This is a genomic window from Enterobacter mori LMG 25706 (assembly GCF_000211415.1).
In the GTDB taxonomy this organism is placed as follows: Bacteria; Pseudomonadota; Gammaproteobacteria; order Enterobacterales; family Enterobacteriaceae; genus Enterobacter; species Enterobacter mori.
This window is the reverse complement of record NZ_GL890773.1, coordinates 195,017-252,687: the sequence shown is the minus strand read 5'-3', so window position 1 is coordinate 252,687 and position 57,671 is coordinate 195,017. Positions and strand designations below refer to the sequence as shown.

Annotated in this window: 51 protein-coding genes, 6 pseudogenes and 1 other annotated feature (1 of these 58 cut by a window edge); of the genes and pseudogenes, 37 read left to right on the top strand and 20 right to left on the bottom strand. The window is 55.4% G+C overall.

The window, feature by feature from the left end:
- From rbsK to kup, 6 genes are all read right to left on the bottom strand, one after another.
- Positions 1-238 carry the start of a ribokinase gene (gene rbsK, locus ENTMO_RS0101865; RefSeq protein ID WP_010426611.1) on the bottom strand. 692 nt of this gene lie to the left of the window's left edge, so 238 of the gene's 930 nt are visible here — the first part of the coding sequence; the start codon lies at positions 236-238; its stop codon lies off the left edge, out of view.
- A 106-nt stretch (positions 239-344) separates the two neighbouring features.
- Positions 345-1,235, bottom strand: a complete 891-nt coding sequence (rbsB, locus tag ENTMO_RS0101860; protein ID WP_010426610.1) for a ribose ABC transporter substrate-binding protein RbsB — start codon at positions 1,233-1,235, stop codon at positions 345-347.
- A 27-nt stretch (positions 1,236-1,262) separates the two neighbouring features.
- A complete protein-coding gene (gene rbsC / locus ENTMO_RS0101855; RefSeq protein WP_006808742.1) occupies positions 1,263-2,228 on the bottom strand; it encodes a ribose ABC transporter permease in 966 nt (321 codons plus the stop codon).
- A gap of 4 nt (positions 2,229-2,232) precedes the next feature.
- The gene (gene rbsA / locus ENTMO_RS0101850; RefSeq protein WP_010426609.1) at positions 2,233-3,738 is read right to left on the bottom strand and encodes a ribose ABC transporter ATP-binding protein RbsA; all 1,506 of its coding nucleotides are present in this window, start codon (positions 3,736-3,738) and stop codon (positions 2,233-2,235) included.
- A 7-nt stretch (positions 3,739-3,745) separates the two neighbouring features.
- Positions 3,746-4,165: a D-ribose pyranase gene (gene rbsD / locus ENTMO_RS0101845; RefSeq protein WP_010426608.1), complete on the bottom strand. Its 420-nt coding sequence runs from the start codon at positions 4,163-4,165 to the stop codon at positions 3,746-3,748.
- A 196-nt stretch (positions 4,166-4,361) separates the two neighbouring features.
- Positions 4,362-6,230 carry a low affinity potassium transporter Kup gene (kup, locus tag ENTMO_RS0101840; RefSeq protein WP_010426607.1) on the bottom strand — a complete coding sequence of 623 codons (1,869 nt, stop codon included), beginning with the start codon at positions 6,228-6,230 and terminating at the stop codon, positions 4,362-4,364.
- A gap of 222 nt (positions 6,231-6,452) precedes the next feature.
- Here kup and ravA point away from each other — a divergent pair, with 222 nt between their 5' ends.
- Together ravA and viaA are read left to right on the top strand one after the other, a co-directional pair.
- Positions 6,453-7,949, top strand: coding sequence for an ATPase RavA (gene ravA / locus ENTMO_RS0101835; protein ID WP_010426606.1), 1,497 nt, complete (start codon positions 6,453-6,455; stop codon positions 7,947-7,949).
- Positions 7,943-9,394, top strand: a complete 1,452-nt coding sequence (gene viaA / locus ENTMO_RS0101830) for an ATPase RavA stimulator ViaA (RefSeq protein ID WP_010426605.1) — start codon at positions 7,943-7,945, stop codon at positions 9,392-9,394. The genes ravA and viaA overlap by 7 nt, the downstream gene beginning before the upstream one ends.
- Here the strand turns inward: viaA and asnA are convergent, their stop codons facing one another.
- The gene (gene asnA, locus ENTMO_RS0101825; protein ID WP_010426604.1) at positions 9,395-10,387 is read right to left on the bottom strand and encodes an aspartate--ammonia ligase; all 993 of its coding nucleotides are present in this window, start codon (positions 10,385-10,387) and stop codon (positions 9,395-9,397) included.
- A 151-nt stretch (positions 10,388-10,538) separates the two neighbouring features.
- Here asnA and asnC point away from each other — a divergent pair, with 151 nt between their 5' ends.
- The 20 genes and pseudogenes from asnC to phoU all read left to right on the top strand — a co-directional run bounded on the left by asnC (position 10,539) and on the right by phoU (position 30,457).
- A complete protein-coding gene (gene asnC, locus ENTMO_RS0101820) occupies positions 10,539-10,997 on the top strand; it encodes a transcriptional regulator AsnC (protein WP_008500198.1) in 459 nt (152 codons plus the stop codon).
- A 90-nt stretch (positions 10,998-11,087) separates the two neighbouring features.
- Positions 11,088-11,537 (top strand): FMN-binding protein MioC, encoded by a 450-nt coding sequence (gene mioC / locus ENTMO_RS0101815; RefSeq protein ID WP_010426603.1) that lies wholly within the window; start codon positions 11,088-11,090, stop codon positions 11,535-11,537.
- A gap of 374 nt (positions 11,538-11,911) precedes the next feature.
- On the top strand, positions 11,912-13,801 hold the full coding sequence (gene mnmG / locus ENTMO_RS0101810) for a tRNA uridine-5-carboxymethylaminomethyl(34) synthesis enzyme MnmG (protein ID WP_010426601.1): 1,890 nt from the start codon (positions 11,912-11,914) through the stop codon (positions 13,799-13,801).
- 107 nt (positions 13,802-13,908) lie between these two features.
- A complete protein-coding gene (gene rsmG / locus ENTMO_RS0101805; RefSeq protein ID WP_010426599.1) occupies positions 13,909-14,532 on the top strand; it encodes a 16S rRNA (guanine(527)-N(7))-methyltransferase RsmG in 624 nt (207 codons plus the stop codon).
- A gap of 616 nt (positions 14,533-15,148) precedes the next feature.
- Positions 15,149-15,529, top strand: a complete 381-nt coding sequence (gene atpI / locus ENTMO_RS0101800) for a F0F1 ATP synthase subunit I (protein WP_010426597.1) — start codon at positions 15,149-15,151, stop codon at positions 15,527-15,529.
- An 8-nt stretch (positions 15,530-15,537) separates the two neighbouring features.
- Positions 15,538-16,354, top strand: a pseudogene (atpB, locus tag ENTMO_RS23660) (F0F1 ATP synthase subunit A).
- Between the two features lie 49 nt (positions 16,355-16,403).
- Positions 16,404-16,643, top strand: coding sequence for a F0F1 ATP synthase subunit C (atpE, locus tag ENTMO_RS0101790; RefSeq protein WP_000429386.1), 240 nt, complete (start codon positions 16,404-16,406; stop codon positions 16,641-16,643).
- A gap of 48 nt (positions 16,644-16,691) precedes the next feature.
- The gene (atpF, locus tag ENTMO_RS0101785; RefSeq protein WP_003862370.1) at positions 16,692-17,162 is read left to right on the top strand and encodes a F0F1 ATP synthase subunit B; all 471 of its coding nucleotides are present in this window, start codon (positions 16,692-16,694) and stop codon (positions 17,160-17,162) included.
- A 14-nt stretch (positions 17,163-17,176) separates the two neighbouring features.
- A complete protein-coding gene (atpH, locus tag ENTMO_RS0101780) occupies positions 17,177-17,710 on the top strand; it encodes a F0F1 ATP synthase subunit delta (protein WP_010426590.1) in 534 nt (177 codons plus the stop codon).
- Positions 17,711-17,722: 12 nt separating this feature from the next.
- Positions 17,723-19,264 carry a F0F1 ATP synthase subunit alpha gene (gene atpA, locus ENTMO_RS0101775; RefSeq protein ID WP_010426588.1) on the top strand — a complete coding sequence of 514 codons (1,542 nt, stop codon included), beginning with the start codon at positions 17,723-17,725 and terminating at the stop codon, positions 19,262-19,264.
- 51 nt (positions 19,265-19,315) lie between these two features.
- Entirely contained in the window at positions 19,316-20,179 is an 864-nt protein-coding gene (atpG, locus tag ENTMO_RS0101770; protein WP_010426586.1) for a F0F1 ATP synthase subunit gamma, read from the top strand.
- A gap of 26 nt (positions 20,180-20,205) precedes the next feature.
- A complete protein-coding gene (gene atpD / locus ENTMO_RS0101765; RefSeq protein WP_003862362.1) occupies positions 20,206-21,588 on the top strand; it encodes a F0F1 ATP synthase subunit beta in 1,383 nt (460 codons plus the stop codon).
- Between the two features lie 20 nt (positions 21,589-21,608).
- Positions 21,609-22,028 (top strand): F0F1 ATP synthase subunit epsilon, encoded by a 420-nt coding sequence (locus tag ENTMO_RS0101760; RefSeq protein ID WP_006177560.1) that lies wholly within the window; start codon positions 21,609-21,611, stop codon positions 22,026-22,028.
- A 136-nt stretch (positions 22,029-22,164) separates the two neighbouring features.
- The gene (gene glmU, locus ENTMO_RS0101755) at positions 22,165-23,535 is read left to right on the top strand and encodes a bifunctional UDP-N-acetylglucosamine diphosphorylase/glucosamine-1-phosphate N-acetyltransferase GlmU (protein ID WP_010426583.1); all 1,371 of its coding nucleotides are present in this window, start codon (positions 22,165-22,167) and stop codon (positions 23,533-23,535) included.
- Positions 23,536-23,760: 225 nt separating this feature from the next.
- Positions 23,761-25,590: a glutamine--fructose-6-phosphate transaminase (isomerizing) gene (gene glmS, locus ENTMO_RS0101750; protein ID WP_010426581.1), complete on the top strand. Its 1,830-nt coding sequence runs from the start codon at positions 23,761-23,763 to the stop codon at positions 25,588-25,590.
- A gap of 276 nt (positions 25,591-25,866) precedes the next feature.
- Positions 25,867-26,907, top strand: coding sequence for a phosphate ABC transporter substrate-binding protein PstS (pstS, locus tag ENTMO_RS0101745; RefSeq protein WP_010426579.1), 1,041 nt, complete (start codon positions 25,867-25,869; stop codon positions 26,905-26,907).
- A gap of 127 nt (positions 26,908-27,034) precedes the next feature.
- Positions 27,035-27,994, top strand: a complete 960-nt coding sequence (gene pstC, locus ENTMO_RS0101740; protein ID WP_010426578.1) for a phosphate ABC transporter permease PstC — start codon at positions 27,035-27,037, stop codon at positions 27,992-27,994.
- Entirely contained in the window at positions 27,994-28,884 is an 891-nt protein-coding gene (pstA, locus tag ENTMO_RS0101735; RefSeq protein WP_010426576.1) for a phosphate ABC transporter permease PstA, read from the top strand. Before pstC ends, pstA begins: the two co-directional genes overlap by 1 nt.
- Positions 28,885-28,931: 47 nt before the next feature.
- A complete protein-coding gene (pstB, locus tag ENTMO_RS0101730; RefSeq protein WP_010426574.1) occupies positions 28,932-29,705 on the top strand; it encodes a phosphate ABC transporter ATP-binding protein PstB in 774 nt (257 codons plus the stop codon).
- 26 nt (positions 29,706-29,731) lie between these two features.
- Positions 29,732-30,457 (top strand): phosphate signaling complex protein PhoU, encoded by a 726-nt coding sequence (gene phoU, locus ENTMO_RS0101725; RefSeq protein WP_008500182.1) that lies wholly within the window; start codon positions 29,732-29,734, stop codon positions 30,455-30,457.
- An 85-nt stretch (positions 30,458-30,542) separates the two neighbouring features.
- Here the strand turns inward: phoU and yieH are convergent.
- A pseudogene (gene yieH / locus ENTMO_RS23655) lies at positions 30,543-31,209 on the bottom strand (6-phosphogluconate phosphatase).
- A 165-nt stretch (positions 31,210-31,374) separates the two neighbouring features.
- Here yieH and adeP point away from each other — a divergent pair.
- Positions 31,375-32,712, top strand: a complete 1,338-nt coding sequence (adeP, locus tag ENTMO_RS0101715; RefSeq protein WP_010426567.1) for an adenine permease AdeP — start codon at positions 31,375-31,377, stop codon at positions 32,710-32,712.
- 94 nt (positions 32,713-32,806) lie between these two features.
- Here the strand turns inward: adeP and ENTMO_RS0101710 are convergent, their stop codons facing one another.
- From ENTMO_RS0101710 to ENTMO_RS26980, 10 genes and pseudogenes are all read right to left on the bottom strand, one after another.
- Positions 32,807-33,373 carry an NADPH-dependent FMN reductase gene (locus tag ENTMO_RS0101710; RefSeq protein ID WP_010426565.1) on the bottom strand — a complete coding sequence of 189 codons (567 nt, stop codon included), beginning with the start codon at positions 33,371-33,373 and terminating at the stop codon, positions 32,807-32,809.
- Between the two features lie 36 nt (positions 33,374-33,409).
- Positions 33,410-34,156 (bottom strand): 4'-phosphopantetheinyl transferase family protein, encoded by a 747-nt coding sequence (locus ENTMO_RS0101705; protein WP_010426564.1) that lies wholly within the window; start codon positions 34,154-34,156, stop codon positions 33,410-33,412.
- Positions 34,157-34,278: 122 nt separating this feature from the next.
- A complete protein-coding gene (gene yidZ / locus ENTMO_RS0101700) occupies positions 34,279-35,250 on the bottom strand; it encodes an HTH-type transcriptional regulator YidZ (protein ID WP_010426563.1) in 972 nt (323 codons plus the stop codon).
- Positions 35,219-36,394 (bottom strand): MFS transporter, encoded by a 1,176-nt coding sequence (locus ENTMO_RS0101695; RefSeq protein ID WP_010426562.1) that lies wholly within the window; start codon positions 36,392-36,394, stop codon positions 35,219-35,221. The genes yidZ and ENTMO_RS0101695 overlap by 32 nt, the downstream gene beginning before the upstream one ends.
- A gap of 111 nt (positions 36,395-36,505) precedes the next feature.
- On the bottom strand, positions 36,506-37,870 hold the full coding sequence (mnmE, locus tag ENTMO_RS0101690; protein ID WP_010426561.1) for a tRNA uridine-5-carboxymethylaminomethyl(34) synthesis GTPase MnmE: 1,365 nt from the start codon (positions 37,868-37,870) through the stop codon (positions 36,506-36,508).
- Positions 37,871-37,942: 72 nt separating this feature from the next.
- Positions 37,943-39,583, bottom strand: coding sequence for a membrane protein insertase YidC (gene yidC / locus ENTMO_RS0101685; protein WP_010426560.1), 1,641 nt, complete (start codon positions 39,581-39,583; stop codon positions 37,943-37,945).
- Between the two features lie 2 nt (positions 39,584-39,585).
- Positions 39,586-39,843: a membrane protein insertion efficiency factor YidD gene (gene yidD / locus ENTMO_RS24890; RefSeq protein WP_001307474.1), complete on the bottom strand. Its 258-nt coding sequence runs from the start codon at positions 39,841-39,843 to the stop codon at positions 39,586-39,588.
- The gene (gene rnpA / locus ENTMO_RS0101680) at positions 39,807-40,166 is read right to left on the bottom strand and encodes a ribonuclease P protein component (protein ID WP_010426559.1); all 360 of its coding nucleotides are present in this window, start codon (positions 40,164-40,166) and stop codon (positions 39,807-39,809) included. The genes yidD and rnpA overlap by 37 nt, the downstream gene beginning before the upstream one ends.
- Positions 40,167-40,182: 16 nt before the next feature.
- Entirely contained in the window at positions 40,183-40,323 is a 141-nt protein-coding gene (gene rpmH / locus ENTMO_RS24535; protein WP_000831330.1) for a 50S ribosomal protein L34, read from the bottom strand.
- Positions 40,324-40,551: 228 nt separating this feature from the next.
- Positions 40,552-40,602: pseudogene (locus ENTMO_RS26980) on the bottom strand (hypothetical protein); the annotation flags it as partial.
- A gap of 322 nt (positions 40,603-40,924) precedes the next feature.
- Between ENTMO_RS26980 and dnaA the strand changes: the two are divergent.
- The 4 genes and pseudogenes from dnaA (at position 40,925) to gyrB (ending at position 46,937) form a co-directional block, all read left to right on the top strand.
- The gene (gene dnaA / locus ENTMO_RS0101675) at positions 40,925-42,319 is read left to right on the top strand and encodes a chromosomal replication initiator protein DnaA (protein WP_010426558.1); all 1,395 of its coding nucleotides are present in this window, start codon (positions 40,925-40,927) and stop codon (positions 42,317-42,319) included.
- Between the two features lie 4 nt (positions 42,320-42,323).
- Entirely contained in the window at positions 42,324-43,424 is a 1,101-nt protein-coding gene (gene dnaN / locus ENTMO_RS0101670; RefSeq protein ID WP_010426557.1) for a DNA polymerase III subunit beta, read from the top strand.
- Entirely contained in the window at positions 43,424-44,497 is a 1,074-nt protein-coding gene (gene recF, locus ENTMO_RS0101665) for a DNA replication/repair protein RecF (RefSeq protein WP_010426556.1), read from the top strand. Before dnaN ends, recF begins: the two co-directional genes overlap by 1 nt.
- Positions 44,498-44,525: 28 nt before the next feature.
- A pseudogene (gyrB, locus tag ENTMO_RS23650) lies at positions 44,526-46,937 on the top strand (DNA topoisomerase (ATP-hydrolyzing) subunit B).
- Positions 46,938-46,971: 34 nt separating this feature from the next.
- Here the strand turns inward: gyrB and ENTMO_RS0101655 are convergent.
- Positions 46,972-47,907, bottom strand: coding sequence for a LysR family transcriptional regulator (locus tag ENTMO_RS0101655; RefSeq protein ID WP_010426555.1), 936 nt, complete (start codon positions 47,905-47,907; stop codon positions 46,972-46,974).
- Positions 47,908-48,017: 110 nt separating this feature from the next.
- On the opposite strand from ENTMO_RS0101655, the gene ENTMO_RS0101650 reads away from it, so the two are divergent.
- From ENTMO_RS0101650 to ENTMO_RS0101615, 8 genes and pseudogenes are all read left to right on the top strand, one after another.
- The gene (locus ENTMO_RS0101650; protein WP_010426554.1) at positions 48,018-49,043 is read left to right on the top strand and encodes a zinc-dependent alcohol dehydrogenase family protein; all 1,026 of its coding nucleotides are present in this window, start codon (positions 48,018-48,020) and stop codon (positions 49,041-49,043) included.
- Positions 49,044-49,158: 115 nt separating this feature from the next.
- On the top strand, positions 49,159-49,971 hold the full coding sequence (yidA, locus tag ENTMO_RS0101645; RefSeq protein WP_010426553.1) for a sugar-phosphatase: 813 nt from the start codon (positions 49,159-49,161) through the stop codon (positions 49,969-49,971).
- A gap of 226 nt (positions 49,972-50,197) precedes the next feature.
- Entirely contained in the window at positions 50,198-50,887 is a 690-nt protein-coding gene (dgoR, locus tag ENTMO_RS0101640) for a D-galactonate utilization transcriptional regulator DgoR (protein ID WP_010426552.1), read from the top strand.
- Entirely contained in the window at positions 50,884-51,762 is an 879-nt protein-coding gene (locus ENTMO_RS0101635) for a 2-dehydro-3-deoxygalactonokinase (protein ID WP_010426551.1), read from the top strand. Before dgoR ends, ENTMO_RS0101635 begins: the two co-directional genes overlap by 4 nt.
- Positions 51,746-52,352, top strand: a pseudogene (locus ENTMO_RS23645) (2-dehydro-3-deoxy-6-phosphogalactonate aldolase). Before ENTMO_RS0101635 ends, ENTMO_RS23645 begins: the two are co-directional and overlap by 17 nt.
- A pseudogene (gene dgoD, locus ENTMO_RS23640) lies at positions 52,349-53,492 on the top strand (galactonate dehydratase). Before ENTMO_RS23645 ends, dgoD begins: the two co-directional pseudogenes overlap by 4 nt.
- Before the next feature lie 33 nt (positions 53,493-53,525).
- On the top strand, positions 53,526-54,761 hold the full coding sequence (locus ENTMO_RS0101620) for an MFS transporter (protein ID WP_010426549.1): 1,236 nt from the start codon (positions 53,526-53,528) through the stop codon (positions 54,759-54,761).
- Between the two features lie 51 nt (positions 54,762-54,812).
- Positions 54,813-56,042 (top strand): DUF3748 domain-containing protein, encoded by a 1,230-nt coding sequence (locus tag ENTMO_RS0101615; protein WP_010426548.1) that lies wholly within the window; start codon positions 54,813-54,815, stop codon positions 56,040-56,042.
- Here ENTMO_RS0101615 and ENTMO_RS0101610 read toward each other — a convergent pair.
- Positions 56,039-56,371: a YceK/YidQ family lipoprotein gene (locus tag ENTMO_RS0101610; RefSeq protein WP_010426547.1), complete on the bottom strand. Its 333-nt coding sequence runs from the start codon at positions 56,369-56,371 to the stop codon at positions 56,039-56,041. The two genes, ENTMO_RS0101615 and ENTMO_RS0101610, sit on opposite strands and share 4 nt — an antisense overlap.
- Positions 56,372-56,619: 248 nt before the next feature.
- Positions 56,620-56,691, top strand: a sequence feature (ROSE (Repression Of Heat Shock gene Expression) occurs in the 5'-region of heat shock genes and acts as an RNA thermometer to modulate expression.).
- On the opposite strand from ENTMO_RS0101610, the gene ibpA reads away from it, so the two are divergent.
- Together ibpA and ibpB are read left to right on the top strand one after the other, a co-directional pair.
- Positions 56,685-57,095, top strand: coding sequence for a small heat shock chaperone IbpA (gene ibpA, locus ENTMO_RS0101605; protein ID WP_010426546.1), 411 nt, complete (start codon positions 56,685-56,687; stop codon positions 57,093-57,095). It overlaps the preceding feature by 7 nt.
- A 136-nt stretch (positions 57,096-57,231) precedes the next feature.
- Positions 57,232-57,660 (top strand): small heat shock chaperone IbpB, encoded by a 429-nt coding sequence (gene ibpB, locus ENTMO_RS0101600; RefSeq protein WP_010426545.1) that lies wholly within the window; start codon positions 57,232-57,234, stop codon positions 57,658-57,660.
- The last annotated feature ends 11 nt before the right edge of the window (positions 57,661-57,671 follow it).

Genomic DNA, 57,671 nt, shown 5'->3' with positions numbered 1-57,671 from the left:
CGCTCGCCAGCTGTTTGCGTACGCGCTCACCGGTATCGTCATCGCCGGTACAGGCGATAAACGCGATATTCGCCCCGCTGCGTCCTGCGGCGACGGCCTGGTTTGCGCCTTTACCGCCGAAGGCCACCTGGTACTGGTTACCCGTGACGGTTTCACCCGGTGTCGGGAAGGTTTCAAGGTTAAGAATGTGATCGGCATTGATACTGCCAAGGACGACGAGGTTGCCTGCGGTTTTCATGGTTGGGTTGTCCATCTGAGAGCGCCACCGGTGTTACCCGGTGGCGTATGCCACACTTTTCTTTATTGGTGTCCCTCAGGCAGCCAGCGACTGCCTGATTCGCCTTTTACTGCTTGATGACCAGCTTCAGGTCAACCGGGTATTTGGCCTGAACTTTTTCGCCCTTCAGCACTTTGTCGGCAGTTTCAACGCCAGTCGCGCCAATCTGCTCAGGCAGCTGAGCGATGGTCGCAGCCAGTTTGCCATCATTTACTGCTTTTTCACCATCCGGCGTGCCGTCAAATCCGACAACCATCACATCAGATTTACCTGCGGTCTGCAGGGCACGCAGCGCGCCCAACGCCATTTCGTCGTTTTGCGCGAATACGGCCTGCACGTCAGGATGCGCAGTCAGCAGGTTCTGCATAACGTTCAGACCTTTAGTACGGTCGAAGTCTGCCGGCTGGCTCGCCAGCACGTTGAATTTGTGTGCCGCCACAGCCTGCTGGAAGCCTTCACCACGCTCACGGGCTGCGGAAGTACCGGCAATCCCCTGCAGTTCGATAACTTTCGCGCCTTCGCCTGCTTTCTTCGCGATGTAATCACCGGCGATTTTGCCGCCCAGCACGTTATCAGACGCAATGTGGCTCACTACTTCGCCTTTCGTTGCCTGACGGTCCAGAGTGATCACCGGAATTTTCGCCTGGTTTGCCATCTTCACGGCGTTACCTACGGCATCAGAATCAGTTGGGTTGATCAGCAGAATTTTGGTGCCACGGACGGTTAAGTCCTGAACGTTCGCCAGCTCTTTCGCCGGGTTGTTCTGTGAATCCAGCACCACCAGGTTGTAGCCCAGTTTGTCCGCTTCTTTCTGCGCGCCATCCTTCAGGGAGACGAAGAACGGGTTGTTCAGGGTAGAGACAACCAGCGCGATGGTATCTTTCGCCATGGCGTTAGCACTTACGGTTGCGCTCAGCGCGACAGCAGAAACCAGGGTAGCCAGTTTTTTCATGTTCATATCTAAGATGTCCTGTAGTGTCGTCAGTTACTGTTTTTTGTTGTCTACCAGTACCGCCAGCAAAATCACCACTGCCTTAACGATCATCTGGTAATAGGAGGAAACACCTAACAAATTCAAACCATTATTCAGGAAACCAAGAATCAGTGCGCCGATCAATGTCCCAACAATGCGACCTTTACCGCCCGCAAGACTCGTACCGCCCAGAACCACTGCCGCAATGGCATCCAGCTCATACCCCGTACCCGCCGTCGGCTGCGCAGAAGAAAGGCGCGCCACTTCGATGATGCCCGCCAGTGACGCCAGCAGACCGCACAGGGAGTAAACGATAATTTTGACTTTATTCACGCTGATACCGGACAGACGCGTTGCCGCTTCGTTACCGCCCAGCGCATAGATATAACGGCCCAGACGGGTGTGATGCAGCATGTACCACGCCGCCAGGAAGACGATAGCCATGATCCAGACCGGGGTAGGAACACCCAGCGGACGACCGATACCGAACCAGCCAAACAGATCGGCGTTATCGGTAAAGCCGGTATTCACCGGGCTGCCGTTGGTGTACACCATGGTCACACCGCGCAGCAGCAGCATCATCACCAGCGTGGCGATGAACGCCTGAACGCGGCCTTTTGCCACAATCACGCCGGTTACGGCACCAATCGCCGCGCCTGCCGCCAGGGCAGCGGCCACGGCCACCAGCGCGTTGACCTCAATTCCTACAATTGAAGCGGCGATCGCACCGGTGAGCGCCAGCAGGGAACCGACGGACAGATCGATACCCGAGGTCAAAATCACCAGCGTCATGCCGACCGCCATAATGGCGTTCACCGACGTCTGCTGCAGAATATTGAACAGGTTATTAACGGTGAAGAAATTCGGGCTCATGGTCGACACAATCGCGATCAGCACCAGCAGGGCAATCAGCGATTTTTGTTCCATCAGCCATGCCTTTGTGAAATAGCGGCGACCAGAAACAGCCTGGGTAGTCATCTTCTTACTCCTGATTCACGCGATTAAGCTTGCCCACAGCGGCAGCCATCAGAACTTCCTGGGTGGCCTGCTCGCGAGTGAATTCACCGCCGAGATGCCCTTCATGCATGACGATTATGCGATCGCTCATGCCTAATACTTCTGGCATCTCGGAAGAGACCAGAATGATGCTCAAACCGTCGGCCTTAAACTGGTTAATCAGCTGATAGATCTCTTTCTTCGCGCCCACGTCCACGCCGCGGGTTGGCTCGTCGAGGATCAACACTTTCGGGCGCGTCATCAGCCCGCGCGCAATCGCTACTTTTTGCTGATTCCCGCCGGATAACAGGCCTATCGCCTGCTCCATCGACGGGGTTTTAACGTTAAAGAGACGGATAAAATCGCTCACCGCCTGCTGCTCATCTTTATGATTCAGGCTACCGCCGCTACGGCTGAAATAGCGCAGCGCGGTCAGGGACATGTTCTCTTTTACCGACATGCCCAGCACCAGGCCGTCGCGTTTGCGGTCTTCAGAGATATAGACGATGCCGTTCGCCAGACCATCCTGCGGAGAGCGGGTGACCACTTCATGACCGTCGAGGGTGACATAACCGCTGGTACGCGGCAGTGCGCCGTACAACACTTTCATCAGCTCGGTACGTCCGGCCCCCATCAGGCCCGCCACGCCCAGGATCTCGCCCTGGCGCAGGGTAAAGGTCACGTCGTTCACGCCCGGACCACAGAGGTTATCCACCTTCAGGCGGATCTCACCCGGCGCTTTATCCAGATGTGGATACTGATCTTCCAGCTTACGTCCCACCATCATTTCGATAAGCGAATCTTCAGTCAGCGTCGCCACTTCGCGCTCGGCAATAAACTGCCCGTCGCGGAAGACGGTGACGTCATCGCAGATTTCGAAGATCTCTTTCATACGGTGAGAGATATAGACAATCCCGCGCCCCTGCGATTTCAGCTCGCGGATCACGCGGAACAGGGATTCAGTTTCGGTATCGGTCAGGGCATCGGTCGGTTCATCCATAATGATGACCTTCGACTCAAAGCTCAGTACCTTCGCGATTTCCACCATCTGCTGATCGCCAATCGAGAGATCGCCCACCAGACGGTCGCTCTTAAAGCGCAGGTTCAGCTTCGCCAGCAGCTTGTCCGCTTCGGCATACATGGTTTTCCAGTCGATTTTGCCGAACCGGTTAACAAATTCGCGGCCGAGAAAGATGTTCTCCGCAATGGTGAGCTGCGGGATCAGGTTCAGTTCCTGATGGATAATACCGATGCCCGCTTCCTGAGAGGATTTCGGGCCATTGAAGGTGGTCTCTTTCCCCAGCCAGACGAGTGAACCGGCATCGCGTTGATAGATACCTGTCAGCACTTTCATCATGGTGGATTTGCCGGCACCGTTCTCGCCCACCAGCGCCATGACGCGCCCGGCGTAGACGTTCAGCGCCGCACCGGAGAGGGCTTTTACGCCCGGGAACGACTTATCGATCCCTTTGAGTTGCAGTAATGCGTCCATGATGGCCTCAGAAGGTGACGCCAGCACAGAGAATGATATTCGCATACGGGGAACACTCCCCGCTGCGAATCACCGCCTGACTGTCTGCGGTTTGTTGTTTGAACTGTTCGTGCGTCGTGTAACGAATTTCTATGGTGTTTCCCTGGTGTTGTTGCAGTTGCTCAATGTGGCCGAGCAACGTTTCGTGGAGTTGCGGATTATGTTGTTTGATTTCCGCCGCGAGAATGGCTGCCTCAACCTGCATCTCCGCCGTCACGACTTCCAGTACCTGCATAAACGAAGGAACACCCTGCGTTAACGCCATATCGATACGGGTTGTGCTGCGCGGAACCGGTAAGCCTGCATCGCAAACCACCAGCGTATCGGTATGCCCAAGACGGGAAATAACCGATGAGATTTCTGAGTTGAGAACCGTGCCTTTCTTCATTTTCTTGCTCCACTAGCGAAACGTTTCGCTAAAAATAGTGTAGACGCAAGAGTGTTCAGAAAACCATCATGACGTAACAGATTTGTGATCGACGGCGAAACGTTTCGCTAAGTGAAATGTAAAGCAAATTTAGGCGGGGATATTGAGTGTGAGTAGGCCGGGTAAGCGAAGCGCCACCCGGCATTTTCAGCAGGGATTAGATCTCGACCTGCGTTCCCAGTTCAATCACGCGGTTAGGCGGGATCTCAAACTGGTCAGGCGCGCGCAGGGCGTTACGCTGCAGGATGAGGTACAGCTTGCCACGCAGGCGCAGATACCACGGGCGCTTGCCGATGATTAGCGACTCGTGCGACATAAAGAACGACGTCTCCATCATCCGGCAGCTCAGCCCTTCCAGACCGCAGCGGTGGAACACCTCTTCCACGTTTGGCGTTTCGCGCCAGCCGTAGCTTGCCACCACGCGCCAGAAGGTTGGCGACAGCTGCTCAATCTGCACGCGGCGCACGTTGTGGACATACGGCGCATCCTCGGTGCGCAGCGTCAGCAGGATCACCCGCTCGTGCAGCACTTTGTTGTGCTTGAGGTTATGCATCAGCGCGAACGGAATCACGTTCAATGCTCGAGACATATATACCGCGGTACCCGGCACGCGCACCGGCGGGGATTTCTCCAGAGAAGCGATCATCGCCTCCAGAGAATTCCCGTGCTCGTGCATGCGGCGCAGCAGGCGGAAACGCTCGCTTTTCCAGGTGGTCATGACAATGAACATCACCAGACCCAGCGTCAGCGGCAGCCAGCCACCGGACACTATCTTGTCGAGGTTCGCAGAGAACAGCGGCACGTCGATGCACAGGAAGCCCACAAGAATCATCGCCACGAGGAGTTTATTCCAGTGCCAGTTACGGTACGCCACCGTGGTGGAGAGAATCGAGGTCAGCACCATCGTACCGGTCACGGCAATACCGTACGCCGCCGCCAGGTTACTGGAGTGCTCGAAGCTAACGATGACGATCACCACCGCAAAATAGAGCAGCCAGTTAATGAAAGGAATGTAGATCTGGCCGGACTCCATCTCCGAGGTATGGATGATGCGCATCGGTGAGAGATAACCCAGGCGCACGGCCTGGCGCGTCAGAGAAAACACGCCAGAAATCACCGCCTGAGAGGCAATGACGGTCGCCAGCGTCGCCAGGATCAGCATCGGCACCAGCGCCCAGTCCGGCGCCAGCAGGAAGAACGGGTTCTTAATCGCCTCTGGGTTTGTAAGCAGCAGTGCGCCCTGGCCGAAGTAGTTCAGCACCAGCGACGGCAGCACCACAATAAACCATGCCACGCGGATAGGCAGTTTCCCGAAGTGCCCCATGTCAGCAGACAGCGCTTCCACACCGGTAATGGAGAGCACGACGGCACCCAGCGCCACGAAGGAAACCACTTTATATTCGAGGAAGAAATGTACCGCCCAGTAAGGGTTCAGCGCATGCAGCACTTCCGGGTTCGCGATAATGCTGCGCAATCCAAGCGCAGCCAGGATCAGGAACCAGGCCAGCATAATCGGCGCAAACAGTTTCCCCACCAGCCCGGTACCGTGCTTTTGGATCACAAACAGCAGCGTCAGAACGATAATGGCCAGCGGAACCACCCATGTTTCGAGCTGTGGCGCGATAATTTCAAGCCCCTCTATCGCCGAGAGCACCGAAATAGCGGGCGTTATCACCACTTCCCCGTAGAAGAAACTGCCGCCAATCAGGCCGATGATCACGAGCACCGACGTCATTCTGGCAGAAGTATTGCGTCCGGCAAGGGACATCAGCGTCAGGATACCGCCTTCGCCCGCGTTATCTGCACGCATGACGAAAGAGAGATATTTAACGGAAACGACCAGAATCAGCAGCCAGAAGATGAGTGACAGGAAGCCAAAAACGGCATCGCGTTCAACACCAAACCCAAACTGGCCGGACAAACATTCACGAAGCGTATATAGCGGGCTGGGGGCGATATCACCATAGACAACCCCGATCGCCGCAAGCGTAATTGCGGGTAACGATTGCTTATTATCAGTGCTCATAGACTAGTCTTTTCGTTTAAATAACAAATGTGTGCCTAGTCCCTTGGCCCACAAAAAGCGCACAGTATGCACGATTCACTGCAAAATCGTACCCCTAAATGCAACCGCATTAATGTAGCGCAAAGTAAATTGCGCCGCACTTCAGTCTATTACCAGCCCTGACCGAAACGTCTATACTCGCTTCAATTGGCCGCCACGACGGCGAAAGGATGCAAAACTATTATGGCTCACTCACACTTATTAGCAGAAAGAATTTCCCGCCTTAGCAGCGCGCTGGAGAAAGGCCTTTACGAGCGTAGCCACGCCATTCGCCTCTGTCTACTGGCGGCATTGAGCGGTGAAAGCGTGTTTTTGCTGGGTCCACCGGGCATTGCCAAAAGCCTGATTGCCCGCAGGCTCAAGTTTGCTTTTCAGAACGCCCGCGCCTTCGAATATCTCATGACCCGCTTTTCCACCCCCGAAGAAGTGTTTGGCCCGCTCTCCATTCAGGCGCTGAAAGATGAAGGGCGCTATGAGCGTTTGACGGCGGGGTATCTGCCAGAGGCTGAAATTGTCTTTCTTGATGAGATCTGGAAAGCAGGGCCGGCTATTCTGAACACCCTGCTGACGGCGATTAACGAACGCCGGTTCCGCAACGGTGCCAGCGAAGAGAAAATCCCGATGCGCCTGCTGGTGGCGGCCTCCAACGAACTGCCTGAAGCCGACAGCAGCCTGGAAGCGCTGTATGACCGCATGTTGATCCGCCTGTGGCTGGACAAAGTGCAGGATAAATCAAATTTCCGCTCCCTGCTGATAAGCCAGCAGGATGAGAACGAGAATCCGGTGTCTGCTTCGCTGCAGGTCACCGATGAGGAGTATCACCAGTGGCAACAGGACATCGGCAAAATCACCCTGCCCGACGCGGTCTTTGAGCTGATCTTCATGCTGCGCCAACAGCTTGATTTGCTGCCTGCTGCACCTTACGTCTCTGACCGTCGCTGGAAAAAAGCGATCCGTCTGTTGCAGGCCAGCGCCTTGTTCAGCGGTCGTGATGCCGTTGCGCCAATCGATCTCATCCTGCTAAAAGACTGTCTGTGGCACGATGCCGAAGGGATGAATTTGATGCAGCAGCAGCTTGAAATATTGATGACCGGACACGCCTGGGGGCAGCAGGCGATGCTCAACCAACTGGGGGCGATTGCCCAGCGGCGCATCCAGCTTCAGCAGCAGCAAAGTGATAAAACCGCGCTGAAAGTGAATCGCCTTGGCGGCATGTTCGCCCGCAAACCGCACTATGAGCTTCCTGCCGATCTGACTGGTACGACGCTCACGCTGCTGCTCCAGCAGCCGCTCAAACTGCACGATATGCAGGTGGTCCACATTACGATTGAGCGCGAAACGCTGGCGCAGTGGCTCGATAAGGGCGGTGAGATCCGCGGCAAACTCAACGGTATTGGTTTTGCCCAGCCGCTGACGATGGAAGTGGATAGCAGCCAGCATCTGGTGATCCGCGATGTCAGCCTGCAAGGTTCGCGTCTGGCGCTGCCGGGCACCGCTTCGGATAGCGTGCCGGAAGAGATCAAGCAGCAGCTGGAAGCGCTGGATACGGAATGGCACCAGCAGCACACGCGCTTCAGCGAGCAGCAAAAATGCCTCTTTATTCATAGCGACTGGTTAGGTCGTATCGAAGCCAGCCTGCAGGACGTCAGCGCGCAGATCAAACAGGCGCGTCAATGCTAACGCTGGACACGCTCAACGTGATGCTGGCAGTCAGCGAGGAAGGGTTGATTGAAGAGGTAGTCATTACCCTTCTGGCCTCTCCGCAGCTGGCGGCTTTCTTTGAAAAATTCCCCAGGCTCAAAAAGGCGATGACCGACGATCTCCCACGCTGGCGCGATAACCTTCGCCAGCGGTTTAAGGAGACGGAAGTTCCGCCTGAATTGACGGAGGAGGTCGCCAGCTATCAGCAGTGCCAACGGCTGTCGACACCGCAGTTTATCGTCCAGCTACCGCAAACCCTTACGCTGCTTGATAAAGTCCACTCTCCGTTTGCCAGCCAGGCGCGGGCGCTGGTTACGGATAACGCCACCTTTACCCCCGCGCTGCATACCCTGTTTTTACAGCGCTGGCGGCTTAGCCTGGTGGTTCAGGCCACAACGCTGAACCAGCAGTTGCTGGATGAAGAGCGTGAACAGCTGCTCAGCGAAGTTCAGGAGCGTATGACGCTGAGCGGCCAGCTTGAAGAGGTGCTGGTAGAAAATGAAAACGCTGCCGGGCGCCTCTGGGACATGAGCGCCGGGCAGCTGAAGCGCGGGGACTACCAGCTGATCGTGAAGTACGGCGACTTTCTCACGCAGCAGCCCGAGCTGATGAAGCTTGCGGAGCAGCTTGGCCGCTCGCGGGAGGCAAAATCGGTCCCAAAGAAAGACGCGCCGATGGAAACCTTCCGCACGCTGGTCCGCGAACCGGCCACCGTGCCTGAGCAGGTGGATGGATTGCAGCAAAGCGACGACATCTTACGCCTGCTGCCGACCGAGCTAAGCACGCTGGGGATGACCGAGCTGGAATATGAGTTCTATCGTCGGCTGGTGGAAAAGCAGCTCCTCACCTATCGACTGCATGGGGAATCCTGGCGCGAGAAGGTAAGCCAGCGCCCAGTGGTTCATCAGGACTTTGATGAGCAGCCCCGCGGGCCTTTTATTGTCTGCGTGGATACGTCCGGATCGATGGGCGGGTTTAACGAGCAGTGCGCGAAGGCGTTCTGCCTGGCGCTGATGCGCGTCGCGCTCGCCGATCGGCGCCGCTGCTTCATCATGCTGTTCTCCAGCGAGGTGGTGGGCTATGAATTGACGAACCAGCAGGGGATCGAGCAGGCGATCCGCTTTTTGAGCCAGCGTTTTCGCGGCGGTACCGATCTGGCCAGCTGTTTTCGCAGCATTGTGGAGCGTATGCAGGGTGGTGACTGGTACGACGCCGATGCGGTAGTGATTTCCGATTTCATCGCCCAGCGGCTGCCGGATGACGTGGTGAATGAAGTGAAGGAGTTACAGCGGGTGCACCAGCACCGGTTCCATGCCGTAGCGATGTCCGCGCATGGAAAACCCGGCATCATGCGCATCTTCGATCATATCTGGCGCTTTGATACCGGGCTGCGTAGCCGTCTGCTCAGACGCTGGCGGCGTTAATTAAAGAAGAGAACCGACGCTTTCACGTACCTGCTGCGGCCATACGCCACACTGCACCTGACCGATATGTGGCAGTTGAAGCAGCAGCATGGTCAGACGGGACTGTCCGATACCGCCGCCGATGGTCTGCGGCATTTCACCGCGCAGCAGCGCCTGGTGCCACTCTAATTTGAGGCGATCTTCATCACCAGTAACCGCCAGCTGGCGCTTCAGCGCATCCGCATCCACGCGGATCCCCATAGAAGAGAGCTCAAAGGCATCTTCCAGAACCGGGTTCCAGACCAGAATATCACCATTCAGACCGGCAAATTCAGATTCACCTGCAGTGCTCCAGTCGTCGTAGTCCGGCGCACGGACGTCGTGACGTTTGCCGTCAGACAATTTCCCGCCGATCCCGATCAGGAACACGGCACCTAACTCTTTAGCAATCGCACGTTCACGACCTTTGGCATCCAGACCCGGGAAGCGGCTCAGCAGTTCCTGACTGTGAACAAAGTGGATCGTTTCCGGCAGGAACGGTGCCAGTCCAAACTCTTTGCTCACTGCCGCTTCGGTGGCTTTGATTCCAGCGTAGATCGCTTCAACGGTAGATTTCAGCGTGCCAACGTGGCGCTCGCCGTCACCCATCACGCGCTCCCAGTCCCACTGGTCAACGTAGACGGAGTGAATTGGGGTGAGGCGGTCTTCGTCGGGACGAAGGGCTTTCATGTGCGTGTAAAGCCCTTCGCCCGCGCTGAAGTCGTGTTGCCCCAGAGTTTGACGCTTCCATTTCGCCAGGGAATGAACCACTTCGAACTGGGCGTCTGGCAGTGTTTTCACTTTCACCTGTACCGCTTTTTCGCATCCAGACAAGTTATCCTGCGTCCCGTCACCCACGCGGCTGAGAATTGGCGCCTGAACTTCAATCAGGCCAAGCTTCTCTGCCAGCTGGCGGGAAAAATGGGATTTAACGAAACTGATCTGGCGTTGTTTTGCAATGTAAGCGGTTTTCATTATTTATACTCCTGCGTCCTGTTGGTACTGATTAAGCAACAGAACCAGCACTTAATTCAATAACCCATCAACAAAAAGCCGACTTCACTTTTGATTCGTTAAAATAAGACGCTAGAATAGAGTGATTCATTAATCTTCATAAGAAAAAGCTATGGAAAATTATCAGATCGACAATCTGGACCGCGGCATCCTCGAGGCCTTAATGGCCAATGCACGCACCGCCTACGCCGAACTGGCGAAACAATTTGGCGTCAGCCCTGGGACGATTCACGTTCGTGTAGAGAAGATGAAACAGGCGGGGATCATTACCGGCGCGCGCATTGACGTCAGCCCAAAGCAGCTGGGTTATGACGTCTGCTGCTTTATCGGCATCATTCTTAAAAGCGCAAAAGACTATCCTTCCGCGCTGGCGAAGCTGAACGCGCTGGATGAAGTCACCGAGGCGTACTACACGACCGGGCATTACAGCATCTTTATAAAGGTAATGTGCCGATCCATCGACGCCCTCCAGCAGGTACTTATCAACAAGATCCAAACAATCGATGAAATTCAGTCCACCGAGACGCTGATCTCCCTGCAAAACCCGATCATGCGTACCATCCGCCCCTGATCGGGCAAACTCATACCCACATTTTCCACAGGTAGATCCCAGCTCGCTCACAGCGTACAATGATCGCCTCTTTATCTGAGCGAGCGATCAATGGCGGACATTACCCTTATCAGTGGCAGCACCCTTGGCGGTGCGGAATACGTGGCGGAACATCTGGCTGAGAAGCTGGAAGATGCAGGCTTTTCGACAGAAACCTTGCACGGGCCGTTACTTGAAGATCTCCCGGCTGACGGGGTCTGGCTGCTGATTACCTCCACGCACGGCGCGGGCGATCTCCCGGATAATCTGCAACCTTTATATGACGAACTGCTGAAACAACAGCCTGACCTGTCAAACGTCCGTTTTGGCGCGGTGGGGATCGGCAGTCGTGAATATGACACCTTCTGCGGTGCCATAGAGAAAGTTGAAGCCGCTGTCACCGCGTGTGGAGCAAAACAGCTGGGTGAAACGCTCAAGATCAACATCCTCGATCACGACATTCCGGAAGATCCGGCTGAGATCTGGCTAGCAGATTGGAAAAATTTACTCAAAAACGATTAAAGATCGTGCGAACAGATGTGGATAACTCTGGTTAAAAGCTCGTATTAACCCGTAGTTATCCAAAGAACAACTCTGGTGATGTTTTTGGCCTGTGTATAAAGTCGCGATCTGATCCCAGCTTATACGTTTCAGGATCACCGATCATTCACAACAAACGATCCTTCCTAACCTGATGATCTTATTTGCCGGATCGGACTTATCCACAACAGACCGCGATCCTAATAAGAGATCACAATAGAACAGATCTCTAAATAAAAAGATCTTCTTTTTAATAGCCCAGGATCCCAATGCTTTCTCGAAAGACTAAAGTTGAGTAGAATCCACGGCCCGGGCTTCAATCCATTTTCATACCGCTTTACGCGAGGCAGACCACCATGTTTTATCAGGATCCTTTTGACGTCATCATCATTGGCGGGGGTCATGCAGGCACTGAGGCCGCAATGGCCGCAGCGCGAATGGGTCAGCAGACCCTGCTTTTGACACACAATATCGACACGCTGGGACAAATGTCCTGTAATCCGGCGATTGGCGGCATTGGGAAAGGACACCTGGTAAAAGAAGTGGATGCACTTGGCGGCCTGATGGCGAAAGCGATCGATCATGCTGGCATCCAGTTTAGGATACTAAACGCGAGTAAAGGGCCTGCTGTTCGTGCGACCCGTGCACAGGCAGACCGCGTGCTTTACCGCCAGGCTGTGCGCACTGCGCTGGAGAACCAGCCGAACCTGATGATCTTCCAGCAGGCTGTTGAAGATCTTATCGTCGAGAACGATCGTGTCGTGGGTGCCGTGACCCAGATGGGTCTCAAGTTCCGCGCAAAAGCGGTTGTGCTGACCGTCGGGACATTCCTGGACGGAAAAATTCATATCGGCCTTGATAACTACAGCGGTGGCCGTGCTGGCGATCCGCCGTCTATCCCACTGTCACGTCGTCTGCGCGAACTGCCGCTGCGCGTCAGCCGCCTGAAAACCGGTACACCGCCGCGTATTGACGCGCGGACCATTGATTTCAGCGTGCTGGCGCAACAGCACGGTGATAATCCGATGCCGGTGTTCTCGTTCATGGGCAATGCGGCTCAGCATCCGCAGCAGGTACCGTGCTACATCACGCACACCAACGAGAAAACCCATGACGTGATCCGCAATAACCTCGATCGTAGCCCAATGTATGCTGGCGTGATCGAAGGTATCGGCCCGCGCTACTGCCCGTCGATCGAAGACAAGGTGATGCGCTTTGCCGATCGTAACCAGCACCAGATCTTCCTGGAGCCGGAAGGGCTGACCTCAAATGAAATTTACCCGAACGGTATCTCCACCAGCCTGCCGTTCGATGTACAGATGCAAATTGTTCGCTCAATGCAGGGCATGGAGAACGCAAAAATTGTTCGCCCTGGCTACGCTATTGAGTACGATTTCTTCGATCCGCGTGACCTGAAGCCAACTCTGGAAAGCAAATTCATCCAGGGTCTGTTCTTCGCGGGCCAGATTAACGGCACGACCGGCTACGAAGAAGCCGCAGCGCAGGGTCTGCTTGCCGGTCTGAACGCCGCCCGTTTCTCTGCCGAGAAAGAGGGCTGGGCACCGGGGCGTTCCCAGGCTTATCTGGGCGTGCTGGTTGACGATCTCTGCACGCTGGGTACCAAAGAACCGTACCGTATGTTTACCTCTCGCGCTGAATATCGCCTGATGCTGCGCGAAGACAACGCCGACCTCCGTCTGACCGAAATGGGCCGCGAGCTGGGTCTGGTGGATGACGAACGCTGGGCGCGTTTTAACGAGAAGCTGGAACGCATTGAGCAGGAACGTCAGCGCCTGAAAACCACCTGGGTGAATCCACAGGCGGAAACCGCTGCCGAAGTGAATGCTCACTTAACAGCGCCGCTGTCACGTGAAGCCAGCGGCGAAGATCTGCTGCGTCGCCCTGAAGTGACCTACGAGAACCTGGTCAAACTGACCGCGTTCGCGCCGGGCCTGGAAGACGCTGAAGCGGCCGAGCAGGTCGAAATCCAGGTGAAATACGAAGGTTATATCGCGCGTCAGCAAGATGAGATCGAAAAACAGCAGCGCAACGAAAACACGCTGCTGCCGGAAATGCTGGACTACCGCCAGGTAACGGGCCTTTCCAACGAAGTGATCGCTAAGCTGAACGATCATAAACCTGTGTCGATCGGCCAGGCTTCCCGTATCTCCGGCGTCACACCTGCCGCGATTTCGATTCTGCTGGTGTGGCTGAAAAAGCAAGGCATGCTGCGCCGCAGCGCGTAATTGACATTGTTTTTGGCGGGTGGCGCTTCGCTGACCCGCCCTACTTATTCGTAGGCCCGGTAAGCGGCAGCGCCACCGGGCGAAAAATCTCTAAACAGGTACCCACCGTGCTCAATAAACTCTCTCGTCTGCTGGATGAAGCAGGTATTTCGCTCACCGATCACCAGAAAAACCAGCTGGTGGCCTATGTCGATATGCTGAACAAATGGAACAAAGCGTACAACCTGACGTCAGTGCGCGATCCCAACGAGATGCTGATACGCCATATTCTCGATAGCATCGTGGTGGCGCCGTATCTGAAGGGGGAGCGCTTTATCGACGTGGGTACAGGACCTGGTTTACCGGGCGTTCCGCTGTCGATTGTTCGTCCTGAGAGCCATTTCACACTGCTGGACAGCCTCGGAAAACGTATTCGCTTCTTGCGCCAGGTTCAGCACGAGCTGAAGCTTGAAAACATCACTCCCGTCCAGAGCAGGGTAGAAGCGTTCCCGGCAGAGCCACCGTTTGATGGGGTGATTAGCCGTGCATTTGCCTCGCTCAACGATATGGTGAGCTGGTGTAAGCATCTGCCTGCGAAGGAAGGGCGTTTTTATGCCCTGAAAGGACTCGTCCCTGAGGACGAAATTGAGCAGCTCCCGGAAGGGTTTGCCGTGGAATCAATTGAAAAATTACAGGTCCCACACCTTGAAGGTGAGCGTCATCTGGTGATTCTTAAGCCAAACAATTTTTAAAAATTAAATAAAAAATTGGGAATTTGTGCTGTTCTTGTTGTGTTAAAAAGCAGCGCATTTCCGGGGATTATTCTGAGCTAAATTTAACCTTGTTGTTACCATGGGTTTTCTTGTAGTTAACGTTGCGGTTATTGTTCACCGTCAAGATAATCAACTGCGAAAATATCAGCCTGCTAAAAGTGAAAAGCGGCAACAAGAAAGCAATGTTAAATTTTTATTAAGAATGTCAATAAAAGGTTTTTGTTGTATACAGGGTTGTTTTGAAAATAGTTGCGATATTTTGTCTTTAATTTCATAAGGATGAAATAATCAGATTTACGTCTTTGATAAATACAACCTTATCGTAAATGTGCATTTTGTGATCTCGTGCACGCTTTCTCGCCAACGTTTTCGCGCTGTTTGCAGTTTTGCCTGAAGGTCAACGCGGACGCCAAAAGTTGAAAAACAGCGGCGGGGAAAAATATTTAAACATTTATTCACCTTTTCGCTACTTAATGTTTGAAATCACGGGTGCGCACCGTATAATTTGACCGCTTTTTGATGCTTGACTCTGAGCCTTAAAGGACGTTTTATACGACACGCGGCATACCTCGAAGGGAGCAGGAGTAAAAACGTGATGTCTGTGTCGCTCTTGAGTAGAAACGTTGCTCGTAAGCTTCTGTTCATTCAGTTTCTGGCTGTGATAGCAAGTGGACTGCTGTTTAGCCTCAAAGACCCCTTCTGGGGCATCTCCGCCGTGTGCGGGGGTTTGGCGGTGGTTCTGCCAAACGTGTTGTTTATGATTTTTGCCTGGCGTCATCAGGCGCATACACCCGCCAAAGGCCGCGTGGCCTGGTCCTTCGCCCTCGGCGAAGTGTGTAAGGTGTTGCTGACCTTTGCTCTACTGGTGATGGCGCTGGCGGTTTTGAAAGTGGTATTCATGCCGCTGATAGCAACGTGGGTTTTGGTGCTGGTGGTACAAGTTGTGGCTCCAGCTGTAATCAATAACAAAGGGTAAAAGGCATCATGGCTTCAGAAAATATGACGCCGCAGGATTACATAGGTCACCATCTGAATAACCTTCAGCTGGACCTGCGTACATTCTCGCTGGTGGATCCACATAAACCCCCCGGCCACCTTCTGGACGATCAACATCGACTCCATGTTCTTCTCGGTGGTTTTGGGTCTTCTGTTCCTGGCCATGTTCCGCGGTGTTGCTAAACGAGCGACCAGCGGTGTACCAGGGAAATTCCAGACCTTCGTCGAAATGATCATCGGCTTCGTCCATGGCAGCGTGAAAGACATGTACCATGGCAAGAGCAAGCTGATTGCTCCGCTGGCCCTGACCGTGTTCGTTTGGGTCTTCCTGATGAACCTGATGGACCTGCTGCCAATTGACCTGCTGCCGTTCATCGGCGAGCACATCTTCGGCCTGCCTGCGCTGCGTGTTGTACCGTCTGCGGACGTGAACATCACCCTGTCGATGGCACTGGGCGTGTTTATCCTGATTCTTTTCTACAGCATCAAAATGAAAGGCGTAAGCGGCTTTGTGAAAGAGCTTACCTTGCAGCCGTTCAACCACTGGGCGTTTATTCCGGTCAACCTGATCCTGGAAGGCGTTAGCCTGCTGTCCAAACCTGTTTCACTGGGTCTGCGACTGTTCGGCAACATGTATGCGGGTGAGCTGATTTTCATTCTGATCGCGGGTCTTCTGCCGTGGTGGTCACAGTGGATTCTGAATGTGCCATGGGCCATTTTCCACATCCTGATCATTACGCTGCAAGCCTTTATCTTCATGGTTCTGACGATCGTCTATCTGTCGATGGCGTCTGAAGAGCACTGATTTTTTACCAACACTACTACGTTTTAATTGAAACAAACTGGAGACTGTCATGGAAAACCTGAATATGGATCTGCTGTACATGGCTGCCGCTGTGATGATGGGTCTGGCGGCTATCGGTGCTGCGATCGGTATCGGCATCCTCGGGGGCAAATTCCTGGAAGGCGCAGCGCGTCAACCTGATCTGATTCCTCTGCTGCGTACTCAGTTCTTTATCGTTATGGGTCTGGTGGATGCAATCCCAATGATCGCTGTAGGTCTGGGTCTGTACGTGATGTTTGCTGTCGCGTAGTAGTAGTTTTAAAACCCCAAGCCACAGAAATTAAAGAGGTATTGTGCTGTGAACATGAACGCAACAATCCTCGGCCAGGCCATCGCGTTTATTCTCTTTGTCTGGTTCTGCATGAAGTATGTATGGCCGCCTTTAATGGCTGCCATCGAAAAACGTCAGAAAGAAATTGCTGACGGTCTGGCTTCCGCAGAACGCGCTAAGAAAGATTTGGACCTTGCACAGGCCAACGCGACAGACCAGCTGAAAAAAGCGAAAGCTGAAGCTCAGGTAATCATTGAACAGGCTAACAAACGCCGTTCTCAGATCCTGGACGAAGCCAAAGCTGAAGCAGAACAGGAACGTACTAAGATCGTGACACAGGCTCAGGCTGAAATTGAAGCTGAGCGTAAACGTGCTCGTGAAGAACTGCGTAAGCAGGTTGCGATTCTGGCTGTTGCTGGCGCCGAGAAGATCATCGAACGTTCCGTGGATGAAGCTGCTAACAGCGACATCGTGGACAAACTTGTCGCTGAACTGTAAGGAGGGAGGGGCTGATGTCTGAATTTGTTACGGTAGCTCGCCCCTACGCCAAAGCAGCTTTTGACTTTGCTGTCGAACACCAAAATGTCGATCGCTGGCAGGATATGCTGGCGTTTGCCGCTGAGGTGACGAAAAACGAACAAATGGCCGAGTTGCTGTCTGGTGCATTAGCGCCTGATACCCTCGCCGCGTCGTTTATCGCCGTGTGCGGAGAGCAACTGGATGCCAATGGCCAGAACCTGATTAAGGTTATGGCTGAAAATGGTCGTCTCCGTGTGCTCCCGGATGTTCTCGAGCAGTTTGAGCACTTACGTGCGCTGAGTGAAGCGACTGCCGAAGTCGAAGTGACTTCTGCGACTGAACTCAGTACCGAACAGCTTGCGAAAATCACCGCCGCGATGGAAAAACGTCTGTCACGCAAAGTTAAGCTGAATTGCAAAATCGATAAGTCTGTAATGGCAGGGGTAATCATCCGCTCGGGGGATATGGTCATTGATGGCAGCGTACGCGGCCGTCTAGAACGCCTTGCAGACGTCTTGCAGTCTTAAGGGGACTGGAGCATGCAACTGAATTCCACCGAAATCAGCGAACTGATCAAGCAGCGCATTGCTCAGTTCAATGTTGTGAGTGAAGCTCATAACGAAGGTACTATTGTTTCTGTAAGTGACGGTGTTATCCGCATCCACGGCCTGGCCGATTGTATGCAGGGTGAGATGATTTCCCTGCCGGGTAACCGTTACGCTATCGCACTGAACCTGGAGCGCGACTCCGTAGGTGCAGTTGTGATGGGTCCATACGCTGACCTCGCCGAAGGCATGAAGGTTAAGTGTACTGGCCGTATTCTGGAAGTGCCGGTTGGCCGTGGCCTGCTGGGTCGCGTAGTTAACACCCTGGGTGCGCCAATCGACGGTAAAGGTCCGGTTGAGCACGATGGCTTCTCCCCAATCGAAGTTATCGCGCCGGGCGTTATCGACCGTCAGTCCGTTGATCAGCCAGTGCAGACTGGTTATAAGTCCGTTGATGCCATGATCCCAATCGGTCGTGGTCAGCGTGAACTGATCATCGGTGACCGTCAGACCGGTAAAACCGCGATGGCAATCGACGCCATCATCAACCAGCGTGACTCCGGCATCAAATGTGTGTACGTGGCTATCGGCCAGAAAGCGTCCACCATTTCCAACGTGGTTCGTAAACTGGAAGAGCACGGCGCGCTGGCTAACACCATCGTTGTTGTGGCGACCGCTTCTGAATCTGCTGCACTGCAATACCTGGCGCCATACGCCGGTTGCGCAATGGGCGAATACTTCCGTGACCGCGGTGAAGATGCGCTGATCGTATACGATGACCTGTCTAAACAGGCTGTTGCTTATCGTCAGGTTTCCCTGCTGCTCCGTCGTCCACCTGGACGTGAAGCATTCCCGGGCGACGTATTCTACCTCCACTCTCGTCTGCTGGAGCGTGCTTCCCGCGTTAACGCGGAATACGTCGAGAACTTCACCAAAGGTGAAGTGAAGGGTCAAACGGGCTCTCTGACGGCTCTGCCGATCATTGAAACCCAGGCGGGTGACGTTTCTGCGTTCGTTCCGACCAACGTAATCTCTATTACCGATGGTCAGATCTTCCTGGAAACCAACCTGTTTAACTCCGGTATTCGTCCGGCAGTTAACCCGGGTATCTCCGTATCCCGTGTTGGTGGTGCTGCTCAGACCAAGATCATCAAGAAACTGTCCGGTGGTATCCGTACCGCGCTGGCACAGTATCGTGAACTGGCTGCGTTCTCTCAGTTCGCATCCGATCTGGACGAAGCAACCCGTAAACAGCTGAGCCACGGTCAGAAAGTGACCGAGCTGCTTAAGCAGAAACAGTACGCGCCAATGTCTGTTGCTCAGCAGGGCCTGGTGCTGTTCGCGGCTGAACGCGGTTACCTCGAAGATGTGGAACTGGCGAAAATCGGTAGCTTCGAAGCCGCTCTGCTGGCTTACGTCGACCGTGATCACGCTCCGCTGATGCAAGAGATCAACCAGACCGGGGGCTATAACGACGAAATCGAAGGCAAGCTGAAAGCTATCCTCGATTCCTTCAAAGCAACCCAGTCCTGGTAATCGTCCGGCGGCTTGTCTCACGACAAGCCGCCTGGCATTGAGGAGAAGCTCATGGCCGGCGCAAAAGAGATACGTAGTAAGATCGCAAGCGTCCAGAACACGCAAAAGATCACTAAAGCGATGGAGATGGTCGCCGCTTCCAAAATGCGTAAATCGCAGGATCGCATGGCGGCCAGCCGTCCTTATGCAGATACCATGCGCAAAGTGATTGGTCACCTTGCGAACGGTAATCTGGAATATAAGCACCCTTACCTGGAAGAACGCGACGTTAAGCGCGTGGGCTACCTGGTGGTGTCGACCGACCGTGGTCTGTGCGGCGGCTTGAACATTAACCTGTTCAAAAAACTGCTGGCGGATATGAAAGCATGGTCCGAGAAAGGCGTTCAGTGCGATATCGCAATGATCGGCTCTAAGGGCGTTTCTTTCTTTAACTCCGTGGGTGGCAACATTGTCGCTCAAGTGACCGGTATGGGTGATAACCCGTCCCTGTCCGAACTGATCGGTCCGGTTAAAGTGATGTTGCAGGCCTACGATGAAGGTCGTCTGGACAGACTGTATGTTGTCAGCAACAAATTTATTAACACGATGTCTCAGGTTCCAACGCTCACTCAAATGTTGCCTTTACCGGCATCAGAAGATGACGAGCTGAAGCAAAAAGCCTGGGATTACCTGTATGAACCTGATCCGAAACCGCTGCTGGATACCCTGCTGCGTCGTTACGTTGAATCACAGGTTTATCAGGGTGTTGTAGAAAACCTGGCCAGCGAGCAGGCCGCACGTATGGTGGCGATGAAAGCCGCGACCGACAATGGCGGCAGCCTGATTAAAGAGCTGCAGTTGGTATACAACAAAGCGCGTCAGGCCAGCATTACTCAGGAACTCACCGAGATCGTCGGTGGTGCATCCGCGGTATAACCAGGTTAATTCGTAGAGGATTCAAGATGGCGACTGGAAAAATTGTCCAGGTAATCGGCGCCGTGGTTGACGTCGAGTTCCCTCAGGATGCCGTACCGCGCGTGTACGATGCTCTTGAGGTACAGAATGGTAACGAGAGCCTGGTGCTGGAAGTTCAGCAGCAGCTCGGTGGTGGTATCGTGCGTACCATCGCAATGGGTTCTTCCGACGGTCTGCGTCGTGGTCTGGAAGTCAAAGACCTTGAGCACCCGATCGAAGTCCCGGTAGGTAAAGCAACACTGGGTCGTATCATGAACGTATTGGGTCAACCAATCGACATGAAAGGCGACATCGGTGAAGAAGAGCGTTGGGCTATCCACCGCGCAGCACCTTCCTACGAAGAGCTGTCAAGCTCTCAGGAACTGCTGGAAACCGGTATCAAAGTTATCGACCTGATGTGTCCGTTCGCGAAGGGCGGTAAAGTCGGTCTGTTCGGTGGTGCGGGTGTAGGTAAAACTGTAAACATGATGGAGCTGATCCGTAACATCGCGATCGAGCACTCCGGTTACTCTGTGTTTGCGGGCGTGGGTGAGCGTACTCGTGAGGGTAACGACTTCTACCACGAAATGACCGACTCCAACGTTCTGGACAAAGTTTCCCTGGTTTACGGCCAGATGAACGAGCCACCAGGAAACCGTCTGCGCGTTGCGCTGACCGGTCTGACTATGGCTGAGAAGTTCCGTGACGAAGGCCGTGACGTTCTGCTGTTCGTTGATAACATCTACCGTTACACCCTGGCCGGTACTGAAGTATCTGCACTGCTGGGTCGTATGCCTTCAGCGGTAGGTTATCAGCCAACGCTGGCGGAAGAGATGGGTGTTCTTCAGGAACGTATCACCTCTACCAAAACCGGTTCTATCACCTCCGTTCAGGCGGTATACGTACCTGCGGATGACTTGACTGACCCATCTCCAGCAACCACCTTTGCGCACTTAGATGCAACCGTGGTACTGAGCCGTCAGATCGCGTCTCTGGGTATCTACCCAGCCGTTGACCCACTGGACTCCACCAGCCGTCAGCTGGATCCACTGGTTGTTGGCCAGGAACACTACGACACCGCGCGTGGCGTACAGTCCCTGCTGCAGCGTTACCAGGAACTGAAAGACATCATCGCCATCCTGGGTATGGATGAACTGTCTGAAGAAGACAAACTGGTGGTAGCACGTGCGCGTAAGATCCAGCGCTTCCTGTCCCAGCCGTTCTTCGTTGCGGAAGTATTCACCGGTTCTCCGGGTAAATACGTTTCCCTGAAAGACACCATCCGTGGCTTTAAAGGCATCATGGAAGGCGAATACGATCACCTGCCAGAGCAGGCGTTCTACATGGTTGGTTCCATCGAAGAAGCCGTGGAAAAAGCCAAAAAACTTTAACGCCTTAATCGGAGGGTGATATGGCAATGACTTACCACCTGGACGTCGTCAGCGCAGAGCAACAAATGTTCTCTGGTCTGGTCGAGAAAATCCAGGTAACGGGTAGTGAAGGTGAACTGGGTATTTTCCCGGGTCACGCACCGCTGCTCACCGCCATTAAGCCTGGTATGATCCGCATCGTTAAACAGTTCGGTCATGAAGAGTTTATCTATCTGTCCGGCGGCATTCTTGAAGTGCAGCCTGGCAGTGTGACCGTTCTGGCCGATACCGCTATTCGTGGCCAGGATCTCGACGAAGCGCGAGCCCTGGAATCGAAGCGTAAGGCTGAAGAGCACATTAGCAGCTCTCATGGTGACGTGGATTACGCTCAGGCGTCTGCGGAGCTGGCCAAAGCGATCGCGAAATTGCGCGTTATCGAGTTGACCAAAAAAGCGATGTAACACCGGCTTGAAAAGCTCAAAAGCCAGTCTGGATACCAGGCTGGCTTTTTTTTTGCCTTAATTCATGATGAAAAAGATGTAGAATTTTAAGCATCAAACGTTTTTACTTCTTACTCAAACTACCGTCAGGATGCGTATGTCAAACAGTGCGATGAGCGTGGTGATCCTTGCCGCTGGCAAAGGTACCCGCATGTATTCCGATCTGCCTAAAGTGCTTCACACGTTGGCAGGAAAGCCAATGGTGCAGCATGTCATTGATGCAGCAAATGAATTGGGCGCTCGTCAGGTAAACCTGGTCTACGGCCACGGTGGCGATTTACTGAAAAAGACGCTGTGTGACGACAAGCTCAACTGGGTGCTTCAGGCTGAACAGCTGGGAACTGGCCATGCGATGCAGCAGGCGGCCCCGTTCTTTGCCGATGACGAAGACATTCTGATGCTGTACGGCGATGTCCCGCTGATCTCCGTTGAAACCCTGACCCGCCTGCGTGAAGCTAAACCCCAGGGCGGGATTGGCCTTCTCACCGTCGTACTGGACGACCCGAGCGGCTATGGCCGCATCACCCGCGAAAACGGCAAGGTGACCGGCATCGTAGAACACAAAGATGCCAGCGAAGAACAGCGCCAGATCCCGGAAATCAACACCGGTATCCTGATTGCCAACGGCGCGGATATGAAACGCTGGCTGTCTCAGCTCAACAACAATAATGCGCAGGGTGAATACTACATCACCGATATCATTGCGATGGCGTATCACGAAGGGCGTGAAATTGCTGCCGTTCATCCGGCGCGTATCAGCGAAACGGACGGCGTGAACAATCGTCTCCAGCTTTCCCGTCTTGAGCGTATTTATCAGTCCGAGCAGGCCGAAAAGCTGCTTCTTGCGGGTGTGATGCTTCGCGATCCGGCACGTTTCGATCTGCGCGGCACCCTGTCGCACGGGCGTGACGTTGAGATTGATACTAACGTTATCGTTGAAGGCAACGTCACGCTGGGCAACCGCGTCAAAATTGGCACCGGCTGCGTGATTAAAAACAGCGTTATCGGTGACGGCTGCGAAATTAGCCCGTACAGCGTGGTGGAAGATGCCCGTCTGGATGTGGCTTGTACTATCGGCCCGTTTGCACGCTTGCGCCCGGGTGCCGAACTGCTGGAAGGCGCTCACGTAGGCAACTTCGTGGAAATGAAAAAAGCGCGTCTGGGTAAAGGCTCGAAAGCCGGTCATCTGACCTATCTGGGCGATGCGGAAATTGGCGACAACGTGAACATCGGCGCGGGAACCATTACCTGCAACTATGACGGTGCCAACAAGTTTAAAACCATCATCGGTGATGACGTGTTCGTTGGCTCCGATACGCAGCTGGTGGCGCCTGTTACCGTGGGTAACGGCGTGACCATTGCTGCTGGAACAACCGTTACCCGCGATGTGGCCGCGAACGAGCTGGTGTTAAGCCGCGTTCCGCAGGTCAACAAGCAGGGCTGGAAACGCCCGGTGAAGAAAAAGTAACAACAAGGCGGGTGGCGCTACGCTTACCCGCCCTACGATTGAGTAGGCCTGATAAGGCGTAGCCGTCATCAGGCAAACCCGGGTGAGGAGATAAATATATATCTCCCCCCACAAGCAGTACCCATAAAAATAACCCCACTCTCTACAAGGCTCGGGGCGCCCGGAAAGGGTAAATACAGGTCAGCGACAACGCAGGCATCATGCCTAAATTCGGAATCTAAAACTATGTGTGGAATTGTTGGCGCAGTTGCGCAGCGTGATATTGCTGAAATCCTTCTCGAAGGTTTACGTCGTCTGGAATACCGTGGCTACGACTCTGCCGGTTTGGCTGTCGTTGATGCAGAAGGTCATATGACCCGTCTGCGCCGTCTCGGTAAAGTGCAGATGCTGGCCCAGGCCGCGGAAGAACACCCGCTGCACGGTGGTACCGGTATTGCGCATACCCGCTGGGCGACGCACGGCGAACCGTCTGAAGGTAACGCGCACCCGCATGTGTCTGAACACATCGTGGTCGTGCACAACGGCATTATCGAAAACCACGAACCGCTGCGCGAAGAACTGAAAGCGCGCGGCTACACCTTCGTCTCTGAAACTGACACCGAAGTGATTGCTCACCTGGTGCACTGGGAGCTGGAGCAGGGCGGCACGCTGCGTGAAGCGGTACTGCGCACCATTCCTCAGCTGCGCGGTGCCTACGGTACGGTGATCATGGATTCCCGCGACCCGTCTACGCTGCTGGCCGCGCGTTCCGGTAGCCCGATGGTTATCGGTCTGGGCATGGGTGAAAACTTCATCGCTTCTGACCAGCTGGCGCTCCTGCCGGTTACCCGTCGCTTTATCTTCCTGGAAGAGGGGGATATCGCGGAAGTGACCCGTCGCAGCGTGACCGTATTCGATACCAAAGGCGAGCAGGTAAAACGCCAGGAGATCGAATCTAACCTGCAGTACGACGCGGGCGACAAAGGCGCGTACCGTCACTACATGCAGAAAGAGATCTACGAGCAGCCAAACGCCATCAAAAACACCCTTACCGGGCGCATTAGCCACGGTGAAGTGGATCTGAGCGAGCTGGGCGCAAACGCCAACGAACTGCTCGGCAAGGTCGAGCATATTCAGATCGTGGCCTGTGGCACCTCCTACAACTCCGGTATGGTCTCTCGCTACTGGTTTGAATCCCTGGCGGGCGTGCCGTGCGACGTGGAAATCGCGTCTGAATTCCGCTATCGCAAATCCGCGGTGCGCCGTAACAGCCTGATGATCACCCTTTCCCAGTCCGGCGAAACGGCAGACACGCTGGCAGCGCTGCGCCTGTCTAAAGAGCTCGGTTACCTGGGTTCGCTGGCCATCTGTAACGTCCCAGGCTCATCGCTGGTGCGTGAGTCCGATCTGGCACTGATGACCAAAGCGGGTACCGAAATCGGCGTGGCCTCCACGAAAGCCTTTACCACTCAGTTGACCGTTCTGCTGATGCTGGTGGCGAAACTGGCGCGTCTGAAAGGCGAAGATGCTTCCGTTGAGCACGACATCGTTCACGGCCTGCAGGCGCTGCCGAGCCGTATTGAGCAGATGCTGTCTCAGGACAAACGCATTGAAGCGCTGGCTGAAGACTTCTCTGACAAACATCACGCCCTGTTCCTGGGTCGTGGCGATCAGTATCCGATTGCGCTGGAAGGCGCGCTGAAGCTGAAAGAGATCTCTTACATCCACGCTGAAGCCTATGCGGCAGGCGAGCTGAAACACGGCCCGCTGGCGCTGATCGACGCAGATATGCCGGTCATCGTTGTGGCACCTAACAACGAACTGCTGGAAAAACTGAAATCCAACATCGAAGAAGTGCGCGCCCGCGGCGGTGTCCTGTACGTCTTCGCTGATAAAGATGCCGGTTTCGCCAGCAGTGACAACATGCACATCATCGAGATGCCGCACGTTGAAGAGGTGATTGCACCGATCTTCTACACCGTTCCGCTGCAGCTTCTGGCCTATCACGTGGCGCTGATCAAAGGCACCGACGTTGACCAGCCACGTAACCTGGCGAAATCCGTCACCGTAGAATAATCCCTTCAGACTCCACCTTCGGGTGGAGTTTTTTTATGACAATCTGTCATTTTCAGCTATTTTTTCAGTGTCACATAAAGAAAATATTACTGAAAACAGGTTGTCACATTCCTCTTTAAGTTCATGATAAACATATAAAGTTTTACGTAATTTTAAGTGAAATTTTCGTTGTCATAAAACTGTCATAATTCGTACATTTATCTGTCACCTGTTTGTCCTATTTTGCTCATCGTAGCCACTTAAACAATGATTTACGAAATCCTTGCAGGAGACATTATGAAAGTTATGCGTACCACTGTCGCAACTGTTGTCGCCGCGACCTTATCGATGAGCGCTTTCTCTGCATTCGCAGCAGCAAGCCTGACTGGCGCTGGTGCAACCTTCCCTGCGCCGGTGTATGCCAAATGGGCAGATACCTACCAGAAAGAAACCGGTAACAAGGTTAACTATCAGGGTATCGGCTCCTCCGGTGGCGTAAAACAAATTACCGCTAATACCGTAGATTTCGGTGCGTCAGATGCCCCTCTGTCTGATGAAAAACTGAATCAGGAAGGCCTGTTCCAGTTCCCGACCGTGATCGGCGGCGTTGTGCTGGCCGTTAACATCCCTGGCCTGAAGTCAGGCGAGCTGGTGCTGGACGGCAAAACCCTGGGTGACATCTACCTGGGTAAAATCAAAAAATGGGATGACGAAGCCATCACCAAACTGAACCCGGGCGTTAAGCTGCCTTCGCAGAATATCGCTGTGGTTCGTCGTGCTGACGGTTCCGGTACCTCCTTCGTCTTCACCAGCTATCTGGCGAAAGTGAACGAAGAGTGGAAATCTAAAGTCGGCTCCGGCTCTACCGTTAACTGGCCAACCGGTCTGGGCGGTAAAGGTAACGACGGTATCGCCGCGTTCGTACAGCGTCTGCCAGGCTCCATCGGTTACGTAGAATACGCTTACGCTAAGCAGAACAACCTGGCTTACACCAAACTGGTTTCAGCTGACGGTAAACCGGTTAGCCCGACCGAAGAGAACTTTGCTAACGCCGCAAAAGGCGCTGACTGGAGCAAATCCTTCGCGCAGGACCTGACTAACCAGAAAGGTGACGACGCGTGGCCAATCACCTCTACGACGTTCATTCTGATTCACAAAGATCAGAAGAAACCAGAGCAGGGTACTGAAGTGCTGAAGTTCTTCGACTGGGCATACAAAAATGGTGGCAAACAGGCTAACGACCTGGATTACGCCAGCCTGCCAGACAGCGTGGTTGAGCAGATTCGTGCTGCATGGAAAACCAACGTGAAAGACAGCAGCGGTAAAGCGCTGTACTAACAGGATATATTTAACGAAGATGGCGGGTGGCGCTGCGCTTACCCGCCCTACGGTTTAATCTGTAGGCCCGGTAAGCGTCAGCGCCACCGGGCATATTCGTAAGACGTCTCAAACAGAAGAGTGATTTATGGCTGCAACCAAGCCTGCATTTAACCCTCCGGGTAAAAAAGGTGACATGATTTTCAGCGCGCTGGTCAAACTGGCTGCGCTGATTGTGCTATTGCTGCTGGGCGGCATTATCGTGTCTCTGATTTTCTCCTCCTGGCCGAGCATCCAGAAATTTGGGTTCTCCTTCCTGTGGACTAAAGAGTGGGACGCGCCGAACGATATCTATGGAGCCCTGGTGCCAATTTACGGCACGCTGGTGACCTCGTTCATCGCCCTGCTGATTGCGGTTCCTGTGAGCTTTGGTATTGCCCTGTTCCTGACGGAACTGGCGCCTGGCTGGCTGCGACGCCCGCTCGGTATTGCTATCGAACTGCTGGCGGCCATTCCAAGTATCGTTTACGGCATGTGGGGTCTGTTCATCTTTGCTCCGCTGTTCGCAACGTACTTCCAGGAGCCGGTCGGTAACGTGCTTTCCGCCATTCCGTTTGTGGGGGCCCTGTTCTCAGGCCCGGCATTCGGTATCGGTATTCTGGCAGCGGGTGTGATCCTCGCCATCATGATTATTCCTTACATTGCGGCGGTTGTGCGCGATGTCTTGGAACAAAGCCCGGTGATGATGAAAGAGTCAGCCTACGGCATCGGCTGCACCACCTGGGAAGTTATCTGGCGCATTGTTCTTCCGTTCACCAAAAATGGGGTGATCGGGGGCGTGATGCTGGGCTTAGGTCGTGCGCTGGGTGAAACCATGGCGGTCACCTTTATCATCGGTAACACCTACCAGCTCGACAGCGCGTCGCTCTACATGCCGGGCAACAGTATTACCTCTGCACTGGCAAACGAATTTGCGGAAGCGGAATCCGGCCTGCACGTTGCGGCACTGATGGAGCTGGGGCTGATACTGTTTGTTATCACCTTCATTGTTCTGGCGATTTCCAAGCTGATGATTATGCGTCTCGCCAAAAATGAGGGGGCACGCTAATGGCAACTCTCGAAATGCAAGCTACCGCTGAGCTGGCGGAATCCCGCCGCAAAATGCAGGCCAAACGCCGCATAAAAAACCGGATTGCGTTAACGCTCTCTATGGCGACGATGGCATTCGGCCTGTTCTGGCTGGTCTGGATCCTCTTCTCGACGATCGTTCGTGGAATTGACGGTATGTCGCTGGCGCTGTTCACCGAGATGACGCCTCCGCCAAACACGGCGGGTGGTGGGCTGGCGAACGCCCTGGCGGGTAGCGGCCTGCTGATCCTGTGGGCGACGGTCTTCGGTACGCCGCTGGGCATCATGGCGGGCATCTACCTGGCAGAATATGGGCGTAAATCCTGGCTGGCGGAAGTGATTCGCTTCATCAACGACATTCTGCTGTCCGCGCCGTCTATCGTGGTGGGTCTGTTCGTCTACACCGTCGTGGTGGCACAGATGGAACACTTCTCCGGCTGGGCGGGTGTGATTGCGCTGGCGCTGCTGCAGGTGCCTATCGTCATTCGTACCACCGAGAACATGCTGAAACTGGTGCCGGACAGCCTGCGTGAAGCGGCTTACGCGCTGGGTACGCCGAAATGGAAGATGATCTCCGCGATTACGCTGAAAGCGTCTATCTCCGGGATCATGACCGGTATCCTGCTGGCGATTGCACGTATTGCAGGTGAAACGGCGCCACTGCTGTTTACATCCCTCTCCAACCAGTTCTGGAGTACGGACATGATGCAGCCGATCGCCAACCTGCCGGTGACGATTTTTAAATTTGCGATGAGTCCATTCGCGGAGTGGCAGCAGCTGGCCTGGGCCGGGGTGCTGATCATTACCCTTTGCGTACTGTTGCTGAACATTCTGGCGCGCGTCATTTTCGCGAAGAAGAAACACGGTTAAATTTTTACGGCGCGGCAGCTCGCGGCGCCGAATGAGGAAATGAGTCAATGAGTATGGTTGATACTGCCCCGGGTAAGATTCAGGTTCGTGATTTGAACTTCTACTACGGCAAATTCCATGCCCTGAAGAACATTAACCTGGATATCGCTAAGAACCAGGTCACGGCATTTATCGGTCCATCCGGCTGTGGAAAATCCACGCTGCTGCGTACCTTTAACAAAATGTATTCGCTCTATCCGGAGCAGCGCGCCGAAGGTGAAATCATCCTGGACGGTGAAAACATTCTGACCCAGGCCCAGGATATCGCCCTGCTGCGTGCCAAAGTAGGTATGGTGTTCCAGAAACCCACGCCGTTCCCGATGTCGATTTATGACAACATCGCCTTTGGCGTGCGCCTGTTTGAAAAGCTCTCCCGTGCCGATATGGACGAGCGCGTGCAGTGGGCGTTGACCAAGGCCGCATTATGGAATGAAACCAAAGATAAATTGCACCAGAGCGGTTACTCTCTCTCCGGTGGTCAGCAGCAGCGTCTGTGCATTGCGCGCGGTATCGCCATTCGCCCGGAAGTGTTGCTGCTGGATGAGCCGTGTTCAGCGCTGGACCCGATCTCAACCGGCCGTATTGAAGAGCTCATCACCGAGCTGAAGCAGGATTACACCGTGGTTATCGTGACCCACAACATGCAACAGGCTGCGCGTTGTTCCGATCATACGGCGTTTATGTATCTGGGCGAGTTGATTGAGTTCAGCGATACGGATGCGCTGTTCACCAGGCCCGCGAAGAAACAAACCGAAGATTATATTACTGGCCGCTACGGTTGATTTGCCTTAGTGCATGTGGAGAAACCATGGACAACCTCAATCTTAATAAACACATTTCCGGCCAGTTCAACGCAGAGCTGGAAAGCATTCGCACCCAGGTGATGACCATGGGCGGCATGGTCGAGCAGCAGCTTTCTGATGCAATTACGGCGATGCACAACCAGGACAGCGAACTGGCGAAGCGCGTCATTGAAGGCGACAAAAACGTCAACATGATGGAAGTGGCTATCGACGAAGCTTGCGTGCGCATTATCGCGAAACGCCAGCCGACGGCGAGCGATCTGCGTCTGGTGATGGCGATCATCAAGACCATCGCCGAGCTGGAGCGTATTGGTGACGTTGCGGATAAAATCTGCCGTACCGCGCTGGAGAAGTTCTCTCAGCAGCACCAGCCGCTGCTGGTGAGCCTGGAGTCGCTGGGCCGCCACACCGTGCAGATGCTGCACGACGTGCTGGATGCCTTTGCGCGTATGGATCTGGACGAAGCGGTGCGTATTTACCGTGAAGACAAGAAAGTCGACCAGGAGTATGAAGGCATTGTGCGTCAGCTGATGACCTACATGATGGAAGATTCACGTACCATCCCAAGCGTACTGACTGCCCTGTTCTGCGCGCGCTCCATCGAGCGTATCGGGGACCGCTGCCAGAACATTTGCGAATACATCTTCTACTTCGTGAAAGGTCAGGACTTCCGTCACGTGGGCGGCGACGAGCTGGACAAGCTGCTGGCGGGTAAAGATCCGAAAGAGTGATGTTTGTGGCGGGTGGCGCTATCGCTTACCCGCCCTACGAGCCTTGTAGGCCGGATAAGCGTTAGCGCCATCCGGCTTTGTTTTTTCAGCGAGTAATATCCCACCCGCGCGCCTTCCACAGTTCCGGCAGCTGCGCCAGATCGGTAAAGGTTGTCACGTTTGGATGCTCGATCGGCTTGTTGGTGCGGATCGGCGCAGAAGTAAAACACCTCCATGCCCGCATCAATCCCCGACTGTGCACCCGCAGACGAATCATCCACCAGAATGCAGTTCTCGACGTTGACGTTCATCGCTTTTGCCGCATGGAACATCAGCGCCGGGTCGGGCTTCCAGCGCTGGATATCGTAGCCGCTGAACAGTTTTTCCGGGAAATGGTGCAACATCTCAAGCTTGCCCAGCGAGTGCTGCATTTTGCTGACCGGGCCGTTAGAGACCACGCAGATTGGCACCGTCATCGCATCCAGCAACGCGTTAGCCCCGGCGATAACTTCCAGCTCGGAGTCGAACAGGCGTGCAACCTCGGCGCGGTACACCGGTTCCAGATCGGCTTTCGCCAGATCCACACCGTGTTCCTGGTTAATGATGTCGATGATCTCGTACAGCTTCACGCCCTTAAAGCGTTTGAACACCTCTTCGAGATCGAGCGTAATGCCAAATTCCTGGAACATGGCCACATATGCGCGGGAACAAATGACCTCACTGTCGACCAGCGTTCCGTCGCAGTCGAAAAATACCGCTTCAATTCCGGACATGCCTTTCCCTTTTAACAAGTTTAACGTTTACGTACGGCAGTTTAACGAGACGCAATCGTTGCCGTATAAGCAAAATCAATGAAAAAAGTATCTCATAACCGCCACTATTGTCGCATTTTGGTATAGGATAGCGACGAATTTTCCCTCCTTGTTCGGAAATTGATGATGAGTCAACAACACACAACCCAGACATCTGGTCAGGGTCTGCTTGAGCGCGTGTTCAAACTGCGCGAGCACGGCACAACGGCACGCACCGAAGTGATCGCCGGTTTCACCACCTTCCTGACGATGGTGTATATCGTTTTTGTTAACCCGCAAATTCTGGGCGTTGCTGGCATGGATACCAGCGCCGTCTTCGTGACCACCTGTCTGATTGCCGCCCTTGGCAGCATCCTGATGGGCGTGTTCGCTAACCTGCCGGTTGCGTTGGCACCGGCAATGGGTCTGAATGCGTTCTTCGCGTTCGTGGTCGTTCAGGCGATGGGCCTGCCGTGGCAGGTTGGCATGGGCGCTATCTTCTGGGGCGCCGTTGGCCTGCTGCTGCTGACCATTTTCCGCGTGCGCTACTGGATGATTGCCAATATCCCGGTGAGCCTGCGCGTGGGTATCACCAGCGGTATCGGCCTGTTCATCGGCATGATGGGTCTGAAAAACGCCGGTGTGATCGTGGCGAACCCGGAAACGCTGGTGAGCATCGGCAACCTGACCTCTCACAGCGTGCTGCTGGGCGTGCTGGGCTTCTTTATCATCGCGATCCTGGCTTCCCGCAATATTCACGCGGCGGTGCTGGTGTCCATCGTGGTCACCACCCTGCTGGGCTGGATGCTGGGCGATGTCCAGTATCACGGGATCGTCTCCGCGCCACCGAGCGTCTCTACCGTTATTGGTCACGTTGACCTGGCGGGCTCCCTGAACCTCGGTCTGGCGGGCGTGATTTTCTCCTTCATGCTGGTTAACCTGTTTGACTCCTCCGGTACGCTGATCGGCGTGACCGACAAAGCGGGTCTGGCGGATGAGAAAGGCAAATTCCCGCGCATGAAGCAGGCGCTGTTTGTGGATAGCGTCTCCTCCGTGGCGGGCTCTTTCATCGGGACATCCTCTGTGACCGCTTACATCGAGTCCTCTTCCGGCGTGTCCGTGGGCGGCCGTACGGGTTTGACGGCGGTGGTGGGCGGCGTTCTGTTCCTGCTGGTGATCTTCCTTTCTCCGCTGGCGGGGATGGTTCCACCGTATGCGGCCGCAGGCGCGTTGATCTACGTTGGCGTGCTGATGACGTCTAGCCTGGCGCGCGTGAAATGGGAAGATTTAACCGAAGCGGTACCGGCGTTTATCACCGCCGTGATGATGCCGTTCAGCTTCTCGATCACTGAAGGTATTGCGCTGGGCTTTATCTCTTACTGCGTGATGAAGATCGGTACCGGCCGCTTCCGCGAGCTCAGCCCGTGTGTGATCGTTGTGGCGCTGCTGTTTGTGCTGAAGATTGTGTTTATCGACGCCAAATAAACAGCAAGCCCTTTTCTTCGAAAAGGGCTTTAGTGTTTGTTCCCTCTCCCCGTGGGAGAGGGCCAGGGTGAGGGCATCAGCCCGCACTTCACCCTTACGCCTTCACCCGCTTAATATAATCCCCAAACGCGGTCAGCTGACCAGAAAGATGGTCACGCGTGCTCTGATCCACCACTTCACCCGTCTGCGGGTCGACCTTATTCTGAATCACACCGCCCATAAACTCCGGCTTGTTCATCACCATCGCATCCAGGAACACCAGGATCTGGCGCAGGTGATATTGGCAGCGCGCGCCGCCAATCGCGCCCATCGAGCTGGTCTGGATCAGAACCGGTTTGCCTGACAGCGGCTGTTCAGGCAAACGGGACAGCCAGTCAATGGCATTCTTCAGGCCGCCCGGCACCGAGTAGTTATACTCCGGTGTGACGATGACCACCCCGTCAGCCTGGCGAATTTGCTCCGCCAGCGCCTCAACGCTCTGCGGGAATCCCTCTTCCTGCTGAACGTCAGCATCATAAAGCGGCATATCGCCAATGGGCGGCAGGGCACTAATTTCCATCCCCGCAGGTGCCAGCTGTGGCAGGGTGCGGGCGACCATCCCGTTAAATGAACCTTTGCGCAGGCTTCCCAGTAACGTAACAACTTTCAACGTATCAGACATGATTACTCCTGTTTCATCATGATGACCCTGAATGGATCAGCTAAGAGTGATTGCTTTTTCTGCCGGTAAACTGGTTAAACGCATCAGGCGCGCGGCGGGCTCGTTGGCGCGCTCGGGCACATCAGGAAGGCTACGCCATCCCTGTTGACTGTCAAATTCCCAGATTTTCATACGTTCGATCGCCGGGGTGACGGCAATCGACCAGATTAACACGTCCTCGGCATCGCTGAGCGCTTCAACCAACGTGGCTCTCGTGGCACGCAGGCGTCCCGATCCTGGCAGGAGTTGCAACAGGCTGGCATCGTCAGACGCACATCCACAGAGCTTACGAATGCTCTGACGCAGGGTGATGAGTTGGGCTCTGGCTTCAACAGGATCGTTTTGATTGCGTACCCAGAGCTTTTCATTGCTGGAGAGCGGGTAGTCGTTATGCGCATTAGCACCGTGGAAGCTGCGCATCGCGCGCTGAAGTTCCATATCCAGTCCACAGTCACCCTCGGTAGTGAGCGCGACACCAATAATGTTGCCAGTATAGGCGATGGAAAACCGGGGGAGTTCCGGGTCAGCGAAGACCGGACGGCCTTCTGGCTGGATAATAATGTCCGGCAGCTCACTGGTGCCGTAGAGCATGAACATAAGCTCGGCGAGAAGTGCTCTGGAGGCTAAAAACCGCGTCCTGCGGTGCTCCGGAAGCGTGAGCGCTTCAGTGTGACAGGCTGAAGAAATTCTGGCCGATACGAGATGTCCGTCTGTAAGTATCCCTCTTGCAAAGTGCGTTGCCATTTTTCGCTCCTTGATAATGGTCGTAATCGGTTAAACGGTTACATGATTATCGCTTAACTTGACTCCTGTTTTAATCAGTAAATCGGCGTAAGAGAAGACTTAGGACCGAACTTTACATTTTCTTAGGCAAAAACAGGACCTGGAGCGGCGTACAGCGCTTTGATTGTCTCACGCAACCAAAGGATTTTGGGGTTATGGCTGTTCCGTTGATGCCAGATCATGGTGAAGGGCACGGTCAGCTTTTCAGCCTGCGCTTCGTCAATGGGAATAGGAAGCGCGATCAGTTTTCGCTGGTGGAGCTGATTGTAGTGATGGCAGTAGTACGGTGCGGTGGCGATATAGTTATGGTCGGGCTGTGCAGCCATAAACATCGACTGCTCGAAGCCGGGCAGGCTCATGGCGATATTACGCTCGCGCCCCATCTCTCTTAGCACCTCGTCGAGCGCCCAGGTGTCGCTGCGTTCCCAGAAAATGCTGATATGCGGGTAGCGCAGAAAGGTCTCCAGGTTCCACTCCTCCTGGAGCGCTGGATGATCCTCACGCAGATACACGCACGGACGGTCACTAAACAGGATCTCGTAGTCGATAAACCACGGTAACAGCTTCAGCAGCTCACGGGAGCGCGGGTGCGTTTCGCGCCCGGTGAATCCCAGATCCACCTCTCCACGCGTAATGGCATCCAGCGAATCGTAATCCCAGTGGCGCATCTTCACCGTAGCCTGCGGATAGCGCTGATTCACCTGCTCCAGCAGGGCGTTAAAGCGGATCAGCATCAACGGCGTTTCGGCGGCCAGCACGAACGTCAGCCCGCCCGGGGAGTCATGGTGAAATTTATCGAGGATCTGATTGCCAATCTGCATCCAGTCGGCCAGATCCTGCTCCAGGCTTACCGTCAGCGGGGTGGGCAGCAGCCCTAACGGCGTTTTCACAAACAGCGGGTCTTCGAACCAGTCGCGCAGCTTGGCCAGTGATTTACTCACCGCAGACGGCGTCACGTTCATCCGCTTCGCGGCTTTGGTGACGCTGCGCTCCTGCAGCAAAAGCTGCAGGCAAAGCAGGAGATTAAGATCGAGACTGCTGATGGGCTTCTTCATAATGCGCCGCGGGCTGGATGACCATAAGTAAGGTAATGCAGACAATGCTACAGCCAATCAGAATCCCGATCAGCATATTCAGCGCGTTAAGACCAAGAACGGCTGCCAGCCAAATCCACAGCGATGAACCGCAGACCTGCGCAATGCCCAATACCGAACTCGCTACACCCGCGCGCAGCGAGAACGGCCCGAGCGCCTGGCTCATCGCCACGCCAAAGCCGACGGAAAAACCGGCGCAGATGAGCGTGATGCCCACCAGCATCACCGCGTGCGAACTCGCAGTCGCCAGAATCACGCCTGCGGCAAGGAACAATGCCTGTGAGGCCAGCATTAGCGTGCGCTGGCGAAAAATGTTCAGCGCAAACGGGGTAGAAAATGAGACAGCCATACTGACCATCGCGGTCAGTGCCATTACCGTTGAATACTGACCGCGGTCGAAGCCCATGGTTTCCATCAGCAAGACAGGGGAAACGTTTACATAGGTCAGGATCACCGCCACGCTTAACGTGGTCACGGCCAGTCGGCTGAGGAAAAAGCGGTTAAGCAGCTTTTCAACTGGGTGAAGGGTTGCGGTGTGGCCCGTATTCTGCGAGCCGGGATGGGTCTCTTTCAGTACGGTGATAGACAAAATAAAGACCAGCGCACCCATCGCCGCCATGGTCCAGAACAGGCTCTGCCACGGGAATTTCAGCATGATCAGGTAGCCCACTACGGGTGCCAGCACCGGGATGATGCAGGTAATACCGTTCAGCATCGACAGCACTTTTGCGCGGCGCTGGGCGCTTAAGGTGTCGCGCAAAATGGCAAAAGCGACGACGTAACAGCCACCGGCGCCAATGCCCTGAATGAAGCGGCCCGACAGGAACAGGGTGCTGTTTTGCGCCTGTGAGCAGAGAATGGACGCCAGGGCAAAAATGATGGCACCCGTTATCGCGACAGGCTGACGGCCTGCTTTATCCGCAATCTTCCCGGCAAACACCATCGACGACGCCATCCCCGCGAGGTAGGCCGAAAACGCGATGTGCAGCTGCGCTTCGCTGGCGCCCAGATCGCGGGCGATGTGGGGGAGTCCCACCAGATACATATCAATGCCCGACGGATAAAGCAGAACCAACGCGAAACTACAAAACAGAAAACGAGCCATAAACCCCCCATAGATGCAGGCATGCAGCATAGGGGGTGAAAAGAGATAAGGCGAGTTGCCATTTGGATAATGGTGATTTCCCTGGAGGAAATCACCATTACTGAGCGGGGATTACTTACCGATACAGAAGCTTGAGAAGATCCTTCCCAGCAGATCGTCCGACGTAAACTCCCCGGTGATCTCGCTCAGATTCTGCTGCGCCAGACGCAGCTCTTCCGCCAGCAGTTCGCCCGCCCACGCGCCGATCAGCTGCGCTTTACCCTGAACAAGGTGGTTCGCCGCCTCTTCCAGCGCCTGCAGGTGACGGCGACGCGCCAGGAAGCCGCCTTCCATGCTGGTGTCGAAGCCCATGCTCTGCTTGAGATGGTTACGCAGGTCGTCAACGCCTTCACCGGTACGCGCCGAAAGGCGAATCAGTGAGTGACCGTTCACATCGCTGATGCCCAGCGTTTCGCCGGTGACGTCCGCTTTGTTACGCACCACGGTGATCGGCAGCTTGGCCGGAAGACGGGCGATAAAGTCTGGCCAGATTTCAGCCGGGTCGACGGCGTCGGTCGTGGTGCCGTCCACCATAAACAGCACGCGGTCGGCCTGCTCGATCTCCTGCCAGGCACGTTCGATACCGATGCGTTCGACCTCGTCGCTGGCGTCGCGCAGACCGGCGGTGTCGATGATATGCAGCGGCATCCCGTCGGTGTGGATATGCTCACGCAGCACGTCGCGGGTGGTTCCGGCGATATCCGTCACGATTGCCGCTTCACGGCCCGCCAGGGCGTTCAGCAGGCTTGATTTACCGGCGTTAGGGCGACCGGCAATCACTACCTTCATCCCTTCACGCAGCAGGCTGCCCTGACGTGCTTCGGCACGCACGGCGTCGAGATCGTTCATCACCTGGTTGAGCTGGGCTTCGATTTTACCGTCAGAGAGGAAGTCGATCTCCTCATCCGGGAAGTCGATAGCCGCTTCCACGTAGATGCGCAGGTGAGTAAGTGCTTCCACAAGGTGATTAACGCGCGCGGAGAATGCCCCCTGCAGCGAGTTCAGGGCGGAGCGGGCCGCCTGTTCAGAGCTGGCGTCGATCAGATCAGCAATCGCCTCGGCCTGCGCCAGGTCGAGCTTGTCGTTGAGGAAAGCACGCTCGGAGAACTCGCCCGGCTTCGCAATGCGCAGGCCAGGCAGGGTCAGAATACGTTTTAACAGCAGGTCGAGGATAACCGGGCCGCCGTGGCCCTGCAGCTCCAGCACGTCTTCGCCGGTAAAGGAGTTCGGGCCGGGGAACCACAGCGCAATGCCCTGATCCAGCGTGGTGCCGTCGGTATCTTTAAACGGCAGGTAATCAGCGTAGCGCGGCTTTGGCAGTTTACCCAGCACCGCTTCGGCCACCTCGCGCGCCTTCAGGCCGGAGATGCGCAGAATGCCTACACCACCGCGTCCCGGTGGGGTTGCCTGGGCGACGATAGTGTCGTTATGGCTCATGGTTGGTCTCGTTCAATACAAATAAAAAAGGCGGTCAATCGACCGCCCTTATTTTAGCGTTAACTTACCGAATCAGGACTTTTTCTTTTCGCGGCTATGCAGGCCACGTTTTTCCAGACCACGGTAAATCAGCTGCTGCTGGATGATGGTCACCAGGTTGCTGACGATATAGTACAGCACCAGACCTGACGGGAACCACAGGAAGAACACGGTGAAGATGACCGGCATAAAGGTCATGATCTTCTGCTGCATCGGGTCGGTCACGGTGGTCGGCGACATCTTCTGGATGAAGAACATCGTCACACCCATCAGGATCGGCAGGATGTAGTACGGGTCCTGTGCAGACAGGTCATGGATCCACAGTGCAAATGGCGCGTGGCGCAGCTCAACGGAGCCCATCAGCATGTAGTACAGCGCAAGGAAGATTGGCATCTGAATCAGCAGCGGGAAGCAACCACCCAGTGGGTTTACTTTCTCTGCTTTATACAGGGCCATCATCTCCTGACTCTGACGCTGTTTGTCATCGCCCAGACGCTCACGCATAGCCTGAATCTTCGGCTGCAGCATACGCATCTTCGCCATGGAGGTGTACTGCGCTTTAGTCAGCGGGTACATGATGCCACGTACGATGAAGGTGATAACGATGATGGAGAAGCCCCAGTTACCCAGGAAGCTGTGGATGAACTTCAGCAGCTTAAACAGCGGCTGAGAGATGAGCCGCAACCAGCCGTAATCGACGGTCAGATCCAGGTGCGGCGCAACAGCAGCCATTTTGTCCTGGATTTCCGGGCCGACCCACAGGGTGCTTGCCAGCTTACCGGTTTGACCCGGCTGAACCAGAACTGGCTGAGACTTGTAGCCGATGGCGGCAATACCGTTGCTCAGGTTCGCGGTGTAGAAGTTATTCGTACCGTCGTTATTCGGGATCCACGCGGTCGCGAAATACTGCTGCAGCATGGCCACCCAACCGCCTTTGGAGCTGACGTTCAGGTTTTCGTTATCGGCAATGGTGTCGAATTTGTATTTCTCGTACTTCGCATCAGGAGTGGAGTACGCCGCGCCGCGGAAGGTATGCAGCGCAAAGTTGCTACTTCCGGTGTCACGGTGGGACGGCAGATTGATGGACTGCTTCAGCTGACCAAAGGTCGAGATTTCCAGCGGTTTCTCACCGGCGTTCTGTACGCTGTAACCCACGTTCACCGCATATTCACCGCGTTTCAGGGTGAAGGTTTTGGTGAAGGTGTTGCCCGCGGCGTCGGTATAGGTCATCGGGATAGCGAGTTCGTTCTGACCATCGGCCAGCACAAAGGTATCACTCTCGACGGTATACAGCGGACGCGCGCCGTTAGCCGGGTTATCCGGGCCATCACGACCGGTCAGGCCGCTCTGAGCCTGATACAGGAACTCAGGTGTGGTTTCCAGTAACTGGAACGGTTCGGTAGACTTCAGCTCTTTCGGGTAGGTCAACAGCAGCGCCTGCTCAACATCACCACCACGGGTGTTGATAGTCAGCTCAAGCACATCGGTCTTAACCGTAATCTGTTTCCCCTGGCCACTGGCCGGTACGCCCTGGTCGGCGGCACTCCCCTGGCTGCTCGTCGTCTGCGTGGTCTGCTGCTGGGGTTGAGGATTTTTATCCTGTTCCCATGCTTGCCAGATCATGAAAGAGACGAACAACAAAGCGATGATAAGAAGATTGCGTTGCGAATCCATCGTTAGTGTTCTCTGGTATCAAAGGGTCCTGGAGGGACGGGGTCGTCTCCACCTGGGTGTAAAGGGTGGCATTTTAATACGCGTTTCACCGTCAACCAACTGCCTTTTATCACTCCAAACCTGCGCAATGCCTCAATTCCGTAGCTTGAGCACGTTGGCGTGAAACGGCAATGTGGCCCGAGTAGCGGACTAATCAGGCGCTGATAGACCCGAATGAGGGCTATCAGGACCCGTGAGCCAGGCGACAGTGGCGGCGCCATAATTTTTCCAACGCTTCCGAGAGAGCACGGTTATCGAGGTCGGCAACCCCCCTTTTCGCCACCACCACGAAATCCATAGAAGGCAGTTCGTGTTGACGTAAACGGAAGCTTTCACGCGTCAGACGTTTAATCCGATTGCGTTCATGCGCACGCTTAACATTTTTCTTGGCGACTGTGAGACCGATGCGGGGATGCCCCAGCGAATTTTGGCGGCCGAGGATGGTGATTTGCGGCGTGCCAGCCCGTTGTGGCTGCTGGAAGACGAAAGTGAAATGAGTGGGAGTTAACAAACGTAACTCCCTGGGAAATGCTAGCTTAACCACTCAGGGGTTAGCTTTATTACTTGGAAACGGTCAGACGAGCGCGGCCTTTAGCACGACGACGTGCCAGAACCTGACGACCATTTTTAGTAGCCATACGAGCACGGAAGCCGTGAGAACGGTTGCGCTTCAGGACAGACGGTTGAAAAGTGCGTTTCATGGCGATTTCTACCTAAACTTGAATAAATTCACTGACTTTTGCGTATACCCGAACGAGTTTCGAACGACTAACGCCTCAGCGTGGGTGATTAAAGAGGCCGGATTGTAATAATTGTACACTCCGGAGTCAATTCTCTTTCCTTATTTCCCGCGTATTTCCGCACGTTTTCGCGTGGAAAATGAGCAACGGACGACGCAGGAAGATGAGCATCACGCGCCGGGTCGAGGATTATACGGGCTCCCGAACAAAGCGCAAGGATCGTCCCGGATCTTCGTTAGATCATTTAAGCAATAAATTGTCTGTGCTCATTAATTTTTCCAATATGCGGGCTAAATCGTGGGGCACTCGCGTCAGGATCGTTTACACTTACCCGGTTTCGGATCTTCCTGTGGATAAATCGGGAAGAATCTGTGAGAAACAGAAGATCTCTGGCTCAGTTTAGGCTATGATCCGCGGTCCCGATCGGGATCCCAGGATCCTGGTCAGGATTAAATTGCAGATAGCAATTCGCACATCCCCCTTTTGCACAGGGTCATGTCGATGTGCGCCAACAATCATGAATATTCAATAGTTTTCTTTTATTGTTCGAGTGGAGTCCGCCGTGTCACTTTCGCTTTGGCAGCAGTGTCTTGCCCGATTGCAGGATGAGTTACCAGCCACAGAATTCAGTATGTGGATCCGCCCGTTGCAGGCGGAACTGAGCGATAACACGCTGGCTTTGTATGCGCCAAACCGTTTTGTGCTCGATTGGGTAAGGGACAAGTACCTTAATAACATCAATGGACTGCTGAACGATTTCTGCGGGTCAGATGCCCCACAGCTGCGCTTTGAAGTGGGCACAAAGCCGGTCACCCAAACCGTACGTGAAACCGTGAACGTAGCCGCGCCAGCTCAGGCCGCACCTGCTCCGGCCCCTCGCGTCGCACCTGCTCGTCAGGGCTGGGATAACGTCCCTGCGCCCGCTGAGCCAACCTATCGCTCTAACGTTAACGTTAAGCACACCTTCGATAACTTCGTTGAAGGTAAGTCGAACCAGCTGGCGCGCGCGGCGGCCCGTCAGGTTGCTGATAACCCCGGTGGTGCTTATAACCCGCTGTTCCTTTATGGCGGCACGGGTCTGGGTAAAACGCACCTGCTGCATGCGGTGGGTAACGGCATTATGGCGCGCAAGCCTAATGCGAAAGTGGTGTATATGCACTCCGAGCGCTTCGTTCAGGACATGGTAAAAGCCCTGCAAAACAATGCGATCGAAGAGTTTAAACGCTACTATCGTTCCGTTGACGCCCTGCTGATCGATGACATCCAGTTCTTTGCCAATAAAGAACGATCGCAGGAAGAATTTTTCCATACCTTCAACGCCCTGCTGGAAGGCAATCAGCAGATCATTTTGACCTCGGATCGTTATCCAAAAGAGATCAACGGCGTTGAAGATCGTCTCAAATCCCGCTTCGGCTGGGGCCTGACCGTGGCGATCGAGCCACCGGAGCTGGAAACCCGCGTCGCGATCCTGATGAAGAAAGCCGATGAAAACGACATTCGCCTGCCGGGTGAAGTGGCGTTCTTTATTGCCAAGCGTCTGCGCTCCAACGTGCGTGAGCTGGAAGGGGCACTGAACCGCGTTATCGCCAACGCCAACTTCACCGGTCGTGCGATCACCATCGATTTTGTGCGTGAAGCGCTGCGCGATTTGCTGGCATTGCAGGAAAAACTGGTCACCATCGACAATATTCAAAAGACGGTGGCTGAGTACTACAAGATCAAAGTGGCAGATTTACTGTCTAAACGTCGTTCCCGCTCGGTGGCGCGTCCGCGTCAGATGGCGATGGCGCTGGCAAAGGAGTTAACCAACCACAGTCTGCCGGAAATCGGCGATGCGTTTGGTGGCCGTGACCATACGACCGTGCTGCACGCTTGTCGTAAGATTGAGCAGTTACGCGAAGAAAGCCACGACATAAAAGAAGATTTTTCCAATTTAATCAGAACATTATCATCGTGACGCTATGAAATTTACCGTTGAACGTGAACATTTATTAAAACCGCTGCAACAGGTGAGTGGCCCATTAGGTGGCCGCCCAACGCTGCCTATTCTCGGAAACCTGCTGCTTCAGGTCGCGGACGGTACGCTGTCGCTGACCGGCACGGATCTGGAAATGGAAATGATCGCGCGCGTTACGCTGACTCAGCCGCACGACGCGGGCGCGACCACGGTTCCGGCACGTAAATTCTTTGATATCTGCCGTGGGCTGCCGGAAGGCGCTGAAATCGCCGTGCAGCTGGAAGGCGACCGTATGCTGGTGCGTTCTGGCCGCAGCCGTTTCTCGCTCTCCACGCTGCCTGCTGCAGATTTCCCGAACCTGGACGACTGGCAGAGCGAAGTTGAATTCACCCTGCCGCAGGCGACGATGAAGCGTCTGATTGAAGCCACGCAGTTCTCCATGGCGCATCAGGACGTTCGTTACTACTTAAACGGCATGCTATTCGAAACCGAAGGTGAAGAGCTGCGTACCGTAGCCACCGACGGCCACCGTCTGGCGGTCTGTTCTATGCCGATTGGCGACTCACTGCCAAACCATTCGGTGATCGTGCCGCGTAAAGGGGTGATTGAGCTGATGCGTATGCTCGACGGTGGCGACACACCGCTGCGCGTGCAGATCGGCAGCAACAACATCCGCGCACACGTGGGTGATTTTGTCTTCACCTCGAAGCTGGTTGACGGTCGTTTCCCGGATTATCGCCGCGTATTGCCGAAGAACCCGGACAAAACGCTGGAAGCAGGCTGCGACAGCCTCAAGCAGGCCTTTGCCCGTGCCGCGATCCTCTCTAACGAGAAATTCCGCGGCGTGCGCCTGTACGTGAGTGAAAACCAGATCAAGATCACCGCTAACAACCCGGAGCAGGAAGAGGCAGAAGAAATTCTGGACGTCACCTACGCCGGAACCGAGATGGAAATCGGCTTTAACGTCAGCTACGTGCTGGATGTGCTCAATGCGCTGAAGTGCGAGAACGTGCGTATTCTGCTGACCGACTCCGTTTCAAGCGTACAGATTGAAGATGCGGCCAGCCAAAGCGCGGCTTATGTTGTTATGCCAATGAGACTGTAATGTCGCTCACCCGTCTGTTGATCCGCGACTTTCGCAATATCGAAAGCGCGGATCTCGCTTTATCCCCTGGCTTTAACTTCCTGGTTGGCGCAAACGGCAGCGGCAAAACCAGCGTGCTGGAAGCCATCTATACGCTCGGCCACGGCCGGGCGTTTCGCAGTTTGCAGATTGGTCGCGTCATCCGCCACGAGCAGGAATCCTTTGTTCTGCACGGGCGTTTGCAGGGGGCGGAGCGGGAAACCGCCATTGGCCTGACCAAAGACAAGCAGGGCGACAGCAAGGTGCGCATTGACGGCACCGACGGCCATAAAGTGGCAGAGCTGGCGCTGCTGATGCCAATGCAGCTGATTACGCCGGAGGGGTTTACTTTACTCAACGGCGGCCCCAAATACAGAAGAGCGTTCCTCGACTGGGGATGCTTTCACAACGAAGCCGGTTTCTTTAATGCCTGGAGCAACCTGAAGCGCCTGCTAAAGCAGCGTAACGCCGCGTTGCGCCAGGTTACACGCTACGCTCAGCTGCGTCCGTGGGATAGGGAATTGATCCCTCTCGCGGAACAAATCAGCAACTGGCGTGCCGAATACAGCGCAGGTATCGCCGAAGACATGGCCGACACCTGCAAACAGTTTTTACCCGAATTCTCTCTCACCTTCTCCTTCCAGCGCGGCTGGGAGAAAGAGACGGATTATGCCGAGGTGTTAGAGAGAAACTTCGAGCGCGACCGCATGTTGACCTATACCGCGCACGGCCCGCACAAGGCGGATTTCCGCATTCGTGCCGACGGTGCGCCGGTGGAAGATACGCTGTCGCGCGGGCAGCTCAAGCTCCTGATGTGCGCGCTGCGCCTGGCACAGGGAGAGTTTCTCACCCGCGAAAGCGGAAGACGCTGCCTGTACCTGATAGATGATTTTGCCTCGGAACTCGACGACGCGCGGCGCGGGCTGCTTGCCAGCCGCTTAAAAGCCACGCAGTCGCAGGTTTTCGTCAGCGCCATTAGCGCTGAACACGTTATAGACATGTCGGACGAAAATTCGAAGATGTTTACCGTGGAAAAGGGTAAAATAACGGATTAACCCAAGTTGAAATGAGCGAGAAACGTTGATGTCGAATTCTTATGACTCCTCCAGTATCAAAGTCCTGAAAGGGCTGGATGCGGTGCGTAAGCGCCCGGGTATGTATATCGGCGACACGGATGACGGCACCGGTCTGCACCACATGGTATTCGAGGTGGTAGATAACGCTATCGACGAAGCGCTCGCGGGTCACTGTAAAGACATCGTGGTCACCATCCATGCGGACAACTCCGTCTCCGTCACCGATGATGGTCGTGGCATCCCAACCGGTATTCACCCGGAAGAGGGCGTCTCTGCGGCGGAAGTGATCATGACCGTCCTGCACGCAGGCGGTAAATTCGACGATAACTCCTATAAAGTTTCCGGCGGCCTGCACGGCGTAGGCGTCTCCGTGGTTAACGCCCTGTCGCAGAAGCTGGAGCTGGTTATTCAGCGCGAAGGCAAAATTCACCGTCAGCTCTATACCCACGGCGTGCCGCAGGCACCGCTGGCCGTCACCGGCGATACCGACAAAACCGGTACCCTGGTACGTTTCTGGCCGAGCCATGAAACCTTCACCAACGTCACCGAGTTCGAGTACGACATCCTGGCGAAACGCCTGCGCGAACTGTCGTTCCTGAACTCCGGCGTGTCTATTCGCCTGAAAGATAAGCGTGACGGCAAAGAAGACCACTTCCATTACGAAGGTGGTATCAAAGCGTTTGTTGAGTATCTGAACAAGAACAAAACGCCAATTCACCCGAATATCTTCTATTTCTCCACCGAAAAAGACGGTATCGGTGTGGAAGTGGCGCTGCAGTGGAACGACGGTTTCCAGGAAAACATCTACTGCTTCACCAACAACATTCCACAGCGTGACGGCGGTACGCACCTTGCAGGCTTCCGTGCGGCGATGACCCGTACCCTGAACGCCTAGATGGACAAAGAAGGCTACAGCAAGAAAGCGAAAGTCAGCGCCACCGGTGACGACGCCCGTGAAGGCCTGATTGCCGTGGTTTCCGTGAAGGTGCCGGATCCGAAGTTCTCCTCACAGACCAAAGACAAGCTGGTCTCTTCCGAGGTGAAATCGGCGGTTGAGCAGCAGATGAACGAACTGCTGAGCGAATACCTGCTGGAAAACCCGTCCGACGCGAAAATCGTGGTGGGCAAAATTATCGATGCGGCGCGTGCCCGTGAAGCGGCGCGTAAAGCCCGTGAAATGACCCGTCGTAAAGGCGCGCTGGACTTAGCAGGCCTGCCGGGCAAACTGGCTGACTGCCAGGAACGTGACCCGGCGCTGTCCGAACTGTACCTTGTGGAAGGGGACTCCGCGGGCGGTTCTGCTAAGCAGGGCCGTAACCGTAAGAACCAGGCGATCCTGCCGCTGAAGGGTAAAATCCTCAACGTTGAGAAAGCCCGTTTCGACAAGATGCTCTCTTCTCAGGAAGTGGCGACGCTTATCACCGCGCTGGGTTGCGGCATCGGCCGTGATGAGTACAACCCGGACAAGCTGCGCTACCACAGCATCATCATCATGACCGATGCGGACGTCGACGGCTCGCATATCCGTACGCTGCTGTTGACCTTCTTCTATCGTCAGATGCCTGGAATCGTTGAGCGTGGCCACGTCTACATTGCACAGCCGCCGCTGTACAAAGTGAAGAAAGGCAAGCAGGAACAGTACATTAAAGACGACGAAGCGATGGATCAGTACCAAATCGCGATCGCGCTTGATGGTGCGACCCTGCACGCGAACTCTCACGCCCCTGCACTGGCCGGTGAGCCGCTGGAGCGTCTGGTGTCCGAGTTCAACGCCACGCAGAAAATGATCACGCGTATGGAACGCCGTTATCCGAAAACGCTGCTGAAGGAGCTGGTTTATCAGCCAACCCTGACCGAAGCCGATCTGAGCGACGAGCAGACCGTGACCCGCTGGGTGAACGCTCTGGTGACCGGTCTGAACGAGAAAGAGCAGCACGGCAGCATGTGGAAATGCGATATCCAGCAGAACGCCGATAAGCAGTTCGAGCCTATTATTCGCGTGCGTACCCACGGTGTTGATACCGACTACCCGCTGGAACACGAGTTTGTGACCGGTCCGGAATACCGCCGTATCTGCTCGCTCGGCGAGACACTGCGCGGGCTGATCGAAGACGATGCATTCATCGAACGTGGCGAACGTCGTCAGCCGGTAGCCAGCTTCGAGCAGGCGCTGGACTGGCTGGTGAAAGAGTCCCGTCGTGGCCTCGCGATCCAGCGCTATAAAGGACTGGGCGAAATGAACCCGGACCAGCTGTGGGAAACTACCATGGATCCGGAAAGCCGCCGTATGCTGCGCGTGACCGTTAAAGACGCGATTGCTGCGGACCAGCTGTTCACGACCCTGATGGGCGACGCGGTTGAACCACGTCGTGCCTTCATCGAAGAGAACGCCCTGAAAGCGGCAAATATCGATATTTAATCGTCGTTATACCGCACGATAACTGGCCGCGCTTTTAGCGCGGCTTTTTTATGGGCGCAGGCATATCCAGTGACATCACGGACGGTAAACGGCTCGCCAGCGTATCTATCGCTATTCTTACCCTCAGCGGCAGATGCGGCGTTTGCTGCCACACCGCATGAACGTCGAAATGCACATCCGGTGCCTGCTTCAGGAGCGGGACGAGCTTACCCTGATGAATATCTTTGACGACCATCCAGCAGGGCAGCCATGCAATGCCGTGTCCGGCCAGCGCAGCGTCGCAGATCGCCTGCAAATCATCCATGTTGAGCGACGATCGGGGGGTAAAGGTGCGCGACGTTCCTTCGCTATCCATCAGCTGCCAGGGCAACACTCTGCCTGCGCGCAGATAGTTAATGGCCGTATGCTGGGGTAAATCATCAACGCTTTGTGGCTGGCCTTTCTTCAGCAGATACTCCGGCGCGGCGCACAGCACCATGCGGTGTTCGCCCAGCCTTCTGGCGACCAGCACGCTGCTGTCCTGAAGCGTGCCGTTACGCACCGCCATATCAAACCCTTCCTCCACCAGGTCCACCACGCGGTCGCTGAATGACATTTCCAGTTCAAGCCCGGGGTGTTCCTGCGCTAGTGCGATCAGCAGCGGGGCGACGCACTGGCGACCAAACAGCACCGGCATGGCAATGCGCAGGCGGCCGCTGACCTGCTGTTTTCCGGTTTCAAGCAGCGATTCCGCGCCCCGAATCTCCTCAAGCGCCCGCAGGCAGCGCTCATAAAAAAGGGCGCCGTTATCGGTCAGACTCTGGCTGCGGGTGGTGCGGTGAAAAAGACGTACCCCCAGCCGCTCTTCAAGGCGGGCAATGCTTTTTCCTACCGCCGAGCGTGACAAATGCAGACGAATGGCGGCCTGCGCGAAACTTCCCGCCTCAACGGCGGCCACAAAAACAGGAATATCCTTCAGCGTATCGGTCATGGATTGTATCTATTCTGGCGTCAATGAAGAGAAAACTTATCGCCACTGGCGACGCTTAGTCAACGGTAGACTGTCGTTACTAAAGCTCAACTGATGGCAGGAGACAGACAATGACAGAGACAATGCAACGCTGGTCCATGGACGCCCTTGGGCGCGAGAGCCTCAAGCTCATAAAGGAACCCGTTCCACAGCCCGGCCCGGGTGAGATCCGCGTGCGGGTGAATGCCGTTGCGCTTAACTATCGCGATAAAATGGTTGTTGAAGGCACAATGCCGATCCCGCTTTCCTTCCCGTTTACCCCGGCGTCGGATATGGCGGGCGTGGTGGACAGCATTGGAGAAGGTGTTACGCGCTTCAAACCCGGCGCGCGGGTCATCTCAACCTTCTTCCCTGAGTGGATCGACGGTAAGCCGCAGGCGGACGCGCGCAATCTGCCCTATAAAACGTCCGGCGGATACTTCCAGGGCATGCTGGCCGAGTACGTGATTGTGAAGGAAGACGCGCTGGTGGCCTCTCCGGAGACCCTGGATGACGCCGAGGCCAGCACGCTGCCCTGCGCAGGGCTTACCGCCTGGTTTGCGCTGGTGGAACGCGGTCAGCTGCGCGCCGGGCAATCGGTGCTGGTGCAGGGCACGGGCGGCGTGGCGCTCTTTGCTTTGCAAATCGCAAAAGCGCACGGCGCAGAGGTGTTTGTCACCTCGGGAAGCGATGAAAAACTGGCGCAGGCCAAAAAACTGGGGGCTAATCAGGGTATCAATCGTCTGAAGGGCGACTGGGCTGAAAATACGCTGGCGCTCACGCAGGATCGCGGCATCGACCATATTATCGAAACTGTAGGGGGAGAGAACCTGAAGCATTCCCTGCGCGCCGTTGCCGTTCACGGGCGTATCTCCGTGATTGGCGTGCTGGCCGGGACAGAGATTACGCTCTCAGCTGGTGAACTGCTGCTGAAATCCCCCGTCATTCAGGGGATTGGAGTAGGCCACCGCCGGGCGCTGGAAGATTTCGTCCGCGCCGTGGATGTGACCGGACTGAAACCTGTGATCGAACATCGCTACCGTTTTAACGAGCTTGAACAGGCGTTTGAACACCTCGATCGCGGCGCGTTTGGCAAAATCGTCCTTACCCGCGAGTAAGTCAGCGCTCCCCGGGATTTGCGTAAAAGGGGTATTTCTGTTGCGCAATGTAGCTCTATTTTTGTGGGCTTAATCGCGTTAGCATGAGGCAGCACTCATTTATCCCGGGGATCTCATGGCTATCAAACTCATTGCAATCGACATGGACGGCACGCTGCTGCTGCCAGACCACACCATCTCTCCAGCCGTTAAAAACGCGATCGCCGCCGCCCGCGAGAAGGGCGTGAATGTGGTCCTGACCACGGGCCGTCCGTATGCAGGCGTACACAGCTACCTGAAAGAGCTGCACATGAATCAGCCTGGCGACTACTGCATCACCTATAACGGTGCGCTGGTGCAGAAAGCCGCAGACGGCAGTACGGTGGCGCAAACCGCACTGAACTATGATGACTACCTGTTCCTGGAAAAACTGTCCCGTGAAGTGGGGTCGCACTTCCACGCGCTCGATCGCAACACGCTGTACACCGCTAACCGCGACATCAGCTACTACACGGTGCATGAATCCTTTGTCGCGACGATCCCGCTGGTGTTCTGTGAAGCCGAGAAGATGGACCCGGCGACCCAGTTCCTGAAAGTGATGATGATCGACGAGCCTGAAATCCTGGATAAAGCCATCGCACGCATTCCGGCGGAGGTAAAAGAGAAGTACACCGTGCTCAAAAGCGCGCCGTACTTCCTCGAAATCCTCGATAAACGCGTTAATAAAGGCACGGGCGTAAAATCGCTGGCCGATGCTTTAGGCATTAAGCCTGAAGAGATCATGGCGCTGGGCGATCAGGAAAACGACATCGCGATGATTGAATTTGCAGGCATGGGCGTGGCGATGGATAACGCCATTCCGTCCGTGAAAGAAGTGGCCAACTTCGTGACCAAATCCAACCTGGAAGACGGTGTTGCCCACGCGATCGAGAAGTTTGTGCTGCAGTAACGCTTATTTTTAGTCATCAGCCTCGGTTATCAACCGGGGCTTTTTTTTGCGCTGGATTTATTGAATTGTTCTTTTTGTGATCTTGATTGTAGTACAACATTAAATGATTGTACTACATTACCACCACAGCAAAGACGAACACCTTCACGTTTGTACTGCAAAAGTGAGGTGAAATTCAGCGGTCGCGGTAAAGTAGTGATGGACATACAGAGCACAAGGACTCTCCATGACTCTCAATAAAACCGATCGCATCGTCATCACGCTGGGCACCCAGATTGTGGGGGGCAAATACGTTCCCGGTTCACCGCTGCCAGCAGAGGCCGAACTGTGCGAGGAGTTTGAAACCTCGCGCAACATCATCCGGGAAGTGTTCCGCTCGCTGATGGCGAAACGGCTGATTGAAATGAAACGGGACCGCGGCGCGTTTGTTGCCCCGCGCAACCAGTGGAACTACCTCGATACCGACGTTCTGCAGTGGGTGCTGGAAAACGACTACGACCCAAGGCTTATCGGTGCGATGAGCGAGGTACGAAACCTGGTTGAACCGGCCATCGCCCGCTGGGCGGCGGAGCGCGCAACGTCCGGTGATTTGGCGCAGATTGAGTCGGGTTTAAACGACATGATCGCCAATAACCAGAACCGGGAAGCGTTTAACGAGGCGGATATTCGCTACCACGAAGCGGTGCTGCAGTCGGTGCATAACCCGGTATTACAGCAGCTTAGCGTGGCGATCAGCTCGCTACAGCGAGCAGTATTTGAACGTACCTGGATGGGCGATGAGGCCAACATGCCGAAAACGCTCCAGGAACATAAAGCGCTGTTCGATGCGATACGGCATCAGGATGGCGATGCGGCAGAGCAGGCGGCACTTACCATGATCGCCAGCTCGACACGAAGGCTGAAGGAAATCACATGACATCTCGCTACATCGCAATTGACTGGGGATCGACCAATCTGCGCGCCTGGCTTTATAAGGGCGAGCAGTGCCTGGAGAGCAGGCAATCAGAAGCAGGCGTGACGCGCCTGAACGGTAAATCCCCCGAGGCGGTGTTAGCAGAGGTCACACAAAACTGGCGCGATAGCGCCACGCCGGTGGTAATGGCGGGTATGGTCGGCAGTAACGTAGGCTGGAAAGTTGCGCCTTATCTGCCGGTTCCCGCCCATTTCTCCGCTATTGGCGAGCAGTTAACGTCCGTTGGCGACAATATCTGGATTATTCCCGGCTTGTGCGTCTCTCGCGACGATAACCACAACGTGATGCGCGGCGAAGAGACGCAGCTGCTTGGCGCGCGCACGCTTTCTCCTTCTTCTGTCTACGTCATGCCCGGAACGCACTGCAAGTGGGTCCAGGCTGATGCTGAGCAAATCCACGATTTTCGCACCGTGATGACTGGCGAGCTGCACCATTTGCTGCTCAACCACTCGCTGGTGGGAGCCGGTTTGCCGGAGCAGGAAGTCTCGTCAGAGGCGTTTGCTGCCGGGCTTGAACGTGGGATCGCTTCTCCTGATGTTTTGCCGCAGCTTTTTGAGGTTCGCGCCTCGCACGTGCTGGGAAATCTCCCGCGCGAGCAGGTCAGCGAGTTTCTCTCCGGCCTGCTGATTGGCGCAGAGGTCGCCAGCATGCGTGATTTCATCGCGCACGAGCAGGCCATCACCATTGTCGCCGGCGCATCGCTGACGTCGCGCTACGAGCAGGCGTTTCGCGCCGTTGGGCGTAATGTTGCAACGGTATCCGGCGACACGGCATTTCAGGCAGGAATAAGGAGCATCGCTCATGCAGTGGCAAACTGATCTTCCCCTTATCGCGATTTTGCGCGGCATTACGCCCGATGAGGCGTTAGCCCACGTCGGTGCGGTTATCGACGCCGGATTCGACGCGGTAGAAATCCCGCTCAACTCGCCGGAGTGGGAAAAAAGCATTCCGGCCGTGGTGGAGGCGTTCGGTGAGAAGGCGCTGGGTTGGCGCAGCACCGTGCTGCACCCGGAGCAGGTGGATGACTGGCGAAATGGGCTGCAAGCTATCGTCACGCCCAACATTCAGCCTGAGTGATCCGCGCGCGTGGGTACGGCATGACCGTCTGCCCGGGATGCGCCACCGCCACGAGCCTTTACTGCCCTGGATGCGGCGCAAGTCGCTCAAAAATTCCCGTCCATCGGCTTTTGGACCGGACTACATCAAAGCGTTGAAAGCGGTATTGCCTGCCAGCGTGCCGGTCTTTGCCGTGGGCGGCGTAACGCCAGAAAAACCTGGGCCAGTGGATGAGCGCGGGCTGTGTGGGCGCGGGGCTGGGCAGCGATCTGTATCGCGCCGGGCATCCGTGTAACGTACCGCACAGCAGGCGGCAGCATTTGTGAAAGCGTATCGAGAGGCAGTGAAATGAAAATAACCAAACTCACCACGTACCGTTTACCCCCTCGCTGGATGTTCCTGAAAATCGAAACCGATGAAGGGGTTGTGGGCTGGGGCGAACCGGTGATTGAAGGACGCGCGCGCACCGTAGAAGCGGCGGTGCACGAGCTGGGTGAATACCTGATTGGTCAGGATCCGGCACGCATCAACGACCTGTGGCAGGTGATGTACCGCGCGGGCTTCTACCGCGGGGGGCCGATTCTGATGAGCGCATCGCCGGTATCGACAGCGCTGTGGGATATCAAAGGCAAAGTGCTGACGCGCCGGTCTGGCAGCTGATGGGCGGCCTGGTGCGCGACAAAATTAAAGCTTACAGCTGGGTCGGCGGCGACCGTCTGCGGAAGTGATCGACGGCATCACGCAGCTGCGCAACATTGGCTTTGATACCTTCAAGCTCAACGGCTGCGAAGAGATGGGCATTATCGACAACTCGCGTGCGGTCGATCGCGCGGTGAATACCGTGGCGCAAATCCGTGAAGCCTTCGGCAACGAGATTGAGTTTGGGCTGGATTTCCACGGACGCGTCAGCGCGCCGATGGCCAAAGTGCTGATTAAAGAGCTGGAGCCGTATCGTCCGCTGTTTATCGAAGAGCCGGTGCTGGCCGAGCAGGCCGAGTACTATCCGAAACTGGCTGAACAGACCCACATTCCTATCGCGGCGGGTGAACGTATGTTCTCGCGCTTCGAGTTTAAACGCGTGCTCGAAGCGGGCGGCATTGCCATCCTGCAGCCGGACCTCTCTCACGCGGGCGGCATCACCGAATGCTACAAAATTGCCGGGATGGCCGAAGCTTACGATGTGGCGCTGGCGCCGCACTGCCCGCTCGGACCGATCGCGCTGGCTGCCTGTCTGCACGTCGACTTTGTTTCCCGTAACGCGGTGTTCCAGGAACAGAGCATGGGGATTCACTATAACAAGGGCGCGGAACTGCTCGATTTTGTGAAAAACAAAGAAGACTTCTGCATGGAAGGCGGTTTCTTTAAACCGTTAACGAAGCCGGGCCTTGGCGTGGAAATTGACGAAGCCAAAGTTATTGAGCTCAGTAAAAACGCGCCAGACTGGCGTAACCCACTATGGCGTCATGAGGACGGCAGCGTAGCGGAGTGGTGATCGCCCTCCCGTAGGCGCTACCTGACGCTAATCATGATCTTTATTACCGTGGTCATTTGCTATGTCGACCGCGCCAACCTTGCCGTGGCATCGGCTCATATTCAGGAAGAGTTTGGCATCACCAAGGCGGAAATGGGCTACGTCTTCTCGGCGTTTGCCTGGCTGTATACGCTCTGCCAGATCCCCGGCGGCTGGTTCCTTGACCGCGTGGGTTCACGTCTGACCTACTTTATAGCCATTTTCGGCTGGTCCGTGGCGACCCTGTTCCAGGGCTTCGCGACCGGGCTGATGTCGCTGATTGGCCTGCGCGCGATCACTGGGGTTTTCGAAGCGCCCGCGTTTCCTACCAACAACCGCATGGTGACCAGCTGGTTCCCGGAACATGAGCGTGCCTCCGCTGTTGGCTTTTATACCTCCGGACAGTTTGTCGGCCTGGCGTTCCTGACGCCGCTGCTGATCTGGATCCAGGAGCTGCTGAGCTGGCATTGGGTGTTCATCGTCACCGGCGGGATTGGCATTATCTGGTCGCTGATCTGGTTCAAGGTTTACCAGCCGCCGCGTCTGACCAAAAGCATCACCAAAGCCGAGCTGGACTACATCCGCGACGGCGGTGGCCTGGTGGATGGCGATGCGCCGGTGAAAAAAGAGGCGCGCCAGCCGCTGGCCAAAGCGGACTGGAAGCTGGTCTTCCACCGTAAGCTGGTGGGTGTGTATCTGGGCCAGTTCGCTGTGACCTCCACGCTGTGGTTCTTCCTGACCTGGTTCCCGAACTATCTGACCCAGGAAAAGGGCATCACGGCGCTGAAAGCGGGCTTTATGACCACCGTGCCGTTCCTCGCGGCGTTTTTCGGCGTGCTGCTCTCCGGCTGGCTGGCCGATAAGCTGGTGAAAAAGGGCTATTCGCTGGGCGTGGCGCGTAAAACGCCGATTATCTGCGGGCTGCTGATCTCAACCTGCATCATGGGTGCCAACTACACCAACGATCCGGTGTGGATTATGACCCTGATGGCGGTGGCGTTCTTCGGTAACGGTTTCGCCTCTATCACCTGGTCGCTGGTGTCGTCCCTCGCGCCAATGCGGCTGATTGGCCTGACCGGCGGCGTGTTCAACTTTGTCGGCGGGCTGGGCGGGATCACCGTACCGCTGGTCATCGGCTACCTGGCGCAGGACTACGGCTTCGGCCCGGCGCTGGTCTACATCTCCGCCGTGGCGCTGATCGGCGCGCTCTCCTACATCCTGCTGGTGGGCGATGTGAAACGAGTAGGCTAATCCCTGCGGATGTTTTACCCTGATGCACTCACCGTGCATCAGGGTATCCTCATGAAACAAATCACCTTCACTTCCCGCCATCACCAGCTCACGAATATTAATACCTGGACCCCAGACAGCCAGTGGCTGGTCTACGACGTACGCCCGTCTGGTGCGTCATTTACCGGCGAAACCATTGAGCGGGTCAATGTCGCTACGGGTGAGGTGGAGGGGATCTATCGCGCCACTGACGGCGCGCATGTTGGCGTGGTGACCGTTCATCCCACACAGGATAAATACGTCTTTATCCACGGCCCGAAAAACCCGGACGCAGACTGGCACTATGATTTTGATCAGCGCCAGGGAGTCATTGCCTGTAACGGTCAGGTGAGCAATCTTGACGCGATGGATATCACTGCGCCCTACACCGCAGGCGCGCTGCGCGGCGGCAGCCATGTGCACGTCTTTAGCCCGAACGGGCAGCTCGTCAGCTTCACCTATAACGACCACGTGCTGCACGAGCGCGATCCGAAGCTCGATTTACGCAACGTCGGCGTGGCTGCACCTTTCGGCCCGGTGAACCCGCAGGGGAATCATCCGCGTGAATATCCGGGAACCTTCTGGAGCGTGCTGGTCAGTCGCACCACGCCTAACCCGCAGCCGGGTAGCGATGAAATCAACCGCGCTTATGAAGAGGGCTGGGTAGGCAACAACAGGCTGGCGTTTATCGGCGACACGCTGTCTGAAAAGGGCGAAAAAGTACCCGAGCTGTTTATTGTCGCGTTACCGCAGGACGATCGGGGCTGGAAACGAGCGGGTGATGCGCCGCTGCAGGGAACGCCAGAGACTCTGCCAGCGCCACCTGCCGGGGTGATGCAGCGTCGATTGACCTTCACTCACCAGAACCGTTATCCGGGGCTGGTGAACGTGCCGCGCCACTGGGTACGCAGTAATCCGCAGGGGACGCAGATTGCCTTTCTGATGCGTGATGAAAACGGTGCGGTTCAGCTGTGGTTAATCTCTCCCGAGGGCGGCGAGCCGCGCCAGTTAACCCATACGGAGAGCGGGATTCAGTCTGCATTCAACTGGCACCCTTCCGGGAACATGCTGGGATGTGTGCTTGAAAACCGGATCGCCTGCTGCGACGCGCAGACCGGAGAGGTGACGTTTTTGACGTCCGATCACGGCAATCCACCGTCTGCGGATGCGGTCGTGTTCTCGCCTGACGGGCGCTCTATCGCCTGGATGGAAGAGACGGACGGTTTCCGCCAGCTGTGGCTAACGGAAACCGCTGAGGACTAACGCGGGGGCATTGCAGCGGGCGGGATGACGGCGTTGGTCGCCAGATTTTCCTGCTCGCTTTTCTCAACGCGTGAGCGCACGGAACTGTCCGTGCGGAACATGTCCCACGGGAGTAGCAGCGTATCGGCGACTGCCGTGAAAGGCATATCCAGGATAACCAGAGATTTGGTTCCCCAGTTTGTGTCGTCATCGGAAATCATGGCCGCACTGGCGCGCGTCCCCGGATATGTTCCTTCTTTACCGCCGGTGTGAGACATCACGCTCGAGCACCCGCAAAGTAATACCACCCCGCTGAACGCTGTCAGCTTTATCAGAACATTTTTCATCATCACTCAGTCATCGTTAATAACACTGCATCGACCTGCAACTCAGGGTTATAGCGAGCCTTACCCTAAATGAATAGCCCGAAAACCCCGCACTGTGGCAGCCATCGCAATTTAACTCTTTGTGCTGTTGTCCCAGTCTAAGCGACAACCCGCAGAGTGCAAAAAAATCTCACATCAATACGCTTGAAAAGCTCGTATCCAGACCCATTTTAAGAATGTGGCCCGATAACGAACTCGCCTGATGGGTGTTCGGGGGCACAAAGGCCTGTCCATGGTGGAAGGCTACATTTTCTCGCTGATTTCAGGAGTTTTATTTATGCGTAACTTCGATCTTTCTCCGCTATACCGTTCTGCAATTGGTTTTGACCGCCTGTTTAACCATTTAGAAAATAACCAAAGCCAGAGCAACGGCTACCCTCCATACAATGTTGAGCTGGTTGACGAAAACCACTACCGCATCGCTATTGCCGTCGCCGGTTTTGCAGAAAACGAACTGGAGATCACCGCGCAGGACAACCTGCTGGTGGTGAAAGGTTCCCATGCGGCCGAGCAGAAAGAACGTACCTACCTTTATCAGGGCATCGCCGAGCGCAACTTTGAACGCAAGTTCCAGTTAGCCGAGAACATTCACGTTAAAGGCGCGAACCTGGTTAACGGCCTGCTGTTTATCGAACTGGAACGTGTGATTCCGGAAGAGAAAAAACCGCGCCGTATCGAAATTAACTAATTACGCGGGTCGCGTGAGCGGCCCACCCAGAATTGCTTGCCGTAACGGGAGCATATGCGAATCCATCAGGATTTGCAGGAACAACTGCGCACAAAATTAAACTGTGCCGAACTCGCTTCTCAGAAGGAGATTTAGTATGCGTAACTACGATTTATCCCCCCTGCTGCGTCAGTGGATTGGTTTTGACAAACTGGCTAACGCCCTGCAAAGCACCACCGAGCAACAGACGTTTCCGCCGTACAATATCGAAAAAAGCGACGATAACCACTATCGCATCACCCTTGCGCTGGCCGGTTTCCGCCAGGACGATCTGGATATCCAGCTTGAAGGCACGCGTCTGACCGTGAAAGGGACGCCGGAAAAACAAGAGACCGAGACCAAATGGCTGCATCAGGGGCTGGTTAATCAGCCGTTTAGCCTGAGCTTTACCCTGGCAGACCATATGGAAGTGTCCGGCGCGACGTTTACCAACGGGCTGCTGCATATCGACCTGCTCCGCAACGTGCCGGAAGCCATCGCGCCGCAGCGTATCGCCATTAGCGAGCGTCCGGCGTTGAATAGCTAATAGTGTGCGGG

Excerpts from the sequence above, each read along its gene's own strand:
- rbsB (WP_010426610.1), bottom strand. The coding sequence starts at position 1,235 with ATGAACATGAAAAAACTGGCTACCCTGGTTTCTGCTGTCGCGCTGAGC.
- rbsC (WP_006808742.1), bottom strand. The coding sequence starts at position 2,228 with ATGACTACCCAGGCTGTTTCTGGTCGCCGCTATTTCACAAAGGCATGG.
- rbsA (WP_010426609.1), bottom strand. The coding sequence starts at position 3,738 with ATGGACGCATTACTGCAACTCAAAGGGATCGATAAGTCGTTCCCGGGC.
- rbsD (WP_010426608.1), bottom strand. The coding sequence starts at position 4,165 with ATGAAGAAAGGCACGGTTCTCAACTCAGAAATCTCATCGGTTATTTCC.
- kup (WP_010426607.1), bottom strand. The coding sequence starts at position 6,230 with ATGAGCACTGATAATAAGCAATCGTTACCCGCAATTACGCTTGCGGCG.
- ravA (WP_010426606.1), top strand. The coding sequence starts at position 6,453 with ATGGCTCACTCACACTTATTAGCAGAAAGAATTTCCCGCCTTAGCAGC.
- viaA (WP_010426605.1), top strand. The coding sequence starts at position 7,943 with ATGCTAACGCTGGACACGCTCAACGTGATGCTGGCAGTCAGCGAGGAA.
- asnA (WP_010426604.1), bottom strand. The coding sequence starts at position 10,387 with ATGAAAACCGCTTACATTGCAAAACAACGCCAGATCAGTTTCGTTAAA.
- asnC (WP_008500198.1), top strand. The coding sequence starts at position 10,539 with ATGGAAAATTATCAGATCGACAATCTGGACCGCGGCATCCTCGAGGCC.
- mioC (WP_010426603.1), top strand. The coding sequence starts at position 11,088 with ATGGCGGACATTACCCTTATCAGTGGCAGCACCCTTGGCGGTGCGGAA.
- mnmG (WP_010426601.1), top strand. The coding sequence starts at position 11,912 with ATGTTTTATCAGGATCCTTTTGACGTCATCATCATTGGCGGGGGTCAT.
- atpI (WP_010426597.1), top strand. The coding sequence starts at position 15,149 with ATGTCTGTGTCGCTCTTGAGTAGAAACGTTGCTCGTAAGCTTCTGTTC.
- atpE (WP_000429386.1), top strand. The coding sequence starts at position 16,404 with ATGGAAAACCTGAATATGGATCTGCTGTACATGGCTGCCGCTGTGATG.
- atpH (WP_010426590.1), top strand. The coding sequence starts at position 17,177 with ATGTCTGAATTTGTTACGGTAGCTCGCCCCTACGCCAAAGCAGCTTTT.
- atpA (WP_010426588.1), top strand. The coding sequence starts at position 17,723 with ATGCAACTGAATTCCACCGAAATCAGCGAACTGATCAAGCAGCGCATT.
- atpG (WP_010426586.1), top strand. The coding sequence starts at position 19,316 with ATGGCCGGCGCAAAAGAGATACGTAGTAAGATCGCAAGCGTCCAGAAC.
- atpD (WP_003862362.1), top strand. The coding sequence starts at position 20,206 with ATGGCGACTGGAAAAATTGTCCAGGTAATCGGCGCCGTGGTTGACGTC.
- ENTMO_RS0101760 (WP_006177560.1), top strand. The coding sequence starts at position 21,609 with ATGGCAATGACTTACCACCTGGACGTCGTCAGCGCAGAGCAACAAATG.
- glmU (WP_010426583.1), top strand. The coding sequence starts at position 22,165 with ATGTCAAACAGTGCGATGAGCGTGGTGATCCTTGCCGCTGGCAAAGGT.
- glmS (WP_010426581.1), top strand. The coding sequence starts at position 23,761 with ATGTGTGGAATTGTTGGCGCAGTTGCGCAGCGTGATATTGCTGAAATC.
- pstS (WP_010426579.1), top strand. The coding sequence starts at position 25,867 with ATGAAAGTTATGCGTACCACTGTCGCAACTGTTGTCGCCGCGACCTTA.
- pstC (WP_010426578.1), top strand. The coding sequence starts at position 27,035 with ATGGCTGCAACCAAGCCTGCATTTAACCCTCCGGGTAAAAAAGGTGAC.
- pstA (WP_010426576.1), top strand. The coding sequence starts at position 27,994 with ATGGCAACTCTCGAAATGCAAGCTACCGCTGAGCTGGCGGAATCCCGC.
- pstB (WP_010426574.1), top strand. The coding sequence starts at position 28,932 with ATGAGTATGGTTGATACTGCCCCGGGTAAGATTCAGGTTCGTGATTTG.
- phoU (WP_008500182.1), top strand. The coding sequence starts at position 29,732 with ATGGACAACCTCAATCTTAATAAACACATTTCCGGCCAGTTCAACGCA.
- adeP (WP_010426567.1), top strand. The coding sequence starts at position 31,375 with ATGAGTCAACAACACACAACCCAGACATCTGGTCAGGGTCTGCTTGAG.
- ENTMO_RS0101710 (WP_010426565.1), bottom strand. The coding sequence starts at position 33,373 with ATGTCTGATACGTTGAAAGTTGTTACGTTACTGGGAAGCCTGCGCAAA.
- ENTMO_RS0101705 (WP_010426564.1), bottom strand. The coding sequence starts at position 34,156 with ATGGCAACGCACTTTGCAAGAGGGATACTTACAGACGGACATCTCGTA.
- yidZ (WP_010426563.1), bottom strand. The coding sequence starts at position 35,250 with ATGAAGAAGCCCATCAGCAGTCTCGATCTTAATCTCCTGCTTTGCCTG.
- ENTMO_RS0101695 (WP_010426562.1), bottom strand. The coding sequence starts at position 36,394 with ATGGCTCGTTTTCTGTTTTGTAGTTTCGCGTTGGTTCTGCTTTATCCG.
- mnmE (WP_010426561.1), bottom strand. The coding sequence starts at position 37,870 with ATGAGCCATAACGACACTATCGTCGCCCAGGCAACCCCACCGGGACGC.
- yidC (WP_010426560.1), bottom strand. The coding sequence starts at position 39,583 with ATGGATTCGCAACGCAATCTTCTTATCATCGCTTTGTTGTTCGTCTCT.
- yidD (WP_001307474.1), bottom strand. The coding sequence starts at position 39,843 with ATGGCGCCGCCACTGTCGCCTGGCTCACGGGTCCTGATAGCCCTCATT.
- rpmH (WP_000831330.1), bottom strand. The coding sequence starts at position 40,323 with ATGAAACGCACTTTTCAACCGTCTGTCCTGAAGCGCAACCGTTCTCAC.
- dnaN (WP_010426557.1), top strand. The coding sequence starts at position 42,324 with ATGAAATTTACCGTTGAACGTGAACATTTATTAAAACCGCTGCAACAG.
- recF (WP_010426556.1), top strand. The coding sequence starts at position 43,424 with ATGTCGCTCACCCGTCTGTTGATCCGCGACTTTCGCAATATCGAAAGC.
- ENTMO_RS0101655 (WP_010426555.1), bottom strand. The coding sequence starts at position 47,907 with ATGACCGATACGCTGAAGGATATTCCTGTTTTTGTGGCCGCCGTTGAG.
- ENTMO_RS0101650 (WP_010426554.1), top strand. The coding sequence starts at position 48,018 with ATGACAGAGACAATGCAACGCTGGTCCATGGACGCCCTTGGGCGCGAG.
- yidA (WP_010426553.1), top strand. The coding sequence starts at position 49,159 with ATGGCTATCAAACTCATTGCAATCGACATGGACGGCACGCTGCTGCTG.
- dgoR (WP_010426552.1), top strand. The coding sequence starts at position 50,198 with ATGACTCTCAATAAAACCGATCGCATCGTCATCACGCTGGGCACCCAG.
- ENTMO_RS0101635 (WP_010426551.1), top strand. The coding sequence starts at position 50,884 with ATGACATCTCGCTACATCGCAATTGACTGGGGATCGACCAATCTGCGC.
- ENTMO_RS0101620 (WP_010426549.1), top strand. The coding sequence starts at position 53,526 with ATGATCTTTATTACCGTGGTCATTTGCTATGTCGACCGCGCCAACCTT.
- ENTMO_RS0101615 (WP_010426548.1), top strand. The coding sequence starts at position 54,813 with ATGAAACAAATCACCTTCACTTCCCGCCATCACCAGCTCACGAATATT.
- ENTMO_RS0101610 (WP_010426547.1), bottom strand. The coding sequence starts at position 56,371 with ATGATGAAAAATGTTCTGATAAAGCTGACAGCGTTCAGCGGGGTGGTA.
- ibpA (WP_010426546.1), top strand. The coding sequence starts at position 56,685 with ATGCGTAACTTCGATCTTTCTCCGCTATACCGTTCTGCAATTGGTTTT.
- ibpB (WP_010426545.1), top strand. The coding sequence starts at position 57,232 with ATGCGTAACTACGATTTATCCCCCCTGCTGCGTCAGTGGATTGGTTTT.